Source organism: Streptomyces sp. NPDC000348, from assembly GCF_042898795.1.
GTDB lineage: Bacteria > Actinomycetota > Actinomycetes > Streptomycetales > Streptomycetaceae > Streptomyces.
On sequence record NZ_JBIAZD010000002.1, the window covers coordinates 171,301 to 226,484 of the forward strand.

At 72.5% G+C, this 55,184-nt stretch carries 48 protein-coding genes, 4 tRNA genes and 1 pseudogene (2 of these 53 only partly in view); 19 read left to right on the forward strand and 34 right to left on the reverse strand.

What is annotated here, in order from left to right; all coding sequences use genetic code 11:
* The 3 genes from ACFY3N_RS04655 to ACFY3N_RS04665 form a co-directional block, all read right to left on the reverse strand.
* Positions 1-545, reverse strand: partial view of an erythromycin esterase family protein gene (locus ACFY3N_RS04655; protein WP_390815177.1) — the 5' end (the start) only. The gene continues 2,131 nt to the left of window position 1, outside the view; 545 of the gene's 2,676 nt are visible here — the first part of the coding sequence; the start codon lies at positions 543-545; its stop codon lies beyond the left edge, outside the window.
* Between the two features lie 116 nt (positions 546-661).
* Positions 662-1,153, reverse strand: a complete 492-nt coding sequence (locus ACFY3N_RS04660; protein ID WP_390815178.1) for a heme-degrading domain-containing protein — start codon at positions 1,151-1,153, stop codon at positions 662-664.
* Positions 1,150-2,217: a Gfo/Idh/MocA family oxidoreductase gene (locus tag ACFY3N_RS04665; RefSeq protein WP_390815179.1), complete on the reverse strand. Its 1,068-nt coding sequence runs from the start codon at positions 2,215-2,217 to the stop codon at positions 1,150-1,152. The genes ACFY3N_RS04660 and ACFY3N_RS04665 overlap by 4 nt, the downstream gene beginning before the upstream one ends.
* On the opposite strand from ACFY3N_RS04665, the gene ACFY3N_RS04670 reads away from it, so the two are divergent.
* Positions 2,216-3,406, forward strand: coding sequence for an ROK family protein (locus ACFY3N_RS04670; RefSeq protein ID WP_390815180.1), 1,191 nt, complete (start codon positions 2,216-2,218; stop codon positions 3,404-3,406). The genes ACFY3N_RS04665 and ACFY3N_RS04670 overlap by 2 nt on opposite strands.
* A gap of 287 nt (positions 3,407-3,693) precedes the next feature.
* On the opposite strand, the gene ACFY3N_RS04675 is transcribed toward ACFY3N_RS04670, so the two are convergent.
* On the reverse strand, positions 3,694-5,211 hold the full coding sequence (locus tag ACFY3N_RS04675; protein ID WP_390815181.1) for a PQQ-dependent sugar dehydrogenase: 1,518 nt from the start codon (positions 5,209-5,211) through the stop codon (positions 3,694-3,696).
* A 298-nt stretch (positions 5,212-5,509) separates the two neighbouring features.
* Here ACFY3N_RS04675 and ACFY3N_RS04680 point away from each other — a divergent pair, with 298 nt between their 5' ends.
* The 3 genes from ACFY3N_RS04680 to ACFY3N_RS04690 all read left to right on the forward strand — a co-directional run bounded on the left by ACFY3N_RS04680 (position 5,510) and on the right by ACFY3N_RS04690 (position 8,526).
* Positions 5,510-6,289: an HAD-IIA family hydrolase gene (locus ACFY3N_RS04680; protein WP_390815182.1), complete on the forward strand. Its 780-nt coding sequence runs from the start codon at positions 5,510-5,512 to the stop codon at positions 6,287-6,289.
* A 90-nt stretch (positions 6,290-6,379) separates the two neighbouring features.
* Positions 6,380-7,063 carry a sortase domain-bontaining protein gene (locus ACFY3N_RS04685; protein ID WP_390815183.1) on the forward strand — a complete coding sequence of 228 codons (684 nt, stop codon included), beginning with the start codon at positions 6,380-6,382 and terminating at the stop codon, positions 7,061-7,063.
* A gap of 434 nt (positions 7,064-7,497) precedes the next feature.
* Complete coding sequence (locus ACFY3N_RS04690; protein ID WP_390815184.1) at positions 7,498-8,526, forward strand: glycoside hydrolase family 6 protein; 1,029 nt, start codon at positions 7,498-7,500, stop codon at positions 8,524-8,526.
* Positions 8,527-8,657: 131 nt separating this feature from the next.
* Here the strand turns inward: ACFY3N_RS04690 and ACFY3N_RS04695 are convergent, their stop codons facing one another.
* The 3 genes from ACFY3N_RS04695 to ACFY3N_RS04705 form a co-directional block, all read right to left on the reverse strand.
* Complete coding sequence (locus ACFY3N_RS04695; RefSeq protein WP_390815185.1) at positions 8,658-10,598, reverse strand: galactose oxidase-like domain-containing protein; 1,941 nt, start codon at positions 10,596-10,598, stop codon at positions 8,658-8,660.
* Positions 10,595-12,598 (reverse strand): glycosyltransferase family 2 protein, encoded by a 2,004-nt coding sequence (locus ACFY3N_RS04700; RefSeq protein WP_390815186.1) that lies wholly within the window; start codon positions 12,596-12,598, stop codon positions 10,595-10,597. The genes ACFY3N_RS04695 and ACFY3N_RS04700 overlap by 4 nt, the downstream gene beginning before the upstream one ends.
* Positions 12,599-13,063: 465 nt before the next feature.
* Positions 13,064-13,137, reverse strand: a tRNA-Lys gene (locus ACFY3N_RS04705).
* 207 nt (positions 13,138-13,344) lie between these two features.
* Here ACFY3N_RS04705 and ACFY3N_RS04710 point away from each other — a divergent pair.
* The 3 genes from ACFY3N_RS04710 to ACFY3N_RS04720 all read left to right on the forward strand — a co-directional run bounded on the left by ACFY3N_RS04710 (position 13,345) and on the right by ACFY3N_RS04720 (position 16,671).
* A complete protein-coding gene (locus tag ACFY3N_RS04710; RefSeq protein WP_390815187.1) occupies positions 13,345-14,673 on the forward strand; it encodes a peptidoglycan-binding protein in 1,329 nt (442 codons plus the stop codon).
* Positions 14,674-14,760: 87 nt separating this feature from the next.
* Entirely contained in the window at positions 14,761-15,939 is a 1,179-nt protein-coding gene (locus tag ACFY3N_RS04715; protein ID WP_390815188.1) for an SPFH domain-containing protein, read from the forward strand.
* Positions 15,940-16,065: 126 nt separating this feature from the next.
* Positions 16,066-16,671 (forward strand): lytic polysaccharide monooxygenase, encoded by a 606-nt coding sequence (locus tag ACFY3N_RS04720; RefSeq protein ID WP_390815189.1) that lies wholly within the window; start codon positions 16,066-16,068, stop codon positions 16,669-16,671.
* A 72-nt stretch (positions 16,672-16,743) separates the two neighbouring features.
* Here ACFY3N_RS04720 and ACFY3N_RS04725 read toward each other — a convergent pair.
* The 5 genes from ACFY3N_RS04725 to ehuB all read right to left on the reverse strand — a co-directional run bounded on the left by ACFY3N_RS04725 (position 16,744) and on the right by ehuB (position 20,325).
* Positions 16,744-16,817, reverse strand: a tRNA-Lys gene (locus ACFY3N_RS04725).
* A gap of 443 nt (positions 16,818-17,260) precedes the next feature.
* Positions 17,261-18,061, reverse strand: coding sequence for an ectoine/hydroxyectoine ABC transporter ATP-binding protein EhuA (gene ehuA, locus ACFY3N_RS04730; RefSeq protein ID WP_390815190.1), 801 nt, complete (start codon positions 18,059-18,061; stop codon positions 17,261-17,263).
* Positions 18,051-18,701 carry an ectoine/hydroxyectoine ABC transporter permease subunit EhuD gene (gene ehuD / locus ACFY3N_RS04735; protein ID WP_390815191.1) on the reverse strand — a complete coding sequence of 217 codons (651 nt, stop codon included), beginning with the start codon at positions 18,699-18,701 and terminating at the stop codon, positions 18,051-18,053. Before ehuD ends, ehuA begins: the two co-directional genes overlap by 11 nt.
* Positions 18,698-19,414 (reverse strand): ectoine/hydroxyectoine ABC transporter permease subunit EhuC, encoded by a 717-nt coding sequence (ehuC, locus tag ACFY3N_RS04740; RefSeq protein WP_390815192.1) that lies wholly within the window; start codon positions 19,412-19,414, stop codon positions 18,698-18,700. The genes ehuD and ehuC overlap by 4 nt, the downstream gene beginning before the upstream one ends.
* Positions 19,411-20,325 carry an ectoine/hydroxyectoine ABC transporter substrate-binding protein EhuB gene (gene ehuB / locus ACFY3N_RS04745; RefSeq protein ID WP_390815193.1) on the reverse strand — a complete coding sequence of 305 codons (915 nt, stop codon included), beginning with the start codon at positions 20,323-20,325 and terminating at the stop codon, positions 19,411-19,413. The genes ehuC and ehuB overlap by 4 nt, the downstream gene beginning before the upstream one ends.
* Before the next feature lie 116 nt (positions 20,326-20,441).
* Here ehuB and ACFY3N_RS04750 point away from each other — a divergent pair.
* The 3 genes and pseudogenes from ACFY3N_RS04750 to ACFY3N_RS04760 all read left to right on the forward strand — a co-directional run.
* Positions 20,442-20,645 (forward strand): annotated as a pseudogene (locus ACFY3N_RS04750) (decarboxylase); the annotation flags it as partial.
* Positions 20,642-21,373, forward strand: a complete 732-nt coding sequence (locus tag ACFY3N_RS04755; RefSeq protein ID WP_390815194.1) for a decarboxylase — start codon at positions 20,642-20,644, stop codon at positions 21,371-21,373. The pseudogene ACFY3N_RS04750 and the gene ACFY3N_RS04755, both read left to right, overlap by 4 nt.
* Before the next feature lie 300 nt (positions 21,374-21,673).
* Positions 21,674-22,774, forward strand: a complete 1,101-nt coding sequence (locus ACFY3N_RS04760) for an LLM class flavin-dependent oxidoreductase (RefSeq protein ID WP_390815195.1) — start codon at positions 21,674-21,676, stop codon at positions 22,772-22,774.
* Here the strand turns inward: ACFY3N_RS04760 and ACFY3N_RS04765 are convergent.
* Positions 22,750-24,606 carry a putative bifunctional diguanylate cyclase/phosphodiesterase gene (locus ACFY3N_RS04765; protein ID WP_390815196.1) on the reverse strand — a complete coding sequence of 619 codons (1,857 nt, stop codon included), beginning with the start codon at positions 24,604-24,606 and terminating at the stop codon, positions 22,750-22,752. The genes ACFY3N_RS04760 and ACFY3N_RS04765 overlap by 25 nt on opposite strands.
* A gap of 341 nt (positions 24,607-24,947) precedes the next feature.
* Between ACFY3N_RS04765 and ACFY3N_RS04770 the strand changes: the two genes are divergently transcribed.
* Positions 24,948-26,282 carry a M6 family metalloprotease domain-containing protein gene (locus ACFY3N_RS04770; protein WP_390815552.1) on the forward strand — a complete coding sequence of 445 codons (1,335 nt, stop codon included), beginning with the start codon at positions 24,948-24,950 and terminating at the stop codon, positions 26,280-26,282.
* A gap of 45 nt (positions 26,283-26,327) precedes the next feature.
* Here the strand turns inward: ACFY3N_RS04770 and ACFY3N_RS04775 are convergent.
* The 10 genes from ACFY3N_RS04775 to ACFY3N_RS04820 all read right to left on the reverse strand — a co-directional run bounded on the left by ACFY3N_RS04775 (position 26,328) and on the right by ACFY3N_RS04820 (position 34,347).
* A tRNA-Lys gene (locus ACFY3N_RS04775) sits at positions 26,328-26,401 on the reverse strand.
* Positions 26,392-26,967, reverse strand: coding sequence for a bifunctional DNA primase/polymerase (locus ACFY3N_RS04780; RefSeq protein ID WP_390815197.1), 576 nt, complete (start codon positions 26,965-26,967; stop codon positions 26,392-26,394). The genes ACFY3N_RS04775 and ACFY3N_RS04780 overlap by 10 nt, the downstream gene beginning before the upstream one ends.
* A 151-nt stretch (positions 26,968-27,118) precedes the next feature.
* Entirely contained in the window at positions 27,119-27,439 is a 321-nt protein-coding gene (locus ACFY3N_RS04785) for a hypothetical protein (protein WP_390815553.1), read from the reverse strand.
* Positions 27,337-27,831, reverse strand: coding sequence for a DUF397 domain-containing protein (locus tag ACFY3N_RS04790; protein WP_390815198.1), 495 nt, complete (start codon positions 27,829-27,831; stop codon positions 27,337-27,339). Before ACFY3N_RS04790 ends, ACFY3N_RS04785 begins: the two co-directional genes overlap by 103 nt.
* A gap of 103 nt (positions 27,832-27,934) precedes the next feature.
* Entirely contained in the window at positions 27,935-28,303 is a 369-nt protein-coding gene (locus tag ACFY3N_RS04795) for a helix-turn-helix domain-containing protein (protein ID WP_390363806.1), read from the reverse strand.
* Positions 28,300-28,656, reverse strand: coding sequence for a type II toxin-antitoxin system RelE/ParE family toxin (locus ACFY3N_RS04800; protein ID WP_390815554.1), 357 nt, complete (start codon positions 28,654-28,656; stop codon positions 28,300-28,302). The genes ACFY3N_RS04795 and ACFY3N_RS04800 overlap by 4 nt, the downstream gene beginning before the upstream one ends.
* A 703-nt stretch (positions 28,657-29,359) precedes the next feature.
* Positions 29,360-30,709 carry an AAA domain-containing protein gene (locus ACFY3N_RS04805; RefSeq protein ID WP_390815199.1) on the reverse strand — a complete coding sequence of 450 codons (1,350 nt, stop codon included), beginning with the start codon at positions 30,707-30,709 and terminating at the stop codon, positions 29,360-29,362.
* Positions 30,706-32,307 (reverse strand): hypothetical protein, encoded by a 1,602-nt coding sequence (locus tag ACFY3N_RS04810; protein WP_390815200.1) that lies wholly within the window; start codon positions 32,305-32,307, stop codon positions 30,706-30,708. The genes ACFY3N_RS04805 and ACFY3N_RS04810 overlap by 4 nt, the downstream gene beginning before the upstream one ends.
* A complete protein-coding gene (locus tag ACFY3N_RS04815) occupies positions 32,298-33,437 on the reverse strand; it encodes a hypothetical protein (protein ID WP_390815201.1) in 1,140 nt (379 codons plus the stop codon). Before ACFY3N_RS04815 ends, ACFY3N_RS04810 begins: the two co-directional genes overlap by 10 nt.
* Positions 33,388-34,347, reverse strand: coding sequence for a phosphatase PAP2 family protein (locus tag ACFY3N_RS04820; RefSeq protein ID WP_390815202.1), 960 nt, complete (start codon positions 34,345-34,347; stop codon positions 33,388-33,390). Before ACFY3N_RS04820 ends, ACFY3N_RS04815 begins: the two co-directional genes overlap by 50 nt.
* A 214-nt stretch (positions 34,348-34,561) precedes the next feature.
* On the opposite strand from ACFY3N_RS04820, the gene ACFY3N_RS04825 reads away from it, so the two are divergent.
* Complete coding sequence (locus ACFY3N_RS04825; protein ID WP_390815203.1) at positions 34,562-35,161, forward strand: histidine phosphatase family protein; 600 nt, start codon at positions 34,562-34,564, stop codon at positions 35,159-35,161.
* A 250-nt stretch (positions 35,162-35,411) separates the two neighbouring features.
* Here ACFY3N_RS04825 and ACFY3N_RS04830 read toward each other — a convergent pair whose 3' ends face one another.
* On the reverse strand, positions 35,412-36,860 hold the full coding sequence (locus ACFY3N_RS04830; RefSeq protein WP_390815204.1) for a hypothetical protein: 1,449 nt from the start codon (positions 36,858-36,860) through the stop codon (positions 35,412-35,414).
* A gap of 256 nt (positions 36,861-37,116) precedes the next feature.
* On the opposite strand from ACFY3N_RS04830, the gene ACFY3N_RS04835 reads away from it, so the two are divergent.
* A complete protein-coding gene (locus ACFY3N_RS04835) occupies positions 37,117-37,503 on the forward strand; it encodes a hypothetical protein (RefSeq protein WP_390815205.1) in 387 nt (128 codons plus the stop codon).
* A gap of 96 nt (positions 37,504-37,599) precedes the next feature.
* Entirely contained in the window at positions 37,600-38,469 is an 870-nt protein-coding gene (locus tag ACFY3N_RS04840) for a spermidine synthase (protein ID WP_390815206.1), read from the forward strand.
* Positions 38,470-38,603: 134 nt separating this feature from the next.
* On the opposite strand, the gene ACFY3N_RS04845 is transcribed toward ACFY3N_RS04840, so the two are convergent.
* A complete protein-coding gene (locus ACFY3N_RS04845; protein WP_390815207.1) occupies positions 38,604-39,167 on the reverse strand; it encodes a hypothetical protein in 564 nt (187 codons plus the stop codon).
* Between the two features lie 99 nt (positions 39,168-39,266).
* On the opposite strand from ACFY3N_RS04845, the gene ACFY3N_RS04850 reads away from it, so the two are divergent.
* From ACFY3N_RS04850 to ACFY3N_RS04860, 3 genes are all read left to right on the forward strand, one after another.
* Positions 39,267-39,995, forward strand: coding sequence for a response regulator transcription factor (locus tag ACFY3N_RS04850; protein ID WP_390815208.1), 729 nt, complete (start codon positions 39,267-39,269; stop codon positions 39,993-39,995).
* Positions 39,992-41,404, forward strand: a complete 1,413-nt coding sequence (locus ACFY3N_RS04855; protein ID WP_390815209.1) for a sensor histidine kinase — start codon at positions 39,992-39,994, stop codon at positions 41,402-41,404. Before ACFY3N_RS04850 ends, ACFY3N_RS04855 begins: the two co-directional genes overlap by 4 nt.
* A 106-nt stretch (positions 41,405-41,510) precedes the next feature.
* Entirely contained in the window at positions 41,511-42,959 is a 1,449-nt protein-coding gene (locus ACFY3N_RS04860) for a cellulose binding domain-containing protein (RefSeq protein WP_390815210.1), read from the forward strand.
* Positions 42,960-43,034: 75 nt separating this feature from the next.
* Here ACFY3N_RS04860 and ACFY3N_RS04865 read toward each other — a convergent pair whose 3' ends face one another.
* The 4 genes from ACFY3N_RS04865 to ACFY3N_RS04880 form a co-directional block, all read right to left on the reverse strand.
* The gene (locus ACFY3N_RS04865) at positions 43,035-44,474 is read right to left on the reverse strand and encodes a GH1 family beta-glucosidase (protein WP_390815211.1); all 1,440 of its coding nucleotides are present in this window, start codon (positions 44,472-44,474) and stop codon (positions 43,035-43,037) included.
* A 110-nt stretch (positions 44,475-44,584) separates the two neighbouring features.
* Positions 44,585-45,490: a carbohydrate ABC transporter permease gene (locus ACFY3N_RS04870; protein WP_390815212.1), complete on the reverse strand. Its 906-nt coding sequence runs from the start codon at positions 45,488-45,490 to the stop codon at positions 44,585-44,587.
* A 12-nt stretch (positions 45,491-45,502) separates the two neighbouring features.
* The gene (locus ACFY3N_RS04875) at positions 45,503-46,516 is read right to left on the reverse strand and encodes a carbohydrate ABC transporter permease (protein ID WP_390815555.1); all 1,014 of its coding nucleotides are present in this window, start codon (positions 46,514-46,516) and stop codon (positions 45,503-45,505) included.
* Positions 46,517-46,521: 5 nt separating this feature from the next.
* Entirely contained in the window at positions 46,522-47,880 is a 1,359-nt protein-coding gene (locus ACFY3N_RS04880; RefSeq protein ID WP_390815213.1) for an ABC transporter substrate-binding protein, read from the reverse strand.
* Between the two features lie 343 nt (positions 47,881-48,223).
* Between ACFY3N_RS04880 and ACFY3N_RS04885 the strand changes: the two genes are divergently transcribed.
* A complete protein-coding gene (locus ACFY3N_RS04885; RefSeq protein ID WP_390815214.1) occupies positions 48,224-49,279 on the forward strand; it encodes a LacI family DNA-binding transcriptional regulator in 1,056 nt (351 codons plus the stop codon).
* A 4-nt stretch (positions 49,280-49,283) separates the two neighbouring features.
* On the opposite strand, the gene ACFY3N_RS04890 is transcribed toward ACFY3N_RS04885, so the two are convergent.
* The 4 genes from ACFY3N_RS04890 to ACFY3N_RS04905 all read right to left on the reverse strand — a co-directional run bounded on the left by ACFY3N_RS04890 (position 49,284) and on the right by ACFY3N_RS04905 (position 52,394).
* The gene (locus ACFY3N_RS04890) at positions 49,284-50,111 is read right to left on the reverse strand and encodes a hypothetical protein (RefSeq protein ID WP_390815215.1); all 828 of its coding nucleotides are present in this window, start codon (positions 50,109-50,111) and stop codon (positions 49,284-49,286) included.
* 133 nt (positions 50,112-50,244) lie between these two features.
* Positions 50,245-50,317: transfer RNA gene (locus ACFY3N_RS04895), tRNA-His, on the reverse strand.
* Positions 50,318-50,435: 118 nt separating this feature from the next.
* Positions 50,436-51,038 carry an oligoribonuclease gene (orn, locus tag ACFY3N_RS04900; protein ID WP_390815216.1) on the reverse strand — a complete coding sequence of 201 codons (603 nt, stop codon included), beginning with the start codon at positions 51,036-51,038 and terminating at the stop codon, positions 50,436-50,438.
* A 129-nt stretch (positions 51,039-51,167) separates the two neighbouring features.
* Positions 51,168-52,394: a helix-turn-helix domain-containing protein gene (locus ACFY3N_RS04905; protein ID WP_390815217.1), complete on the reverse strand. Its 1,227-nt coding sequence runs from the start codon at positions 52,392-52,394 to the stop codon at positions 51,168-51,170.
* A gap of 811 nt (positions 52,395-53,205) precedes the next feature.
* Between ACFY3N_RS04905 and ACFY3N_RS04910 the strand changes: the two genes are divergently transcribed.
* Complete coding sequence (locus ACFY3N_RS04910; RefSeq protein ID WP_390815218.1) at positions 53,206-53,733, forward strand: universal stress protein; 528 nt, start codon at positions 53,206-53,208, stop codon at positions 53,731-53,733.
* A 236-nt stretch (positions 53,734-53,969) separates the two neighbouring features.
* On the opposite strand, the gene glmS is transcribed toward ACFY3N_RS04910, so the two are convergent.
* Positions 53,970-55,184: the 3' portion of a glutamine--fructose-6-phosphate transaminase (isomerizing) gene (glmS, locus tag ACFY3N_RS04915; protein ID WP_390815219.1), read on the reverse strand. Its footprint extends 603 nt past the window's final position; only the last 1,215 of its 1,818 coding nucleotides appear in the window; the start codon falls outside the window, past its right edge; its stop codon occupies positions 53,970-53,972.

A 55,184-nucleotide genomic window follows, 5' to 3' on the forward strand; every position in this document is an offset into this window, starting at 1 on the left:
TCGTTCCCGGCGAACCTGAGCGGATCGCCGGGGTGGGCGACGTTGTACGCGCGCATCCAGCGGATCATGTCCAGGTACTCCTGGCTGTGCAGCAGCAGGAAGGCGTTCCGGAACTCCTCGGACATGATCCGGGCGGGATCGCCGCGCCCGGTGAGCAGGTAGTGGTCGAGGCGCACGCCGGCGCTCCAGTTGGCCTCCAGGACGAAGGAGCGGAAGCCCTTCTCCTCGACCAGGTACCGGAACACCCGGGCCCGGAAGGTGACGAAGTCGTGGGAGCCGTGGGCGGCCTCGCCGACGCCGACCACCACGGCGTCACCGACCGCCTCGCCGAAGGGGCGCAGGTCCTCGAAGGGGCCGGAGGGGCCGGTGGTGCGCAGTGGGCGGGCGATCCGCTCGAGGGCCGGCAGGACGTCGTCGACGGCTCCGGGGGGACGGTCCGGGACTCCGGGGTCCCCGCCGGCCGGTGCCGCCGCGACCGTCCCGGGCACGACGGCGAACCAGACCAGCAGGGCGGCGGTCAGCCGCCTCGTTATGCAGGGTGTCATGCCGCCAGCGTCGCCGCCCGGGCGCCGGACCGCCCTTTGAGTGTCACCCGGCCGGACCAACACCGCAGGGGCGGGAACCCGGGGGGAATCCCCTCACCGGCCGGGAGCCGAGCGGACTACGAGCGGGTCAGGAACTGCTCCAGGGCCTCCACCACCAGCTGGTGGTCCTGGAGTTGGGGCAGGCCCGAGACCGTCACCGCGCCGACGACGCCCACGCCCTCCACCGTGATGGGGAAGGAGCCGCCGTGGGCCGCGTAGGTGTCGGGGTCCAGGCGGGAGGACGCCTCGAACGTCGTGCCCTTGGCGCGGTGGCGGGCGCCCACCAGGTAGGAGGCGGAGCCGTAGCGCTCGACGACCCGGCGCTTGCGGGCGATCCAGGCGTCGTTGTCGGGGGCGGAGCCGGGCAGGGCGGCGTGGAAGAGCTGCTGGCCCGCGCGGTGGATGTCGATGGCGACGGGGGCCTGGCGCTCGCGCGCCAGCTCCACCAGCAGGGAGCCGAGCGCCCACGCGTCGTCGTACGTGAACCGCGGGAAGACCAGGCGGCGCTCCTGCGCCTCCAGCTCCTCCACGCCCGGGGTCAGTTCCGGGGTCTGCTTCGGGGTGGTCACAGCGTCACCGTCACCTTCTCCAGGGCCGACCGGCGGGCGGCCTCCAGTACGTCCAGGGCGGCGGCCGCCTCGTGCGCGGTCACCGGGTTGGGGGCGCCCTCCAGCAGGGACTTCGCCACGGCCGCGTAGTAGGCGGGGTAGTCGCCCGGGAGGGTCGGCACGGGGTCTCCGCCGCCGGTCACCGGGGACTCCCCGGAACCGACACGGCCCCACAGCTCCTCGGGTTCCGCACCCCAGCCCGCGCCGGGGCGCAGGCCCTCGCGCAGGGCGGCCTCCTGCGGGTCGAGGCCGTGCTTGACGTAGCCGGCCTTCGAGCCCAGGACGCGGAAGCGGGGGCCGAGCTGGGCCGTGGTCGCCGAGACGTAGAGGTGGGAACGGACGCCGTTCGCGTGCGTCAGCGCGAGGAACGTGTCGTCGTCGGCCTGCGCGCCGTCGCGCCGGACGTCCGCCTCGGCGTAGACGGCGGTCACCGGGCCGAAGAGGACCAGTGCCTGGTCGACGACATGGCTGCCGAGGTCGTAGAGCAGACCTCCGATCTCTGCGGGGTCCCCGGACTCCCGCCAGCCGCCCTTGAGCTGCGGACGCCAGCGCTCGAAACGGGACTCGAAGCGGTACACGTCACCGAGCCCGCCCTCGTCGATCAGCCTCCGCAGGGTGAGGAAGTCGTTGTCCCAGCGGCGGTTCTGGAAGACGGAGAGGAGCAGGCCGCGCTCCTCGGCCAGCGCCGCCAGCCCGCGCGCCTCGGCCGCCGTGCCGGAGAGCGGCTTGTCGACGACGACCGGAAGACCGGCCTCGAGGGCGGCCGTGGCGAGCGGGACGTGCGTCCTGTTCGGGGACGCGACGACGATCAGGTCCAGTTCGCCGGCGCGGGCGAACAGCTCGTCCGGGCTCGCGGCGACGCGTACGTCCGGGAACCCGTCGCGGGCCTGCCGCTGCCGCTCGGGGTTCGAGGTGACCACCGTGTCGAGCGCGAGGCCCTCGGTCGCGGCGATCAGCGGGGCGTGGAACACGGAGCCCGCGAGGCCGTAGCCGACGAGGCCGACGCGGAGGGGGGTGCCAGTCATGCCCCTACTTTCGCAACGCTGTTGCCAAAGTGCAAGCAGCGGGGAGAATGGGCGGGTGAAGAGGACGAACGACGGCGCCGGCGGGGCGCACGGGGCCCCGCTGGGAGTGAACCTGCTCGCCCTGCGCAGCCACAACACCGCGCTCGTGCTCGACCTGCTGCGGACCGCGGGAGCACAGGGGATCAGCCGGCTGGAACTCGCCGAGCGGACCGGGCTCACCCCGCAGGCGGTCAGCAAGATCACGGCCCGGCTGCGGGCGGACGGGCTCGCGGCCGAGGCGGGGCACCGGGCGTCCACGGGCGGCAAACCGCGCACGGTGCTGCGGCTGGTCCCGGAGGCGGGGCACGCGGTGGGCGTCCACCTGGACCGGGACGAGGTGCGGGCGGTCCTGGTCGACCTCGACGGGACGGTGGTGGACCGGCGGCGGGCCCCGCTGGACCTGGGCGCGGGGGCGGAGGCGGTCCTGGCCCGGGTGGCCGGGGCGGTCGAGGCGCTGCGGACGCCGGGGACGGCCGGGACGGACCGGCCCCCGCTCGGTGTCGGGGTCGCGCTGCCCGGACCCCTCGACCACGACAGGGGCGTGCTGCACCGGGTCACCGGCTTCCCCGAGTGGGACGGCTTCCCCCTCCGGGACGCGCTGGCGCGGCGGCTCGGCGTGCCGGTGGTCGTCGACAAGGACACCAACGCGGCGGCGCTGGGCCTGGCGGTCGGCGGCGAGGGCGGCTCCTTCGCCTATCTGCACCTCGGCACGGGGCTGGGGGCGGGGCTGGTGATCGGGGGGAGCGTGTACCGGGGGGCCAGGACCGGCGCCGGCGAGTTCGGGCACCAGGTCGTCCAGTTGGACGGACGGCCCTGCACCTGCGGCGCCCGCGGCTGCGTCGAGGCCCTGTGCCTGGACGCCGTCGCCCGCGGCGACCTCGCCGAGGCGGCCAGGGTGCTGGGCGCGGGCGCCGCGAACCTCGTCGGGCTGCTCGACATCGACCTGGTCCTCCTCGGCGGCCGCACCGTCGCCGCCGCGCCCGAGGCCTTCGTCCACGGCGTCGGCGCGGTCCTCGCCGCGCGGGCCCGGCGCGAGGGGGGCGGCGACGGGGCCGTACCGGTACGGGTCGCGCCCGGCGGGGCGCAGGGGGTCGCGGAGGGGGCGGCACAGTTGTTGCTGGCGCCGTTGTTCGGGCGGGGTGACGCTTGACGGGGTGACGGGGTGACGGGGTGACGGGGTGACGGGGTGACGGGGTGACGGGGTGACCTGCCGGCGTTCGCCGGGTGCCTCCCCCAGAGGGGGTACCCCCAGCGCCCACCCTCCCCCGCTCTCGGCTCCTCCCCCCCCACTCTCGCCTTCGCCCGAGCGGGGGACCCCTATGAGCGGGGGACCCCCATCGCCCGGGGGGGGGCACCTCCCAGGCCTTCGAGGCACTGGGGGAGGCACGACCCGCCCGCAGCCATGTCGGCGCGACCGCCCGCAGCCGCGTCGGCGCGTCAGCGGCCCACCGCGCAGGCGTCCCCGTTCAACACGAACCGCGGCGGCGCCGACGCGTCACCCGTGTGTTGCGCGAGGTACCCCAGCGTGATGCTCGCGCCCGGCGCGATCGTGGCGTTGTGCGTGGCGTCGGACGCCCTGACCACATTGCTCAACTGGGTCAGGTCCGTGTTCCAGTCGGAGACGACCGTCTGCCCGGGAGCCAGCGGGAACTCCAGCGTCCAGCCGTTCACCGGAGTGCCGCCGGTGTTGGTGACGGTGAGGTCGACCGTCATCCCGGTGCCCCAGGCCGTCACCGTGCGGTCCACCCGGCAGGTCGGTTCCTCCCGCGCGAACGACACCCGGTGCAGACCGCCGGGCAGGTCGTTGACCACGTAGAACTCCCCGTCGACGGTCGTACCGATCGACGTCACCTGGGTGGGCATCCCGCCGATCTCGGCCTGCTCGTAACCGCCCCGCCCGTCGGGCCGCAGCGCCCAGACCGTGGAGGAGCAGTAGTCGGTGGCGATGTACGTGCCGCCGACCAGGTCGGCGTACTCCCGGCCCCGGTAGACGTGGCCGCCGATGACCGAGCAGCCGCCGGTGTACGGGGAGTACGTGAAGACCGGCTCGGTGTACGTCTCACCGGGCGCGCAGTCCCCGCCCGCGAACTTCTCCAGGCCCTCGTAGCAGGACCAGCCGAGGTTCAGTCCGCCCCGCCCGGGGGCGAGGTGGTCGATCTCCTCCCAGTGGCCCTGGCCGACGTCGCCGATCCACATCGAGCCGTTGGCCGCGTCGAAGGAGAACCGCCACGGGTTGCGCAGCCCGTACAGCCAGATCTCCGCGCGGGCGCCGGGGGTGTCCACGAAGGGGTTGTCGGCGGGGACGCAGTACGCGAGGGGGCCGCACGCGCGGCTCACGTCGATCCGCATGATCTTGCCCAGCAGGGTGTCCAGCCGCTGCCCGGAACGGAAGGGGTCCCCGGAGCCGCCGCCGTCGCCGATGCTCCAGTACAGGTTGCCGTCGGGGCCGAAGGCGAGCTGGCCGCCGTTGTGGTTGTTGTACTCGGCGTGCTCCTGGGAGAGCAGGACCTCCAGGCGGGAGTCGTCGAGCCGGTAGCGGGCGAGGGTGACCGCACCGTCGGGCAGCGCCGTGTACGCCAGGTACAGGTCCTGGCTGTCGGCGAAGTCGGTCGGGAGCGCGATGCCGAGCAGACCGCGCTCGTTGCCGGACTCGTCGACGGCCGAGGTGATGTCGATCAGCGAGGTCCTCGCCAGGCCGGTGTCCGGGTGGTAGACGCGGACGGTGCCGGACTTCTCGGTGATGAACAGCCGGTCCGTGCCGTCGTCGGGGGCGGCGAGGGCGGTGGGCCGCCTCAGCCCGGAGGCGACCTGGGTGGTGGTCGCGCTGAGCGACGGCAGGGGGACGGTGGACGCGTCCTGCGCCGCGGCGGCGGGTGACGGGGCGAGGGCGGTCAGCAGCAGGGCCGGCAACACCGCGAGCAGGGCGCACAGGACGAAGGGCGGACGGAGCCGCACCTTATGAACATGTATATGACAAGCCACGATCTCCTTCTTTCCGTGTGCCGTCGGTGGCCGGTGAACGGGGCGGTGGGGCGCGAGCGGTCGTGGGAGCGCTCCCGCCACCTCAGGCTGCGACGCGCACGGCACGGCGGCAACGCGTGATTGCGCCACTTTCGCGCCGCCCGGCGCACCCACCGCTCCCGCCCCGCCGCCCGTCCGCCCGCCGGTCGAACCGTATCCGCCGTTCCCTCAAGATCCGGGTCTGTTTAGGCTGGGGCGCACGCAGGACCGCGTACGGCAGGAGATCCCGCACATGGCAGACCGCAAGCCGATCGAATCGTGGCTCACCGACATGGACGGGGTGCTGATCCACGAGGGCGTACCGATCCCCGGCGCCGACGCCTTCCTCAAGAAGCTCCGTGAGTCCGGCAGGCCCTTCCTGGTCCTCACCAACAACTCGATCTACACCCCGCGCGACCTGCACGCCCGGCTGCTCCGCATGGGCCTGGAGGTGCCGATCGAGAACATCTGGACCTCCGCGCTCGCCACCGCCAAGTTCCTGGACGACCAGCGACCGAACGGCTCGGCGTACGTCATCGGCGAGGCCGGCCTGACCACCGCGCTGCACGACATCGGCTACATCCTCACCGACCACGAGCCCGATTACGTGGTCCTGGGGGAGACGCGGACCTACTCCTTCGAGGCCATGACGAAGGCGGTCCGCCTGATCAACGACGGCGCCCGCTTCATCTGCACCAACCCCGACGAGACCGGCCCCTCCACCGAGGGCCCGCTCCCGGCGACCGGCGCGGTGGCCGCGCTCATCACCAAGGCGACCGGCAAGCAGCCGTACTTCGCGGGCAAGCCGAACCCGCTGATGATGCGCACCGGGCTCAACACCATCGGGGCCCACTCCGAGAGCAGCGCGATGATCGGCGACCGGATGGACACCGACGTGCTGGCCGGCATCGAGGCCGGGATGCAGACGTTCCTGGTGCTCACCGGCCTGACCCGGACCGAGCAGGTGGAGAACTTCCCGTACCGGCCGTCCAAGGTCGTGGACTCCATCGCGGACCTCGTCGACCTCATCTGACGCCGTTCACCCGTACGGAGCAGCCGCCGCGCCCACGAGGATGCGGTACCGGAGTCCGCGCGGGACCCTCCAGGTGTCTGGAGGTACACGATGGGTTCCCCGCGAATCACTCTCCGTACGGGTTCCCCGTCCGGCACCGGGCAGCTGCTCGCCGGTGTGGCCTGGGTGGTGCTGCTGCTCGGGCTGTGGCTGTGGGGCCGTGAGCAGGGCGACGTACCCGCCGGGACGTCCGGGACCGCCGCCGGCGACATGGCGGCGGCCGGACGGCCGCCCGGGGGCGGACTGTCGCCCGCGCACCGCCCCCTGGCCCCCGCGGCGCCGCGGCGCCTCGACGTCCCGGCCCTCGGCATCCACGTACCGGTGATGGCCGACCGGCCCGGCAGGCACGGCAGGCACGGCAGGCCCGACCGGCCCGCCCGGCCGGACGCGGTCGGCTGGTACGCGGACGGGGTGACGCCGGGGGAGCCCGGCACCGCGCTGATGGTGGGCTCCGCCGGCCTCCGGCGCGTGGCCGCCCTCGAGCCCGGCTGGACGATCTGGGTGGCCCGCGCGGACGCCGGGACCGCCGAGTTCACCGTGGAGGACGTCCAGGTCCTCGCCCGCGAACGGTTCGACGCCCGGCGGATCCACGAGCCGCGCCACGAGGGACGGGCCGAACTCCGGCTGGTCGCCTGCGACGAGGACCCCGGCCGGCGCGCCGGCGGCTGCAGGGCCGACGTGATCGTCTCGGCGTACCTGACCGGAACCGGCCCCCCGCCCGCCACCGGCTCCTGAATCCCGCCCGCCATCGGATCCTGAACCCCGCCCGCCCTCCGGCCCGGCCGGCGGCCCGCTCCCCGGAGGCCGCCGACCGGGCCGGTCCTCGACCGCGCGGGGTCCGGGCCGCGGGAGTGACCCGGCGACCGGCGCGGGAGGCCGCGGTGGCACGTGGTGCCCGGGAGCACCGGCCGGTTCCGGTGGGCACGACTCTAGAACGGGAACGGGCCTTGCCCAAGGGGTGATTGACGCCAAGTCCCGGGCCGGTCGCGGTCCGTGATCCCCGCAGCCGGCTCCCGGCCACCGGGCCGTACGGCCCGGCCGGGCGCGTCCGTGCCACCGGGCTGTAACAGCCTGCGGGCAAGGTCGGGTTCGGCCTCGTGGGCGTCGCGGGACGTATGTCAGGATTGGGGCTCGGAGCACATGGAACAAGTGCGCCCAAGGGGGGCTGGATGTACGGCAGCAGGGGGATCGGGGCGTTCGCCGGGAGGCGGGCGGCCGCGGTGGCGCTGGGGGCGGCGCTGCTGGTCACCGGATGTTCCTCCGCGGACGACGAGGGGGACGAGCCGGACGCCGGCGCGGGGATCACGCAGCAGCCGAAGGAGTCCGACCCGTTCTGGGTCAACCCGGACGGCACCGCCGCACGGCAGGTCGCCCGGCTGGTGAAGGACGGCAGGAAGGCGGAGGCCGACCGGATCCGCAGGATCGCCCAGCAGCCCGTCGGCGAGTGGATCAGCCCGGAGAACCCCGAGGAGCAGGCCCGCGGTTTCACCGAGGGCGCGGACAAGGCCGGCCGCACCGCGCTGCTGGTCCTCTACAACATCCCGCACCGCGACTGCGGCCAGTACTCGCAGGGCGGCGCCGCCGACGGCGACGCCTACCGCGCCTTCGTCGACGGTGTCGCCCGGGGCATCGGGGACCGTCCGGCGACCGTGATCCTGGAACCCGACGCGGTGCTGCACCTGGTGGACGGCTGCACCCCGGACGAGTTCCACGAGGAGCGCTACGACCTCCTCAAGGGCGCCATAGCCAAGCTGACGGGCCTGAAGAACACCAAGGTCTACCTGGACGCGGGCAACGCCGGCTGGGGCGACCCCGACCAGATCCACGAGCCGCTGAAGTGGGCGGGCGTCGACCAGGCGGACGGCTTCTCGGTGAACGTCTCCAACTTCTACTCCACCGAGGACTCCATCGCCTACGGCAAGCGGCTCTCCGCCAGGATCGGCGGCAAGCCCTTCGTCATCGACACCAGCCGCAACGGCAACGGCCCCTACACCGAGGGCGCCGCGGACGAACGCTGGTGCAACCCGCCCGGCCGCGCCCTCGGCGAGACCCCGACGACGAAGACGGCCGACCCCCTGGTCGACGCCTACCTGTGGGTCAAGCGCCCGGGGGAGTCGGACGGCGAGTGCAAGGGCGGCCCGAAGGCGGGCGAGTGGTGGCCCGAGTACGCCCTGGAACTGGCCGAGGGATCCGGGTAACGGAGAAGTTCCCCGCGCCCGGGGGCGCGGGGCTGTGACGCGTGCGGCTGCCGCCGCGCGGGCGCGCCCGGCCACAGCGCCCCCGCGCCCGGCGACGCACCCGCGGGAGCGCTACGGCACCCGCGGGAGCGCTACGGCACCCGCACCCACTGCGCCTTGCTGGGCGTCCCGGCGCCGTCATTGACGAACAGCATGTACCACCCCGACTGGACCAGGTTCCTGTTCTCCGGCACCGTCACGGTGATCTTGTCCCCGTCGGCCTTGAAGTCCACCGCGATCGACCGCTGGTCCACGTCCGTGACGTGCGTGGACGCACTCGGCCGGATCAGCCGCGCGCTCTTGACCGAGGCCGCGTCCGCGGAGGTGAACGTGCCGGACCCGCCGCGTGCGATGGTCTTCGGTCCGCCCGACAGGTCGGGCTGCTCGTCGTCGCCGTACAGGTACGGCGGGGTGTAGATCTCGATGCGCTGCTCGAACTCGCCCGGCTTGGTGTTGGCCTTGTCGGCGTAGAGCGAGTCGGAGCCGAAGACCATCACGCGGCCGTCGGGCAGCAGGATCGAGCCCGAGTGGTAGTTGCGGCCCACCAGCGGGTCGGCGACCCGCCGGAACGTGTTCTGCTCCGTGTCGTAGATCCGCGCCTCGAGGATGTTGGAGTCGCCGCGGCCCCGGTAGTCCTCCGAGCCGCCGGTGACCAGCACCTCGTCGTTCGGCAGGATCGACGCCTGCGGGTAGCGGGTGCCCTTGTCCAGCGAGGGGCCGTCCACGAACTTCGGGTCGTCGGCCTTGAGGTCGACGATCCGGGTCTTCTCGCTGGAGAGCTGGGACTCGCCGACCCCGCCGCCGCCGATCACCATGTACTTCTCGTCCTGCGCGGGCGGCAGCAGCACCGTGCCGGACGTCTCCATCATGTCGGGGTCGCTCAGCCCGGGGACCTTGGTGAACCTGTTGGTCTCCACGTCCCAGACGCCCGGCTCGCGGCCCACGTCGTCCGGTCCGTAGCCGGCGTTCGAACCCGAGTAGAAGACCTTGCCGTTCTGCATCAGGAACAGCGCCGGGTACGTCGGGAACTGGCGGACCTTGTCGGTGTAGGCCCACTCCTTGGTCTCCGGGTCGTAGATCTCGTTCTTGCCCGGGACCAGCTGGCCGATGTCGTCGAGGCCGGAGACGCTGAGGATCCTACCGTCGCTCAGGGTGGTGAGCGTCGGGTACCAGCGGGCCTCCTTCATCGGGTCGACCTTGATGTACTTCTCGGCGACCGGGTCGAACTCGTAGGCGTCCCGGATGCCCTGGAAGTCCTTCTTGTCCAGGGCGAGCTTCTCGGCGATGCCGTACGTGTTGCGCGCGTCGGCGCCGGTGAGACCCCGCACCTTGTAGTTGTCCTGGGTGCCGGTCTCGTACGTGGCGCCTTCCTTCTGCGCCTCGACGTAGATGCGGCCGACGCCCGGGGTGGTGCCCAGGAACTCGCCGGTCACCGGGTCGAAGTTCTTCTCGGCGCGCGGGACGAGCACCGGGTCCTTGGAGACGAAGGTCTTGCCGTTCTCCTTGCCGGTGAACCTCGTGCCGGCGGGCAGGGTGATCGGCTTGTCCGGGTTCTCGTTGTGGACGAGCATCAGGCCGCCGGCCTTCTTCACGTCACCCTTGAGCTTCTCGTACCGCTTGGTGCCGCCCGCGATCAGCAGGTTGCCGTTGGCGAGCTGGGTGTGGCCGGTGCAGAACAGGTCGGTGGGCGTCGGCACCTTCTTGACGGTCCCCTTGACGGGGTCCCAGATCCGGGTGTCGTACTTCTTCGCGTCGAAGTTGTCCTGGTCGTTGCCCGAACCGGCGACGAGGAGCACCTTGCCGGTGCGCAGCAGCGCCGCGTGAATGGTGTTCTGCCGGTACTCCTCCGGGAACTCGACGATCTCCCACTTGCCGTTCTCGGCCTTGTACCCGGGCTGGTCGATCTTGTACTGGTGGTACTTCTCGGTGCCGAAGCGGTACAGCCACGGCCCGTTCATCCCGGCCAGCGCCAGCACCACCGCCGTGCCTATCGCGATCCGACGGGCGCGACGGCGGCCTGCACGGTCCTTCATTCCTTACGTCCCCCAAGTCCACCCAGGGCGATTTGCATGGTCTGGTCGTTTCCGGGGGTGTCCCCGGTGCCTCCGGGTCCGCCGTGCGAGGCGGCCCAGGAGGGCCGGTCCTGCGGGGCGTGCTGCTGCGGCATCTGCGGCGGTTCCTGCGTCCGGGGCGCCTCGGCGGCCTCCGGCCGTCCGTCCCCGGCGTGGGCGCCGGGCTTCTTCCGGTCCCGCCGCATGCCGTGCCGCCAGGCGAACATCGGTGCGGCGGTGATCAGCAGGGCGAAGGTCGCCCAGATCACCATCGCCGGGTGCGCGTGCCCGTAGACCAGGCCCGCGGCGATGGAGCCGGCGAAGATCAGGATGAAGTACCAGTGGTACCGGAAGGTTCCGAACCAGGTGTCCGGGCTGGCCGAGTCGCCCTTCGGGGTGACCACGAACTTGCTCTTCCTGCGCAGCACGGAGTCGATCAGCGCCTTCGCGTACAGCGGCGCCGACAGCGCGGACATCACCATGCCGGCCACACCGCCGGAGCCCTCCGGCTCGTGCGGCGAGACGTTGTGCCGGCGGTTCCAGACGTACAGGCCGATCTGCAGGGCGGAGGCGTTGCCGTAGAGCATCAGCCAGACCGTGGGGTCGATGTTCACACCCGAGGCGCCCAGGCCCAGGAACAGCGCACAGCTCAGCGCCGCCAGGATCCAGTTCAGGGCCGACATCGGGTAGAAGATGATCATCATCGTGTAGTTGAAGAGCTTGCTCGGCGGGAGCGAGTACCAGCCCTTCCAGTACTGCTTGAGGATCGTCTCGTACGTACCGCGCGACCAGCGCATCTGCTGGGTGAAGAAGTCGGTCCAGGCGTTGGGGCCCTCACCGACCGCGAGCACGTCCGGGGTGTAGACCGAGCGCCACTTCCTCCCCGTCGCCGGGTTCCTGTGGCGGTGCATCTCGAAGCCGGTCGCCATGTCCTCGGTGATCGAGTCGTACAGACCGCCGATCTGCTTGAGCGCCTTGATGCGCACGGCGTTGGAGGTGCCCACGAACATCGGCGAGCCGTAGCGGTTGCCGGCGCGCTGGATCAGCGCGTGGAAGAGGAACTGCTGGGACTCGGCGGCCTTGGTGACGAAGTTGTCGTAGTTGCCGTAGACCTGCGGGCCGATGACGAAGCCGACGTCGGGGTCGCGGAAGAAGCCGAGCATCCGCTCCAGGTAGTTCGGCAGCGGGACGTGGTCGGTGTCGACCGAGGCGAAGAAGTCGTAGTCGTCGCCGTGCGCGTCCAGCCAGGCGTTGTAGTTGCCGTGCTTGGTCTTGGCGCGGTGCGCGCCCTTCTGCTGGTTCCACTTCGCGACGCCCTTGCGGGAGAAGTGGTGCACGCCGAGCCGGGCGCAGACATCCTTCACCTCGGGGTCGTCGCCCTCGTCGAGCAGCCAGACGTGCATCAGCCCCCGGTGGCGGATCCTCACGGCCGCCTCCAGGGTCTTCGTCACCATCTCCAGCGGCTCCTTGCCGGGCACGAAGGAGGTGAGGAAGGCCACCCGGGTGCCGGTCTCGGGCACCACCGGGACCGGGTCGCGGGCGACCAGGGTGGCGTGCGCGTTCGACAGCACGTTCATGCAGCGGAAGAACTCGATCAGGCCGATCGAGACGAGCATGACCATGTCGAGGGCGGGCAGCCACGCGAACTCCACGTAGTCCCGCTCGGTCCAGTGCGAGGGCTGCAGCAGCCACACCAGCAGCACCAGCGACAGCACCGGGGCCGCGGCCAGCATCAGCGCGATCCGGATGCGGTGCGGCTCCTGCCCGATCAGCGAGCGGTACTGCACCTTGTACGGTCTGTTCGGATCGGGCTGGGTGAGGGGACCCGCGAGCCGGCTGTAGTGCTCGTAGTCGTATCTCGGCAGCGTCTTCTTGATCCGGCGGAACGCACCGGTGTTCCCGTTCCGATGCGCGGGCACCCTGAGCTGGGTGGTCTGGGACGGGTCGTCGTCCCTCCCGGCGCCCGTCGGCGTCGACGTCATGAGTCATCCCCCCAACACACGGCGGTCGCCGCGTGTCTCGTCGCTTCCTTCGCGTCCGCTCCGGTCCCCCTCGACCGCCACGGACACCTCAGTGATGGACCGCTGTCACCACGTCACCCACACCTTATAGACACGGCACAGCGCTGTTCCGGTTGCATGATGCCCCCCTCGGCACCGCTCCATGAAGCGGGTCCCTGGCCCGCCTCACCGGCAACCGGCTCCTCGTCCCCAATCGCCGCGAAACCGCAGCAACGTGAAGGACCCAGGTTCTACGGTGCCCATCATGATCGCAAGATGCGAAACACGGTGTTCACCGGTCATACGGGCCCATTGTGAACGCTGGGGAAGGCCCACGGGGCCGTTGTTGCATACGTGCGCCGAGGGGGTTGCGTTCAACGGCCGCGAGGGGGTATCCGGCCAAAAACCGACGGGCCCCTCGTGTGCACGAGGAGCCCGTCGGGTCGGTGCGCCGCCAGGGACTCGAACCCCGGACCCGCTGATTAAGAGTCAGCTGCTCTAACCAACTGAGCTAGCGGCGCGCGCTGACGGCGTAACTCTACAGGACCCCGGCGGGTGCTTTTGACCACCGGCCGTGCGGCCGTCATCCGCGGTCCGCGTCCGCCACGGGCCCGGTCCACCGCCCGTACATCATTCGGACCGTCAACATGCGCGTGCGGAGGACGGTTGCGAAACTGACCGTCGTGCACGGACGTGGCGAAATCGACCGGGAATGTGAGGGGAATCGCATGGAGTCTCCGGTGTTCGAGGAAATCGATCCGGCGGACGACTGCGACTGCCCCGGCTGCGCGCATGGGCGACGCGTGCTCCCGCATTCCGGGACCGGCCGTTTCCCCGGCCGTCCGGCGGCTCACCGGAGCGCTCTCGTCGTGGCCGCCGTGACCTCCGCCGCGATCACCGCGCCCGCCGCCCCCGCGGTCGCCTCCCCCCAGGCCCAGCGGCCCGCCGATCCGGACGTTCCCGCAGGTGACGAGCCCGGAACCCCGCAGGGAGTGCGGGCTCCGCTGCACGGCCCCGGCGGTCGGGCGGACCCGCCCGCGGGCCCCGCGCGGGTGCCCGCGATCACCCGCGCGGAGATCGTCGAGCGGGCCCGCGCATGGGTCACCCGGAAGGTTCCGTACGGCGTTTCCTCGTACTGGTCGGACGGTTACCGGCAGGACTGTTCGGGTTATGTCTCGATGGCCTGGCGGCTGCCCGGCAACGAATGGACCGGCAGCCTCGGGACATACGCCGAGAGAATCACCAAGGACGAACTCCAGCCGGGCGACATGCTGCTCTTCCACAATGCGGCCGACCCGTACAGCGGATCCCACGTCGTCCTTTTCGGCGGCTGGGCGAACACCGCCCGCTCCCAGTACGTCGCCTACGAGCAGACCGCGCCGCACACCCGTGAGAAGACCACCCCGTACGCCTACTGGAACAACTCCGCGCGCTATGTCCCGTACCGCTACAAGGGGGTGAGCGACGGAGCGGCGGGGGCGGAGGCGTCCCTCCCGGCGGGCCGGACCCCGTTCCCCGGAGCGGCGTATTTCGGCCCCGGCGCGGAGAACGAGTACGTCGCCGAGCTCGGCCGGCTGCTCGCCGCCCGCGGTGCCGGGCGCTTCCGTCCCGCTCCTCCCGGACCGCGCTGGACGGACGCGGACCGCAGGGCGACCCGGGCGTTCCAGGAGGCCCAGGGGTGGCGGGGCGCCGCGGCGGACGGGCTGCCGGGGCCGCTGACCTGGGAGCTGCTGGTGACCGGCGGGGGCCGGGACGTTCCAAGCGGAGATTCCGCTTCCGCTTCCTTGGCCCCGGCGCCCGCCCCCGCCCCGCACGGGGCGCCGGGCTATCCGGGCCGGGCGTCGTTCCGGCCGGGCGCCGTCAACGACCATGTCACGCGGCTCGGCGAGCAACTGGTGAGGAAGGGGTTCGGCCGGCACTACACGAAGGGGCCGGGACCGCGCTGGAGCGAGGCGGACCGCCGCAACGTGGAGGCCTTCCAGCGGGCCCAGGGCTGGCGCGGCGGCGCGGCGGACGGCTTTCCGGGCCCGGAGACCTGGCGGCGGCTCTTCGCCTGACCCACCCCGGGCGCGAGGCGTTCCCCGACGCCCGCGCCCCTCGAAGTGACCGGTGTGACGCATCTGGCGCGGAGGCTGGAGGCACGCATGACCACGACGACATCCCCCCTTCCCGAGAACGTCCCCGAGCCCGGTGGTCCGGTGGACGGCGGCGCGGCGGCCGCCCGGCCGGCCCGGCTCATCCACACCGAGTCCACCACCGAGATCCCCGTCCACCTGCTGTTCCGCGACGCCTCCGGGCCGGCGCCGGTGCGGCTGCCCCCGGCGGTCGTCGCCCGCCGGGCGGACGCGGACGGGAAGGCCCCCGGGGGGCAGGGCGCGGGCGAGCGGCCCCGGCCACGCGGTCCGGCCGCCGAGCGGTCCCGGCCCGCCGTCCCGCGGACCGACCCCGAGCTGGTGGAGCGGCCCGCCCGGGTGCTGCCCGGTGTCGCGGGGGTGTTCGCCGGGGTGTGCGGGGCGGCCGGCTGCGTGGCCACCTCGTGGTGGGCGGGCGTGCTGCCGCCGCTGGTGGCGGAGGCGCTCGGGCCGGCGGCACGCGCCGGTGCGGCGGGGCTCGGCCCCGCGCAGTGGGCGGCGTACGCGGGGGCCGGCGCGCTCGGCCTGTTCGGGTTCGGCGGGCTGGCCCGCGGGCGGACCGGGCGGGCCTGGGTGCTCGGTCTGTTCGGCCGCTACCGGGGGACCGTCCGGCGGACCGGGCTGATGTGGGTCAACCCGCTGCTGCTGCGCCGCCGGGTCGACGTGCGGCTGCGGCACTGGCGCGGTGAGCCGCTGCGGGCGGCCGACCGCAGCGGGGTCGCGCTGCGGGTGTCCGTCCTGGTGGTGTGGCGGGTGCGGGACACCGCGCGGGCGACGCTGGGCGTCGAGGACCACGAGGCGTATCTGCGCGCGTGCGTCGAGGCGGCGCTGGTGCGGGTGCCGGTGGCGGCGCCGGGCGCCGGCGAGGGCGCGGTGGAGGCGGCGCAGGACGCGCTGACCCGGCTGGTGGCGGCGGACACCGCGCCGGTGGGGGTGGAGGTGTTCGCGGTACGGCCGGTCCGGGTGGAGTACGCGCCCGAGGTGGCCGCCGCGATGCACCGGCGCCGGATCGCCGCGCTGGACGCCCAGCACCGGGCGAGCGTGCTCGGCTCGGTCGTGGACTCGGTGGAGGACACGGTGACCCGGCTGACCATGCGCGGCCTGGTGGAGCTGGACGACTACGAACGCAAGGTGCTGGTGAGGGACCTGACGGTGGCGTTCTGCGCGGGACGGGGGGAGACGGGGCCGTGAACGGCGCGGGAACGGACCCTGCGATTGGTATGGACATGTTCAGTTCACGGCCATAATCTCGGACTTGGTCTAGACCTACCTGCACGGCTCACGGAAACTCCCCCCACGTTCACCAGGAGCGGCAGCATGCGCACAAGGACCAAGATGTACGCGGCCGCGGTGGGACTGGCCACGACCGGAGCACTCGTGCTCTCCTCCGGTGGTGCCAGCGGCCACGGCTACACCGATCTGCCGGTCAGCCGGCAGAAGCTCTGCCAGAACGGCTCGGTGACCAACTGCGGATCCATCCAGTGGGAGCCGCAGAGCGTCGAGGGCCCGAAGGGCTTCCCCGCCTCGGGGCCCGCCGACGGGCAGCTCTGTTCCGCGGGCAACACGCGGTTCGCCCAGCTCGACGGCGCGCGGACCCCCTCGGGCGGCGCCTGGCCCACGACCCCGGTGTCCGGCGGCCAGAACTACACCTTCCGGTGGCAGTTCACGGCCATGCACGCCACCACCGACTTCACGTACTACGTCACCAGGCCGGGCTGGAACCAGAACCGCAACCTGGCCCGGTCCGACCTCAACCTCACGCCGTTCCTGACCGTGCCCTACAACGGCCAGCGGCCGCCGCAGACGCTGTCGCACAGCGGCCGGCTGCCGTCCGGGCTCAGCGGGCACCACGTCATCCTCGCGGTGTGGACGGTCCACGACACGGGCAACGCGTTCTACGCCTGCTCCGACGTCACGTTCTGAACGTCCCGCACGCGCTGAACACCGTCCGGGCATGTCAAAGGGCCCCTCGCTCCCACGAGAGGCCCTTCTCGGTGCGCCGCCAGGGACTCGAACCCCGGACCCGCTGATTAAGAGTCAGCTGCTCTAACCAACTGAGCTAGCGGCGCATGACTCCCGCCGTCCGCTTTCGCGGTCGGCGACAGGAAAAATAATACCCGGTCCCCGGGGATGGTCCGCACCACCGCCGGCTCGTCGGTGACGGCGGCACCGGGGCCGCGTCGCGGCCGAGCGCGTCGGCGCCCCGGCGGGGCGGCGGGCGCGCCGGCCAGGCGGGGACGGCACCGGACGGCCCACCGGGGAGCCAGCCGTGACCGTGCCGGCCGCGTACTCCTGGAGGGTCGGCACCGGCACGGCGGGCGGCCCACCGGGGAGCCGACCGTGACCGTGCGGACCACGCCGACCGTGCGGACCGCGCGGATCACGCCGGTCGCGTACTCCTGGAGGGCCGGCACCGGCACGGCGGGCGGCCGCGCCGCCGGCCCTCCTGGCGGGTGCCAGGGGAATGCTCCACGGGGTGGACCCCGGACACCGCCCCGCTCACGGGCCGCGACTACAGCACCGCGCTGAGGAATTCCCGTGTCCGGTCGTGCTCCGGCTCGCTGAAGATCTTCTCCGGCGCGCCCGCCTCGATGATCCGGCCCGAGTCGAACATCAGCACCTGGTCGGAGATGTCCCGGGCGAAGTTCATCTCGTGGGTGACGCAGAGCATGGTGATGTTGGTGGAGCGGGCGATGTCCCGCAGCACGTCCAGGACGCCCGCGACCAGCTCCGGGTCCAGCGCCGAGGTCACCTCGTCGAGGAGCAGCACCCGCGGCCGCATCGCCAGCGCCCGCGCGATCGCCACCCGCTGCTGCTGGCCGCCGGACAGCTGCCCGGGGCGCTTGCCGAGGTGGTCGGTCAGCCCGACCATCTCCAGCAGCTCCCGCGCCCGCTCCTCGGCCGCGTCCTTGGACATGCCGAGCACGGTGACCGGGGCCTCGGTGATGTTCCGCAGCACCGTCATGTTCGGGAACAGGTTGAACTGCTGGAACACCATCCCGATCTTCTTGCGGACCTCGCGGACCTGCTTCTCGGGCGCCGGGAACAGCCGGTCCCCGTCGACGGTGATCGTGCCCTCGTCCGGCTTCAGCAGCGTCATCAGCAGCCGCAGGATCGTGGTCTTGCCCGACCCGGACGGCCCGATCAGCGTGACGTGCTTGCCGGCGTCCACGGAGAAGTCCAGGTGGTCCAGGACCGTGTGGTCCCCGAACCGCTTGGTGACCTGCTCCAGGCGGATCAGCTCGCCGTTGCCCCCCGGGCCCCCGGGCCGCTCGGGCTTCTTGTCGAACGGGGCGTGGGTGTCAGTGGACAAGGCGTCGCTCCAGGGCTCGCAGGGCAAGGGAGGCCAGGTAGGAGATGACGACGAAGGCCACGCCGATCACCGTCAGGGGCTCGGTGAACCGGAAGTTCTGCTGGGAGAACAGCCGTGCCTCGCCGAGCATCTCCAGCACGGTGACGGCCATCAGCAGCGGCGTGTCCTTCAGCATCGAGATGACGTAGTTGCCGAGCGCGGGCACCACCCTGCGCACGGCCTGCGGCAGGATCACCGCGGTCCACGTCCGGCGCAGCGGCAGGTTCAGCGCCGTCGCCGCCTCCCACTGGCCCGCCGGCACGGCCTCGATGCCCGCGCGGTAGACCTGCATCGTGTACGTCGAGTAGTGCAGCCCGATGGCGAGGACACCGGTGGTCAGCGCCGAGAGGGTGAACCCCCACTCGGGCAGCACGTAGAAGAGGAAGAACAGCTGCACCAGCAGCGGGGTGTCGCGGACGAACTCCGTCACCGCCCCGACCGGCCAGGTCACCCAGCGCGTCGGCACCCGCATCAGCAGCGCCCACACCAGACCCAGCACGAAAGAGATCAGCGAGCCGAGGACCAGGATCTGCAGGGTGACCAGCAGACCGTCCCGGAAGTGCGGCATGAAGTCGGCGACCGCGTTCCAGTCCCAGTTCATCGGACCGCACCTCCCGCGGTGGTGGTCCCGGGCAGCTCCGGCTCCACGTCCGGCTCGCGGACCGGCGCCTTGCCGACGCCCGCCTTCAGCCTCTTCTCCAGGCCGCGCATGCTCCGGGTGAGCAGGAAGGCGATCACGAAGTAGACGACCAGGACGTACGTGTAGATCTCCGCGCTCTCCTGGAGCGCCAGACGCACCAGGTTGCCGCTGAACGCCAGGTCGCCCATGCCCATGATCGACACCAGGGCGGTGCCCTTGAGCAGCTCGACGAGCAGGTTGGAGAAGGGCGGGATCATCTCCGGCACCGCCTGCGGCAGCAGGATCAGCCGCATCCGCTGCCAGGGCGTGAAGCTGAGCGCGATACCGCCCTCGCGCTGGGCCGGGTCGACCGCGGCGAGCGCGCCGCGCACGATCTCCGCGCCGTACGCCCCGTAGGTCAGGCCGAGTGCCAGCGTGCCCGCCCACAGCGGCACCAGCTGCCAGCCGAAGGCCGGGGGCAGCACGAAGAACACCCAGAAGATCATCACCAGTGCCGAGGTCCCGCGGAACACCTCGGTGTAGAAGCCCGCCAGGAAGCGGACGATCCACAGCCGGTGGGTGCGTGCCACGCCGACCGCGAAGGAGACCGCGGTCGCCAGCAGCGCGCTGAGCACGAGCAACTGGACCGTCACCCAGACGCCGTCGAGTACGAGTTCCCAGAGTCCCGGGGTCATCCGCCGCAGAGCTCCTTCGCGGTCAGCTCGGTCATCTCGGCCTTGCTGAAGCCGAAGGGACTCAGGATCCGGAACACGTCGCCGCTCTTCTTCAGCTTGCGCAGCTCCGTGTTGAAGGCGTCGCGCAGCTTCGTCTCGGTCGGCCGGAACGCGAAGGCGCCCCCGGCGAGCTGCGGTTCGCCGTTCACGATCGGAGTGAAGGGTTCGGTGACCTCCGCCGTCGAGGACGTCCGCACGACCAGGCGGGAGGTGACCGCCGTGGCGGTGAAGAAGTCCACCCGCCCGGCCTCCACGGCGTTCAGCCCGGCGACCTGGTCGGGGACGATGAGGATGTCGTTGCGCCGGTAGCCCGCCTCCATGGCGTGCTCGATCTGGGCGTACCCGGTGCCGGTGGCGATCCTCGCGCCCTTCTCGAACGCGTCCTTGTAGTCGTGCAGGCCCTTCGGGTTGCCCTTGCGCACGACGAACGCGTCGGGCATCTGGTAGTCGGGATCCGCGAAGACGACCTGCTCGCAGCGTTCGGGAGTGACGTACATCCCGGCCGCCACGACGTCGAACTGCTGGGAGTTCAGCCCGGGTATCAGCGAGCCGAACTCGGTGGGCACGGGCTGCACCCGGTCCACGCCGAGCCGCCTGAAGACGACCTTGGCCAGCTCCGGTGCCTCGCCGGTCAGGTCGCCGTTCCTGTCGATGTAGCCGAACGGGATCTCGCCGGCTATGCCCAGGCGGACGACGCCCGCAGCCCTGAGCCGGTCCAGCAGGTCGCCGCCGCCGGTGGCCGCCGCCGTGGGCACGCGCGAACAGCCCGCCGCGCCCAGCGCGCCGAGCGCCGCGGCCCCCACGAGCAGCGATCGGCGTGAGGGCCCGGAGGCCGCTCGGGATCGTCCCAGTGGTTGCAGTGGTGGAGCCATGGCGGCGCGGCTACCCGAAGCGATGCGAGTTATTCCGGCCGGTTCCGGTCCCGTTCGGCGACCGGGCGGCCCCGACCGGCGCGGGACGGCGGGGGAGAAGGCCCGGCGGGCGACCGGAAGCAGAAAAGTGCATACCGGTCATCTCGGTCAATCAGGTGACCGGGTGGGCGGCGTTGCGCCGACGGGGTACCCGAGCGGTGGGACCGTATCGGGCGCTGATCGGCGCGCCGGCACGCTCCGGGACCGTACAGCCGGGCCAGGCGTCCGGTCCCGTGCTGCCGGACGCGCCGGAAGAGAAGCAGCAGGAAGGCTGGACATGACCGCACTGGGATTCCTCTACCCGGGCCACTTCGCAGAGGACGACTATCCGCGTATCGAGCAGTTGCTGGGCAGCGACGTCCGGGTGGACCTGGTGCACACCGACCTCGGTGAGGACGCGCACCGGGTGGAGGCGCTGCTCCAGATGGGCGCACCCGAGCGGCTGGCGGCCGGCCTCCAGCAACTGCGCCTCTCGGGCGCCGAGGCGGTGGTGTGGGCCTGCACCAGCGGCAGCTTCGCGCACGGCTGGGACGGTGCCCACGAGCAGGTGCGCAGCCTCGCCCGGGCGGCGGGCATGCCGGCGTCGTCGACGTCGTTCGCCTTCGTGCACGCGGTGCGGGAGGTCGAGGCGCGGCGGGTCGCCGTCGGCGCGCCCTACCCGGACGACGTGGCCGTGCTCTTCGCCGAGTTCCTGCGGGCCGGCGGGGTGGAGGTCACCGGGGTGCGCGGCTTTGGGGCCGTCACCGCCGCGGAGGTCGGCGCCTGGGACGAGGGGGAGCTGTTCGCCCTGGCCCGCGCGGCCGACACCCCGGACGCGGACGCCCTGCTCCTGCCGCACACGGGCCTGCACACGATCGCCCACCTCCCCGCCCTGGAGAAGGAGCTCGGCAAGCCGGTCCTCACCGCCAACCAGGTCACCGCCTGGGAGTGCCTGCGGCTGGCCGACCGCCGGGTGAACGCCCCGGAACTGGGCGCGCTGTTCACCCGGGAGCCGATCGTCCAGGTCTGACCGTCCCGCACACGGAAGAACCCCGGTCCCGCTGACGCGGGCCGGGGTTCCGTATGGAGCGCCGGGCAGGCCTTGCACCTGCATCTCCCCGCAGGAAGCGGGGCGTCTTTCCTTGGACCACCAACGCGTGGTCACTTTCGGGGGGTGATCCCCTCAGCGACAAGATGATCGTATCGCATGATCGCCGGGCGCGCACACCGCCGGGTGGCGCGGGCCGGCCGGCCCGCGGGGGGAATAACCGGGGACCGTCTCCTGTTACGTCGCGCAGCGACCGTCACACCCCACAGGAGGCACCCCACCATGGCCGCAGACGCCGCAGAGGAGATCCGGGGCACCGCCCACGGCACCGCACCCGTCCCGCTCTCCGTGCTGGACCTGGTGACCGTCGGCGCGGGCCGGACCGCGAGCGACGCCCTGCGGACCGGCGTGGACCTCGCCCGCCTCGCCGAGTCCCGCGGCTTCCACCGCTACTGGGTCGCCGAGCACCACTCCATGCCCGGGGTGGCCTCCTCCTCGCCCGCCGTGATCCTGGCCCACCTCGCCGCCCACACCGGGCGCATCCGCCTCGGCTCCGGCGGGGTGATGCTGCCCAACCACGCGCCGCTGGTCATCGCCGAGCAGTTCGGCACGCTGGAGGCCATGGCGCCGGGCCGGATCGACCTCGGTCTCGGCCGCGCCCCCGGCACCGACGGGGCCACGGCGGCGGCCCTGCGCCGCTCCGACCGGCTGAACGAGGGCGCCGACGACTTCCCCCAGCAGCTCGCCGAGCTGACCCGCTTCCTTGACGACGACTTCCCCGACGGCCACCCCTACCGGCGGATCCACGCCGTCCCCGGCCCGGTGCAGGCGACGTCGCCCGGCGGTGTGCAGTCCCCGCACCGCCCGCCGATCTGGCTGCTCGGCTCCTCCGGCTTCAGCGCCCGGCTGGCCGGCGTGCTCGGCCTGCCGTTCGCCTTCGCCCACCACTTCTCGGCCCAGAACACCGTCCCCGCGCTGGACCTCTACCGCGAGACCTTCCGCCCGAGCGAGGTCCTCGACGCGCCCTACGCCCTCATCGGCGTCTCCGCGCTCGCGACGGACGACGAGAAGGAGGCCCGCCGCCAGGTGCTGGCCGCCGCGCTCAACATGGTCCGGCTGCGCACCGGCCGCCCGGGACTCGTGCCGACCCCGGAGGAGGCGGAGGCGTACGACTTCAGCCCGATGGAGCGGGAGTTCGTCGACTCCTGGAACGCCAACGTCATCCACGGCACCCCCGACGAGGTCCGCACCGGCCTGGACGAGCTGCAGAAGCGCACCGGCGCCGACGAGCTGATGCTCACCGCCAACGCCCACGGCGGCGACGTGCGCCTGCGCTCCTACGAACTGATCGCCGACGCCTACGGATTGCCCACGCCCGCCTGAACCCCGGGCGTGCCCAGCAGCTCGGAGATGCGGTCCGGCGACACCGGGCGGGAGTAGAGCCACCCCTGGCCGGTGTCGCACCCGATCCGGCGCAGCCGGGTGGCCTGCGCAGAGGTCTCCACGCACTCCGCGGTGACCGTCAGGCCGAGCCGGTGGGCGAGCTGCACCATCGCCTCGACGATGACCTCGTCCGCCGGATTCGGCGGGGCGGCGGCGCGCTCCTCGTACTGGAAGCCCCGGACGAAGGAGCCGTCCAGCTTCAGCACCGACACCGGCAGCCGGCTGAGGTAGGCCAGGTTCGAGTAGCCGGTGCCGAAGTCGTCGATGGCGATGCGCACGCCCATGTCGCTGAGCGCCTTCAGGACCTGGATCGGCCGGCCGGACGAGCCCATCACCGCCGACTCGGTCAGTTCCAGCTGGAGCAGCTCCGGGGCGAGGCCCGTCTCCTCCAGGATCTCGGCGACGTCCGCCACCAGGTCGGAGTCCCAGACCTGGCGGACCGCCACGTTCACGCTGACGAAGATCGGCGGCTCGTCCGGATGCTCCACCTGCCAGTCGCGGGCCTGCCGGCAGGCGGTGCGCAGCACCCAGCGGCCGAGCGGCACGATCGAGCCGTCCTCCTCCGCCAGTGAGATGAACCGATTCGGCGTCAGCGTGCCGAACCGCGGGTGGTGCCAGCGGATCAGCGCCTCCACGCCGTGCACCCGGTCGTCCTCCATGCCCACCAGCGGCTGGTACTCCAGCGCGAACTCGCCCCGGTCGATGGCCGGGCGGAGCGTGGAGGCGAGGGCCTGGCGGGTCACGCGGGAGGCGTTGCGCTCCGGGTCGAACAGCGTCCAGCGGGCCTTGCCGTCGGCCTTCGCCCAGTACAGCGTGGTGTCGGCGGCCTGCATCAGCGCGGTGGGCGTGGTCCCGGCGGCGTGCCGCTCGACCACCCCGATCGACGCGGACACCGACAGCTCGCGTCCGGAGAGGTCGAAGGGGGCCTGGATCGCGTCGAGCAGCGACTCGGCGAGGTCGGCGAGCTGTTCGGTGCCGGTGGAGTCCTCGACCAGCAGCGCGAACTCGTCCCCGCCCAGCCGCGCGACCAGCGGCGTGCCGGTCCTGGCCCGGCCGGCTTCTTCCGCGCAGCGCGTCAGCCGCTCGGCGACGGCGGCCAGCAGCTGGTCGCCGACGTGGTGGCCCAGGGTGTCGTTGACGGCCTTGAAGCCGTCCAGGTCGAGGTAGCACAGCCCGATCCGGCCGGTGCCGCCCTCCTCGTACGACTCCGCGTCCAGCGCGGCCGTCAGCCGTTCGAAGAACAGGGAGCGGTTGGGCAGCCGGGTCACCGGGTCGTGCATCCGCAGGTGCCGCAGCTGGGCCTGGAGCTCGCGGTGGTCGCCGATGTCGGTGACCGACAGCAGCACGCCCCCGTCGCCGGCGGGCAGCGCGGCGACCGTCACCCGCGCCCACAGCACGTGCCCCTCCGGGTGCTTCAGCCGGCGCGTGCAGCGCAGCCCGGCCCGTCGCCCGCCCAGCAGCTCCCGGTAGGCGTGCCAGGTGCGGGCGTCGGAGGCCAGGTCCACCAGATCGGCGGCGACGGCACCGGTCAGGGTCTCCGGGTCGCGGCCGAGCAGGGCGGCGAGGGCCGCGTTGGCGCCGGTCACCATGCCCTCGCGGTCGACCACGGCCATGGCGAGCGGCGCCACCGTGAAGACGGAGCGGTACGACGGGGCGGAGAGGGCCGGCGGGGGCGGGGACTCCGTACGCGGAGAGGCAGTGATCTCACTCTCCGTGACGGTCGGCCGGTTGGGTCCTGTCGCGGGCGCCGGCCCTTCGGACGTTCCGCTCACCGCTCGCTCCCGCAGTGCACTCGATCGCTGTCCGTGCAGAAAGTCTCAGAATCTCAGGAAAGTGTGCCGATCATAGAGGCCCGCGTCGGGGCCTTCCAGCCACTTTCCGGTCTCCGGGACGGATCCGCATCTCTGCCCGATCGTTTCTGCTCACGGGTGGACGGGTTCTGCGAGCCTCCGACCAGTTGTGACGTTCCGTGAGTGCGCGGGGTGTCGGTCCCGCCCGCTCCCGCCCGGATGTCCGCGTTTCTCACTCGTCCGGTGCAGCCGAACAAGGCGTAGTACGACAAACACACACAATCTGGGTGCGGTGTCCCGTGAACCGTCTCCCGGAGGTCCCCGTGCCGCGTCAGCTCACCCCGAGAGGACTCGGCCGTGGGACCCTCCGGGAACGACTGGGCCGATCGGGTGTGCCGGGTGTGCCGGGTGCACGGCCCCGGCTGCGCAGCACCGCCGCGATGTGCACCACGATGTCGGCGCTCGCGGCGACCTCGATGGTGAACGTCCCCTCCGTCGCCGAGCCGTTCTCGGCGGCGTCCTGCGCCCTCACCCGCACCGCCGCCCACCACTCCGAGGGCCTGGACACCTGGAACGCCGCCTACCCCCGCCCCGCCCGGGGTCTGGACGCGGTGATGGTGTTCCTGTCCTTCCCCGACTCCCACCCCCTGACCACGCCCGCCGAACTCGCCGCCGACCACTTCCCCGCCACCAGCCGCTTCTTCGAACAGGCCTCCTACGGCAGGTTCACCCTCCGCCCGCACGCCCTGCGGCAGTGGTTCCGGATGCCGCGCCCGTCCACGGCGTACGCCATACAGCGCGACTGGACCGTCGCCCACCGGGCCGCCTACCTGCGGGACGCGCTCTCCGTGGCCGACCGGCACGTCGACTTCTCGCGCTACGACATCGTGTACCTCGTCGCCGACCCGGACGCGCCGGGCGTGGACTCCGACGCCACGAAGGTCGTCAACCTGGACACCCCGCTGCGCGCCGACGGCACCGACATCCGCCGGGTCGTCACCGTGTTCGAGAACCATCCCCCGGACCGGCTCGTCCTCGCGCACGAGACCGGGCACGTCTTCGACCTGCCCGACCTCTACCACCGGCCCGCGGACGGCAAGGGCGACTGGGACACCCACGTCGGCGACTGGGACCTGATGGGCAGCCAGTTCGCCCTCGCGCCGGACCTCTTCGGCTGGCACAAGTGGAAGCTGGGCTGGCTGGAGCCCCGGCAGGTGCGGTGCGTGCAGGGCGCGGGGCCGGTGCGGCTGACGCTGGAGCCGCTGGGGGCGGGGCCCGGCACACCGGTGACGGGTGCCGCGGGGGCGCCCTCCTTCGGGCTGGGGCGGGGCACCAAGCTCGCGGTGGTGCGCACCGGGCCCGACAGCGTGCTCGCCTTCGAGGCCCGCGGGCCGGTCGGCAACGACCGCGCGGTCTGCCGGCAGGGGGTGCTGGTGTACCGGGTGAACAGCGGCACCCGGTCGGGGCGCGGTCCCGTCGAGGTCGTCGACGCCCACCCGCACACCGAGGCGTGCCGGCAGGACTCGGTCTACCCACCGCTCGCCGACGCCCCGGTCGCCCTCGGCGAGAGCTTCACGGTGCCGGGGGAGTCCGTACGGGTGGAGGTGGAGGGGCGCACGGCGTCGGGGGCGTGGACGGTGCGGATCAGCACCCGGTGAACGCGAAGAGGCCCCTCGCTCTCGCGAGGGGCCTCTTCCGTGTCGTGCGCCGCCAGGGACTCGAACCCCGGACCCGCTGATTAAGAGTCAGCTGCTCTAACCAACTGAGCTAGCGGCGCCTGCTGACGTCGTAGACATTAGCATCACGTCCGGCGGGAGGAAAAATCGATATCCGCACGGCCGCGCGGGCCGCCCGTACGGCCGCCCACAGCAGGACCTCCGGGCCCGGCAGCCAGGGGTGACGGGTGTCGGGGGCGACGAGCCAGCGGGAGCCGGCGCGGGGGGTGGGCGCGGGGACGGTCACGGCGTCGCCGGGGCCGTGGCACAGCAGCGGGGGAACGCCGTCCGTGCGGGTGCCGCGCGCGCCCCACTCCTCCCACTCCATGAGGGCCGGGAGCCGCTGCGCCGTGCCGGGCGCGGCGAACAGCAGCATCCGGCCCCGGAACTCCGCCACCGGACCCGAGCCCGGCCCCTCGTCCCACATCCGGTCCAGCATCCGGCGCCCGAAGATCGCGGGCGAGCTCACCACGTCGAAGACCACACCGCAGGGCAGCACGACCGGGGCGTCCGGCCGCTCCCCCCAGTGCGCGAGCGTGCTGCGCGGATACGTCCCCGCCGAGGCGAGCCAGACGGCGCCGTCCGGGGTGACGCCGCTGACGTCGGAGGTGTTCCGTGTGCTGCTCATGACGGACAGGTCTACCCGCCGTGACGGAGCGCTTCCGCAGGGTTGCCGAAACCGGGGACGCGGGGGCGGGGGAAGGGGTATCTTGCCCGCCCGGCATATGCCCGCCTGCATGGGCCCGTACGGGCTGTGCGGGCTGTGCGGGCTGTACGGGCTACGCGGGGTCGGCGTGCCCGGGGCCGCCGCCCTCGCCGCCCCGTATCAGGTCCCGGCCGAACTCGACCATCTTCTTCGCGTAGTCCTCGGTCCACTCGGCGCGCTCGGCGATGTCCGCCGGCGTCAGCCGGTCGAACCGGCGGGGGTCGGCGAGCTGGGCCGCCGCCATCGCCTGGAACTCCGTCGCCCGGTCCGCCGCGGCGCGGAACGCGAGCGTCAGCTCGGTCGCCCGCTCCAGCAGCGCGCGCGGATCCTCGATCGACTCCAGGTCGAAGAAGTGCTCGGGATCCGAGGCCGCCTCCGCGGGCTCGAACAGCAGGGGCGCGGGGCGTAGCCGCGGCTGGTCCCGGCGCGGCGTGTGCTCCGCCATGACTTCTCCTTCGTACGTCGCGGTCGACCCCCCTGGAGGGCGGGCCACCGTCCATTGTCCCGCGCCCCCGCAAGAGTGCCGGGGGGCTGCGCCCTCGGGCGCCGCGTGAATGGCTGCCCAGCCGTCCGGGGCGTATGCACGGGCCGCTGTTCCTTGCCGGGGACCTCGAGGGTGCCGAGGTGGGCGGTGAACGCGGAGGCCGGGAAGGCGAGCGTGGCCCGCTCCGGGTCCTTGGAGTGACGGACGGCTACGTGCGGGTGATGGTGGGTGATCTCTATGCAAGCGTTGCCTTCACCGCCGCCCGACTGGGACGACTTCTTCCAGGTGTCCGGGGTCGTCATGGCGGACCTCACAGCTCCTTCGCCGGCCTGTGGATGAAGTCACGCGCACGCTCGGGATCGAGTGACACCGCCTTCCGCCCTGCGGAAAGCGTTCAACAGCGGTTCAGGCCACCGAGGAGGCTGTGCCCGGCGGTGCCTCGTCCGGCCGGTGATCGTTGTGCGCGGTGAAGACGAAGGTCGAGTGGTCACCGTCCAGATCGATGGTCAGCGACGCGTCCAGAGCCTTGGCCAGGCGGGTGAGCAGCGGCAGAGTCGGTACTGAGTCGCCGCCCTCGATGTTGGAGATCTGGGGCTGGGTCATGCCCGCGCGCCGCGCCAGCTCGCTCTGCGACAGGCCGAGCCCCGTGCGCCGGTCGTAGACGGCCTGGCCGAGGGCGAAGGCATACCCGGCCTCCGCATAGGCGGGGGATTCTTCGACTCGTTCACCCAGGAGCTTCCGGGTCCGACGAGTCTTCCACTGGGAGTGGTTCACGAGCTCTCCTCCTCCGTCCGGTCGTAGCTGTGCTCGGCGGGTCCGTGGTCTGCTTCGCACACCTTCTGTGCCTGCTGTGCGCGCTCGACCTCGGCGTCCTCGCGTTGTCTGGTCTTGCGGAACACCGTCAGGAGCACGATTCGTCGCTCGGAAGCAAGCCAGTACGTGATGCGGACCGCGTTCCCGTCCATGGTGAAGCGCAGCTCGCGGAGCTTGCCGCCGAGATGAGGCGAGTACGGCTCTCCGAGAGTCGTCGGCTGAGCGGCAAGCATGTCGGCGGCAGGCTCAGCCTTGTCGTAATGCGGGTCCGAAAGGAGCGCCAGCCACTGCCGGACCTCCGGTTCGATCTCGATCTGTCACGGATTTCCCACGTCTCAGACTATACAGATATGTATATGGAGCGAGTCTTGCTTCCGCACCCCGGGGCCAGGCCTGCATCGGTGTGGCGGGGGGTTGGATTTCGTTCCATGTCAGCTGCACGCGCCGTCTGGTGGAGCCATACGGTGACTCGGGGCCGCGGAAACTGGAGCCTCTGGCCCGGCAGGTCATCGGGGAAGAGCTCGCCAACTCCCTTGAGGGCTTCCGTGCGCTGCTCGCCCTGAGGGGTGCCGGCCCCGAAAGTGGTCCCCTCATGCACCGCCTCCACGCCGTCGTTCGCGCGTTGCACTCGACGCATCAGCCGAACGAGGGAGAACTTGAATTGACGATCAGGGAGTTGGTGAGCGACCCCGAAGCGGAGGCCTTGCGCCACGAGGTCGTCGTATTCACCTACTTCGCGCTGACCCTGCTCCAGGTGTTCGGCAGGCCGGATTTGAGGAACGCCGCAGGCAGGGCCGGAGCAAGGGGGCCGAGGGCGAAGTGGAGCGGCTCGCTGAGGCCCGTCGGGAACTCGCTGTCTCCACCTACAGCGCGCAGTTGCTCCTCGACCGGTTCCGCGTCGCGTGGGACCTGCCGCTGCTCGCACCCTCATCGCCCTGACTCGTTACAAGAACCTGGGCTTACGCGGCCGGCCAGCCGATTTCAGGGAGACTGCGCTGTGGGGGACCATGCAGGGCATCAAGGCCGCCACCCCACCCGGTGCTCCGCCAGGTGCGCCAGTACCGCGTGGTTCGCCTCCCAGCCGTCCGGGAACTTCACCAGCGTGCCCAGCTGGACCGGTTCCGTGGACGGGTAGTCGTCCAGCAGGTCGGTCACGCCCTCGCGGCAGACCACGATGCAGGCGTGGCGGTGGCGGGAGGCGAGGACGCACAGGCGGCCCGTCTCCAGGTGGAAGGCGGTGGCGTCGGGGCGGCCCGAGAGGGGGTGGAGGACGACCGTGACGTCGTACTCGCGGCCCTGGAGTCGGTTCGCCGTGTCGACGGTGACGTCCGCCGCGCCCAGTTCCGCGAGCGCCGCCCGTACGGCGGCCGCCTGGTCGCGGTGGGCGGTGCCGACGGCGATGCGGCCGGCGGTGAGGGGGGTGGGGTCCGGGGAGCGTTCGGAGGTCGCCGCGCCGCCCCGGTCGAGGAGGCGGCGGACGACCGTCGCCACCGCGTGGATCGCCTCCGGGTCCGTGCGCGGGGTGTGCCGGGCGGGGAGTTCCAGGAGGCCCCAGCCGGACTCGGCCGCCTCGTCGATCACCCGGTCCGGCGCCGAACCGTCCGACGGGACGCCGAAGGCGAGCCCGCGGTCGCCGTGGTCCGTGCCGCTGCGGAACGGCGTGTACGGGTAGAAGGCGTCCGACACCAGGGGCGCGGCGGAAGCGGGGAGCCGCCAGGACACCGGCAGGCGGTGCTGCGGCAGTCCGGGGTTGTGGGCGAGCAGGGTGGTCACGGCGGACGCGGACGGGTCGTACGACAGGCCCGCCCACTGCTCGCCGCCCACGACGGAGAAGGGGTCCAGCTGGCCCGGGTCGCCCACGAACAGCGCCCGCTCGAACAGGTTGGCCACGGCGAGCAGCGCGTCCGAGCGCATCTGGTACGCCTCGTCGACGATCGCGTGTTCCCACGGCTCGACGCCCTTGACGTGCGCCCACTTCGCCGCCGTGGAGATCACCACGGGCAGACCGGCGAGGTCGGCCGCCTTCGCCGACGTGCGGACGTGGTCCAGCGCGTCCAGCGCCTTGTCGTACGGGTCGGTGTCGCTGCTGTGCAGCCGGCCCACCGGCAGCTCGGGGTTCTTCTCGGCGAGGCGGAGGACCAGGTCGTCGACCTGTGCGTTGGTCTGCGCCACCACCATCAGGGGGCGGCCCGCCTCCGCCAGTTCCAGCGCCGCCCGCACCACCAGCGTGGACTTGCCGGCGCCGGGCGGGGAGTCGACGACGACACCGCGCGCGGCACCGCGCAGCGTGTCGCGGAGGATCGCGTCGGTGGCGCGGGCCGCGGCCGCGCCCGGGTCGAACACGGCCTGCCGGGCAGGGGCGGTCACAGCACGTCCTCCTCGGTCACCGGGTCGGCGGGCTCCGGTACGGCCTCCTCACCGGGTGGACCGCCATGGGTCCACGGGGTCTCCTCCGGGTCGGGCAGCTTCGGACCGCCGCGCGGTTCGTGCTCGAACAGCGTGAAGCACACGCGGTCGCCCTTCTCCGGGACCGAGCCCTCCTCCGGCTCCTTGCCCCGGCCCATCCTGTCCAGGACGCGCAGGACGAGCAGACCGCCCTCCGGTCCGTCCTCGTGGCCGACGAACTCCACCGTCTGCGGTTTCCCGCCCAGCGAGCGGTACGCCCGCACCCTCTCCCCGAGGTGCGGGCGGTCGTCCGTGCGGACGGTGACCAGCGGGCGCGGGCTCGGCCGCCTGCTCTCGCTGTACGCCATCACCACGTCGACCACCTCACCCGCGAACGCCTCCCCGGACAGCCGCCGGGCCGCCATCACCAGCGGGTCGTCGAGCGCCTCCTGCGCCTCCAGCCGGGCCTGTTCCCGCTCGCGCACGGCGAGCTTGTTGGCCGCGGTCACCGCGTCGTCGCGGCGCGGCTGCGGCGGCTCACCGGCCAGGACCCGGTCCCGGTGACCGGTGAACGACCAGCGGTCGCGCGTCCACCGCTCCTCGACGCGCGCGCCCTCCGGCAGCCCCGCCAGCAGGTCGAGCCCCCGCCACACCGCGTCCCAGGTGGGCCGGGTGCGGCTCTCCACCAGCGCGCGGATCTCCCGCTCGGCGGCGGTCAGCGCGCCGAGGCGGTCGTCGGCCTCCAGCCCGTCCTCCGCCGCCGCGAGCGCGGTGCGGGCGCGGTCGTAGCGCTCGATCGCCGGGGCGAGCAGCTTGTTGTCGAACGCCGGGTCGGTCGCCGGGCCCGCGGGCGGGCACACCAACTGGCCGTCGGCGTCCCGCGCCAGCTCTGCCTCCCGCGCGGCCTCCGCCCCGGAGCGCCCCCCGGGCGGGTCGATCCAGGCGAGCAGCGCCCCCAGGTGCTGGTCCTCCAGCGTGGACTGCCCGGTCGCCCAGTGCCGGGCCAGTACGTCCGTCATGGCCAGCAGCAGCGAGGAACCGGGCACCCGGGCCCGCTCCCCGAAGTGCGTCAGCCACCGCCCCAGCAACGGCACCCGGGGCGGCGCCGGGAAGGGGGCCTCCGGGTCCTGCTCCGCCGTGCGCCGGAACCGCGTGGACCGCCCCAGCAGCCGTACGAGGTCGATGCCGGCCCGGGACGGCACGATCAACTGGGGCGCGTCCGCGCACAGTTCGACCTCGACCTTGACCCGCTTGCCGGTCTCCGGGTCGGTCTCGGCGCGCTCGGCGGCCTCCACGGCGTCCGCGAAACCGTCGACGTACGGCAGCACCACGTCGGCCAGTTCGGCCAGGAACGCGAACCGCAGATCGCGGTCGCGCGGCTGCGGCACCACCAGCAGCCGCGGCGCGTCCCGGTCGGTGCCCACCAGCGCGCCGAGCGGGGCGCCCGCCTCACCGGCGGTGATGAGCGGCACGAACACCAGGGGGCGTCCGGAGAGGTGCCGGTGCCGGACGGTGGCGGCGGGCTGGGCGCGGCCGGTATGAACGGCCTCGAGCCGGGCGAGGGTGGCGATCAGCGACAAGGAGCCACCTCCGGGGCGGCCGCTCCCAGCGCCTCCGCGCGCAGGGCCGCCGCCCTGCGCAGTGCCGCCACCGCCGGGTCGTCGGGGTCACCGGCCTCCCCGCGGGCCGCCGCCAGCACCTCCCCGACCGTCGTCAGACCGCCCAGCTCCGCCCGCACCGGACGGCCCAGACGGGTCACCGCGTCCTGCGCGCGAGCCCGCTCCCGGCAGTGGAAGGCCAGCTCGCACGCGGACAGGCACTCCGGCGCGTAGGTCGCCGGGACCGACTCCACGGCCTCGGCCAGCCGCTCGGCGGGCAGCTCCGGCGAGAAGCACGTGTCCTCGGGGAGCGTGTCGGCGATCTCCTCGATCCGGGTGAGCCGGTCCAGCTGACGGGCGGTCACCGCGCGCTGCTTGCGCACGTCCACGGCGGACGCGGTGGGCAGGTTGGAGAAGTCCTTCGGGCACACCAGCAGGATCCGGTGCCGCACGCGCGGGGCCGGGTCCAGCCGCGCGGCGACCCGCTCCAGGGCCAGCACGTACACCGCCGCCTGGCGTGCCGCAGCGCCGACCTTCGCCGGGTCCGCGGCGCCGTCCAGCATCGGGAAGGACTTGATCTCCACGACCGTCCAGCTGCCGTCCGGGTGCACCACCACCGCGTCCGGCTCCAGGAAGGCGGGGGAGCCCGCGACGTCGAGCGCGAGCATGGGGTGGTCGAGCAGCGTCCACGCGCCGGGCGCCCCGGTGGCCTCGCGCAGCGCCAGCTCCGTACGGGCCGTGCGGCCCCGCGGGCCCTGGGCGGTCAGATCGGGCACGCGCGCGCCGGCGGGCGGTTCGGCCGCGCGGTCCAGCTTCTCGTGGGCGAGGCGCAGCAGTTCCGTGCCGCCGTCCGCCTTGACCTTCGCCTCGAACGCGTTGCCCCGCACGAACGCGAACTGGGACTGGCCGAAGACCGACGGCGAGCCCAGCGCGCTCGCCAGCACCGCCTTGTCCACCCCGGCGCCGTCGAGGATCGCACGCCGTCTGCAACCCGGGTTGGCGGCGAGGGCGGCCAGGGCGCGCGCGTCCAGCGCCTTGGCCGGGACCTCCGGGCCGCGCAGCTCAGCGAGCCGGTGCCGGAGCGCCTTCTCCCGCGTCCGAGGGGGAGGCACCCGATTCGGTTCCTGGTCCGTACCGCGACTCGGGGTGCCGCTGCCGTGGAATTCGCTCACCCGCGGAAGTCTGGCATTCGGCACTGACATTCGGGGAATGGGGGACGGGGGAGTCCGCCGGGGCGATCGCGGGGCGGGGCAGGAAGCGGGCCTTCGCCCGGTCCGCCCACCGCATCACGGCGGGGGTCAGCAGCAGACCGGCGCCCATGACGGCGGCGCCCGCGGCCGCGTCGAGGAAGTAGTGGTTCGCGGTGCCCATCACCACGATCGTGGTCACCAGCGGGTAGACGACGGCGGCCGTCCTCGTCAGGCGCGTGCGCCCGTACCGCCAGAGGATCACTCCGCACCACAGCGACCAGCCCACGTGCAGGCTCGGCATCGCCGCGTACTGGTTCGTCATCCCGCCGAGCCCGCGCGGGGCGCTCGCCTCGCCGCCCCACCAGCCGTACGCGCTGTAGTGGGCCATCGTGTCCACGAAGCCGTGGCTCGCGTCGAGCAGCCGGGGCGGGCAGGTGGGCAGCAGGGTGAAGCCGATCAGGCCGATGAAGGTGGACGTCATCAGCCAGGTGCGGGCGGCGCGGTAGCGCACCGCGCGGGAGCGGAACAGCCAGACGAGGAGCGCCGGGGTCACCAGGTAGTGCAGGGACGCGTACCAGAAGTCGGCGGGTATCCCGAGCCAGGGCTCACGGGTGAAGAGACGGTTCAGCGGGTGCTCGGCGTTGAGGTACAGCGCCTTCTCGATGCGCAGGATCGCCAGGCCGTGGTCGACGGCGTCGGAGACGTCGCCCCGGACCAGCAGCCGTCCCGCCGAATAGCAGGCGTACACCAGGAGGATGAGCGGCAGCTCCGTCCACCAGCGCAGCCGGGTCGCCGGGGCGGTCTCGGTGCCCGGTGTCTCGGTGTGCGGCATCCGATCGCTCCCCCTTGTTGTCCTCGCGCGGCGCTCCGTCGGCGGCCAGCCACTCTACGGTGTGCGCGCGTCCCCCGTGACACGTGTTCGGCCCCTCGGCCTCTCGGCCCCCTCGGCCTTGAGAGACGTCGGGACCGCCCTCCGGGTTGCCCGCGACCGGGGTGCGCGATGATGGAGGAGTTCCGCCTGCGAATTTTCACCCGGAAGGTCTCCCATGGCACCGCGCATTCTGCTGGCCCGGCACGGACAGACCGAATGGTCGCTGTCCGGCAAGCACACCGGCAGGACCGATGTGCCGCTCCTGGAGGAGGGCCGCCGGGGCGCCAAGCTGCTCGGTGAGCGCCTGCACCGGGCGCCGTACGAGGGGCTGCCCGACGTCGAGGTGCGCACCAGCCCGCTGTCCCGCGCGCGGGAGACCTGCGAGCTCGCCGGTTTCGGCGACCGCGCGGAGAACTGGGACACGCTCATGGAGTGGGACTACGGGGCGTACGAGGGCATGACTCCGGCCGAGATACAGGCGGTGCGGCCCGGCTGGCTGATCTGGCGGGACGGTGTTCCCGAGGGGGAGTCCCTGGCCGAGGTGGCGGCCCGTGCGGACGAGGTGGTGGCCTGGGCCCGTTCCGCCGACCGTGACGTGCTGGTCTTCGCCCACGGGCACGTGCTCCGCACGATCGGTGCGCGTTGGCTGGGCCTGCCCATCGACTTCGCGGCCCGTATCCGTCTCAACCCGACCTCCCTGTCGGTGCTGGGGTGGGCGTACGGCGAGCCGGCGGTGGAGTCCTGGAACGAGACGGGGCACCTGGCTGCTGCCTGACGCCTGACGCCTGACGCCTGACGCCTGCTGCCTGACGCCTGACGCCTGACGCCTGACGCCTGGTGCGCGGTCCGGTGCCCCGCGTCGGGGTGGGCCGGGGGTGGGGTGCGCGGCCCGGCGTTTGCGGGGTGCCTCCCCCAGAGGGGGGACCCCCAGCGCCCACCCGTGCCGCCCCAGCGGCACGACTGCCCGCGGCTGACGCGGCACGGTTGCCTGCGGCTGACGCGGCACGACTGCCCGCGGTGGCGGTTCACGTCGCGCGGGGGAGGGATTCGTGGCGGTCCAGGAAGGCCGACACGCCTGAGGCGCGTCGGTGCGGGAGGAGTACGCGGGACGTGCCCGCCAGCATCGTCCGGACCCGGGACGACTGCACCTCGTTCAGCAGGTCCAGCACCCGCATCCCGGCCTCGGCCGCCTCGTCCGGCCGCCCCCCGCGGGCCAGGTCGTCCGCCAGTTCCGCCGTGTACAGCGCGATGTTCCGCGTGAAGTGCGGGTCCTGCAGCTCGGCCGCGCGCCGCGCGTGCCGCGCCGCCCGCGGCCAGTCCCCCAGCGTCGACCAGCACTGTGCCTCCAGCCCTTCCAGCTCGGCCTCCCCGTAGAAACTCATCCACTCCGGATCCGCCTCCGAGGTCCCGCGCTCGAAGTAGGCCCCCGCCCGGGCCAGCGCCTGCTCGCAGCCCGCGCGGTCGGCGAGCCCCGCCCAGCCGCCCGCCTCCCGCAGCGCCAGCAGCGACATCAGCCGCGGGGAGCCGAGCGGACGCGCGGCCCGCTGCGCGGCCTGCGCCGCCCGCACCGCCTCCCGGGGCCGGCCCGCGTCCCGCGCGAGGAACGCCGTATTGCAGAAGGCGTGCGCCTCCACACCCTGGTCCCCGGCCATCCGCGCGGTCGCGAGCGCCTCCGCGTAGTGCGAGCGCGCGTGGTCGAAGCGGCCCGAGTCGTGCGCCAGCCAGCCCACCGAGATGGCCAGCTCACCGGCGCCCGAGTACAGCCGGTCCGCCGTCCGCTGCCGGGTCGTCCCCGCGTCCAGCAGCGCGTAGGCGGCGCGCAGGGGGGCCGCCGCGCGGCGGTAGAGCCCGTCCGCCCCGTGCCGGTCGTCCAGCAGCCGGATGCGGCGGACGGCGTCCTCCAGGGCGCCCGCGTCGCTCGCCCCCGCGCGGCGCACGGCGCGCTGCGCCGCCGAGGCGTCGGAGGCGAACCCGTACGGGCTCAGTGAGGCGGCGGCCACCGTGGCGCCCCCGCCGGTCATGAATGCGCGACGCAGCACGTCGCTCTCCTCGTGGTCGTGCGTGTCGTACGTGTCGTACCGGTCCTGCGTCTCATACGGCTCGTACGCCCCGCTGTCCTCAGTCGTGGCGTTCGCCGGGTTCCCGGTGGGGGCCGGGGGCGTGTCCCCGGCGGCCCGCGCCCCGCGCCCGCGCACCGACGAGCGGGGCGCGAAGCCCAGGTCGGTCAACGTGCGGCCGGGGAACATGTGCAGGAACACCCGTTCGTAGGCGTAGTTGGGGCAGCGGATCTCGCCCGCCTCCACCCGGTGCACGTACCGCGCGTCACAGCTGACCCGCTCGCCGATCTCGCGGGCGGCCCGCCGGACCGCCGCGGCGAACTCGGCCGGCGAGCGCGGTCCGCGCAGGTGCCGGAAGACGAGGTTCGGCCGCGGGGGCCGGGGGGGCTGGGACGAGGGCACCGTTGACGACGCCATGGCCGGGTCCTCTCTGCGAACCGTCGAACCATGCCGGGATCAGGGACATTTGTCCGTGTGACGCCCTGTTTCCGGCGGGCTAGAACGTACCTGTTGTGACGGAGTCACCACGCGGAGTTTGGCAACAATCCGGATATGTCATCCGCGATCTGCCATGAACTGCCATCCTTTGCGGCGGACTTTCGCCGTAGCCGTTGACGTTCCGGCTCGTTGAGCCCTGTGGACCGGGGGCCCGATGTGCGCGTTGGAGGCCGGGATGATGACCAGTCGGAGCAGGGATCCGTTGGAGCTGCCGAGTACGGACTGTGACGTGGTCACGGTTCCGGCACGACAGGGCCTGGAGGCGGTCGACATCCTACGGCGCGGAGCCGGGGACGCGGTGGGACCGGTGCTGCACGACGGCGGGTGCGACACCCTCGGTTTCCTGGTGCCGCCGGGGACGGCCGCGGCCTGGGACGTACCGGGCAGCGTCTGTACGGAGACCGACGGCCGTGGGCTGAGACCGGTGCCGGAGCTGCCCGTGGAGGGGGCGGACTGGCTGCTGCCGCCGGGGGAGGCGGAACCGGCGACGGATCCCGCGGTGCTGCGGGAGGCGCTGGACGAGGCCCAGCGGATCATCGCGGCCGCGGACGGGTGTGCGTGAGCGGTGGGTCCCCGCTCCCCGAACGCCGGTGGGTCCCCGCTCCTCGAACGCCGGAGGGGCTGAGGACAGCACCGGCGGATCTGAAAACATGGGGGAATGGGAAGGTCCAGGAACAGCGGGCGTGAACGGGCGACCGTCGAGGCCGTCGTCGAGCGGGTCGACGGGGGGATCGCCCGGCTCGTCCCGGACCGGGAGCGGGCGCGGGGCTGGACGCTGCTGATCGACGACGCGCCGCAGTCCCACGTCGACCTCGACGACCCGGCCCATCTGTCCTTCGAGTACCAGCGCCGGTTCGGCCACGTCGTCGACCTCGTCGCCCCGCCCGGCAAGCCCCTGCAGGCCGTGCACCTCGGCGGCGGCGCCCTCACCCTCGCCCGGTACGTCGCCGCCACCCGCCCCCGCTCCACCCAGCAGGTCGTCGAACGGGACGCGGCACTGGTACGACTGGTCCGGCGGGAACTGCCGTGGGACGCCAGGGCCCGCGTCCGGGTGCGTTCGGTGGACGCCCGTGAAGGGCTCGCCAAGGTGCCGGACGGCTGGGCCGGACTCGTCGTCGCCGACGTCTTCAGCGGGGCCCGCACCCCCGCCCACCTCACCTCGACCGAGTTCCTCGACGACGTCCGCCGGGCCCTCGCCCCCGGCGGGGTCTACGCCGCCAACCTCGCCGACGGGCCGCCGCTCGCGCACCTGCGGGGCCAGATCGCCACCGCCGCCGCCCGGTTCGCCGAACTCGCGCTGATCGCCGACCCCGCGGTGCTGCGCGGCAAACGCTTCGGCAACGCCGTCCTGGTCGCCTCCGACGCACCCCTGCCGATCGCCGAGCTGACCCGCCGGGCCGCCTCCGACCCGCACCCGGGCCGCGTCCAGCACGGCAGGGACCTCATCGACTTCACCGGCGGGGCCGCCCCCGTGACGGACCGGGCGGCGGTCGCCTCACCGGCGCCACCCCCGTCCGTCTTCCAGTGACCGGGCGGTCGGCCGACGCGTACGGATCCCGGGGCGGCCGCCCCGCCGGTGCCGCTCGCGCCCGTGGTTCCGGTGACGGAGCAGGCGCGTGCCGACCGGGCACCACCCGTCCGCGTCACCCGTGCCGGAGCCCCTCAGTACGTTCCGATCTCCACCCGCGGCGGCCCGTCGTGCCAGGTGCAGAAGACCGACACCCGGTCCGCGCCCGAGGAGAACTCCACCCGGATCCACGTCTCCGTCTTCCACACCTGCATCGACCAGCCGGCCCCCGGTGTCGCCGACACCAGTGACGCGGAGGTCTCACCGAGGTCGAACACCGCCCGGCCGCCCTTGGTGTCGTAGCCCTTCACCTCGCCGGAGGCGGTCGGAGCGGCGGGGGAGGGGGACGGCGGGGGCGTGGTCGTCCGGGACGGCCGCGGGTCCGGGTCCGGCTGGGGAGACTGCGCCCGGTCGGGCTCCGCCGGCGGTTCCCGCGTCTCCCCGGCGTCCTTCGGACCCGCCGTCGCGGAGGGCCGCCGGGTCGACGACGACACCGGCTCCGACCGCTCGGTGGCCGTGTCGGCCACCGAAATGGGCAGGGCGCGGGGCGGGTCGTAGGCGGTGCCCTTCATGACCGTGCCGACACCCCACCACGACAGCGTGACCGCCGCGCCCGTGGCGAGCAGCCAGGCCAGTACGTGTACGAGTCCTCTGCGCATCGTCGGCCCATAGTGCCCCATCCGCCTCGGCGGTGTCGTGCCCGCGGAGGTGCCCGGAGTCGTCCACCGGCCCGCCCGGCATGGCGTACGGTGCGGCGCATGGCACGTGTTCTCGTGGTCGAGGACGACCAGTTCGTACGCTCGGCGCTCATCCGGCAGCTCACCGACGCCTCGCACACCGTGCGCAGCGTGGGCACGGCGCTGGAGGCGCTGCGCGAGGTCGCCCACCACCGTTTCGACGTGGTCGTCCTGGACCTCGGACTGCCCGATCTCGACGGCTCCGAGGCCCTGAAGATGCTGCGCGGCATCACGGACGTACCGGTGATCATCGCCACCGCCCGGGACGACGAGGCCGAGGTCGTACGGCTGTTGAACGCCGGCGCGGACGACTACCTGACCAAACCGTTCTCGGTGGAGCACCTCTCGGCCCGGATGGCGGCCGTGCTGCGCCGGGCCCGGGCCGGCGGAGGGGAGGCGGCGCCCTCCCCGGTCATCAGGGTCGGCGGCCTGACCGTCGACCCGCTGCGCCGCCGGGCCGAACTGGACGGCGTGCGCCTCGACCTGACCCGGCGCGAGTTCGACCTGCTCGCCTTCCTCGCCGGGCGCCCCGGCGTGGTCGTCCCCCGCAGGGAGCTGCTCGCCGAGGTGTGGCAGCAGTCCTACGGCGACGACCAGACCATCGACGTCCATCTGTCCTGGCTGCGCCGGAAGCTGGGGGAGACCGCCGCCCGGCCCCGCTATCTGCACACCCTGCGGGGCGTCGGCGTGAAGCTGGAGCCGCCCGCCGCGCGGACGCCGCACACGCCCGGAGCGGAGCCACCGCGATGAGATGGGCCCTGGTGAAGGTGTCGCTGGCGGTGACCGCGATGGTCGTGGTCGCCTTCGCGGTGCCGCTCGGCCTGGTCGTCCGGGAGATGGCCCGCGACCGTGCCTTCGCGGGCGCCGAGCGGGAGGCGGCGGCCGTCGCCCCCGCGCTGTCCATCACCACCGACCGCGACCAGCTCGAACGCGTCGTCGCCTCCGCCGGATCCGGCACCGCGATGGCCGTGCACATCCCGGCCGGCGACGCCGGTGAGGCCCTCGACCTGGGGCAGCGGCGGGCCGCCGGGGAGGACATCGCGGCCGTGCGGAGACTGGGCCGCGCCTCCACCTCCACCGTGCCCGGCGGCTCGGCCCTGCTCCAGCCGGTCGCGCTGAGCAGCGGCGAGATCGCCGTCGTCGAGGTGTTCGTCCCCGAGTCCGAGGTCACCAACGGCGTCGGCACGGCCTGGGCGGTGCTCGCCGGGGTCGGGGTCGCCCTGATCCTCGGCTCGGTCGCGGTCGCCGACCGGCTGGGCGTACGGATGGTGCGGCCCGCGCAGCGGCTGGCCGAGGGGGCGCACGAACTGGGGGAGGGGAAGCTGGGGGCGCGGGTGCCCGAGGAGGGGCCGGACGAACTGCGGCTGGCGGCGGCGGCGTTCAACTCCATGGCCGACCAGGTCGTCCAACTCCTCGCCAACGAACGGGAACTGGCCGCCGACCTGTCCCACCGGCTGCGTACGCCGCTGACCGTGCTGCGGCTCAACGCCGCCTCCCTCGGCGACGGTCCGGCCGCCGAGCAGACCCGGGCGGCGGTCGAGCAGCTGGAGCGGGAGGTGGACACCATCATCCGCACCGCCCGCGACGCCAAGCCGCAGACGGCCGCCGCCGGACCCGGCGCCGGCTGCGACGCGGCCGAAGTGGTGCGCGAGCGGATGGCGTTCTGGTCGGCGCTCGCCGAGGACGAGGGCCGCACGTGGCGGGTGGCCGGCGCCGACCGGCCGGTGCGCATCCCCGTGGCCCGCGCCGACCTGGCCGCCGCCCTCGACGCGCTGCTCGGCAACGTCTTCCGGCACACCGCCGAGGGCACCGCGTTCGCGGTCGACGTGCACAACGCCGAGGACGCGGTGATCGTCCTGGTCTCCGACGCGGGCCCCGGCATACCCGACCCCGAGGCGGCGATGGCCCGCGGCCGGGGCTCCGGCAGCGACGGCTCCACCGGGCTCGGCCTGGACATCGTGCGCCGGCTCGCCGAGTCCACCGGCGGGGACGTGCGGATCGGCTCGTCCGTACTGGGCGGGACCGAGGTACGGATCTGGATCCAGCTCGACGGGCGCGCACGGGCACCCCGGCGGCGCGGGCACCGGGGGAGCGTGCGCCGGCGTCGCGTGCCGGTCCGCCTCGCCGGGTCCTTTAACCGGTCCCGATCCCTTCCTTAAGCGCACCCTAAGATCACCGACGGCCTCCCGGATCAGGAAGTTTGTCCGAATCCGGCTCGCTAGCGTGCTGCCGCACCCCCCGAACGGCAACGAAGGCAGGCACGCGATGAGCACGCACCGGCGCAGGGTCAGCGGCAGGAACAAGGCGATCGGCGGCGTGGTCGCCGCGGCCGTCGCGGGCGGCGGCGCGTTCCTGTTCACCGGCACCGCCCAGGCGGCCGGTGTGGGCGCGGCGTACAGCAGGACCAGCGAGTGGTCGACCGGCTACACCGCCCAGTACGTGGTGACCAACAACGGCGCTGAGCGCAGCCGGGACTGGAAGCTGGAGTTCGACCTGCCCGCCGGCACCGGGCTCGGCTCGCTGTGGAACGCCGAGTCCCGGGTGAGCGGCCGGCACGTCACCGTGCGGTCGGCCACGTGGGACACCGACGGCCTGGCCCCCGGCGAGTCCGTCACCGTCGGCTTCGTCGCCAAGGGCGGCGGCGATCCGACCGGCTGCCTGGTCGACGGCGCCGAGTGCGGCACGGACGGCGCCCCCGCGCCCGAACCCAGCGGCCGTCCCACCGACGCCCCCACCCCCACCACCGGGCCGACCCCCACCGAGGAGCCGACGGCGACCGAGGAGCCGACCGCCGGGCCCACCGGGAGCACCGGCACGGGCACCGACGCCGGTTTCGCGCCCTACGTCGACACCTCCCTCTTCCCCGCCTTCGACCTGGTCGCGAGCGCCGAGGCGACCGGCGTGAAGGACTACAACCTCGCCTTCGTCACCGACGGCGGCGGCTGCACCCCGAAGTGGGGCGGCGTCAGCGGCCTCGGCGACAACGCCGTGGCCGGCCAGATCGGCGCGCTGCGCGCCCTGGGCGGCGACGTCCGGGTCTCCTTCGGCGGCGCGGCCGGCTCCGAACTGGGCACCACCTGCGCCTCGGCGGACGCGCTGGCCGCGGCGTACGAGAAGGTCGTGGACGCCTACGGCCTCACCAAGGTCGACTTCGACGTCGAGGGCGGCGCCCTGCCGAACGCGGCGGCCAACACCCGCCGGGCCCGGGCGATCGCGAAGCTCCAGAAGGACCACCCCGGCCTGGACGTCTCCTTCACCCTCCCGGTGATGCCGGAGGGCCTCACCCAGGACGGCGTGAACCTCCTCGCCGACGCGAAGGAGAACGGCGTGCGGATCGACGCCGTCAACATCATGGCGATGGACTACGGGCCGGCGTACGGCGGCGACATGGGCACCTACGCCGAGCAGGCCGCCACCGCCACCCAGGCCCAGATCAAGGGCGTCCTCGCACTGAGCGACGCCGACGCCTGGAAGACGGTCGCCGTCACCCCCATGATCGGCGTCAACGACGTCGTCACCGAGGTCTTCGGGGTCGACGACGCCACCCAGCTGGTGGAGTTCGCCGAGTCCAGGGGCCTGGGTTGGCTGTCCATGTGGTCCGGCACCCGTGACCGGCAGTGCGCCGGCGGCCCGAAGCCGGCCGCCGACCCCACCTGCAGCTCGATCCTCCAGGACGAGTTCGCCTTCACGAAGGCGTTCGCGGCCCGCGGGTGAACCGCTCGGTGAAACGGGGCGCGGCACTCCCCCAGGGTGCCGCGCCCGCCCCCCGTCCCCCGGAGCGGGAACCGGTCAGATGTGCTCCGGCTCCGGAAGCGTTCCCGACTTCGCGGCCCGCGCGTACCACAGGGCGCTGGACTTCGGGGTCCGCTGCTGGGTCACGTAGTCGACGTACACCGCGCCGAAGCGCTTGTCGTAGCCGTACGCCCACTCGAAGTTGTCCATCAGGGACCACAGGAAGTAGCCGCGCACGTCCGCGCCGTCGGCGATGGCCCGGCGCACCTCCGAGAGGTGGCCGTGGAGATAGGCGACGCGCTCCGGGTCGTGCACCTTGCCGTCGGAGTCCGGCTTGTCGTCGTAGGCCGCGCCGTTCTCCGTGATGTAGATCGGCAGTCCGGGCGCCTCACGGTGGTAGCGCATGATCAGCTCGTGCAGGCCCGTCGGGTCGACGGACCAGCCCATCTCGGTCTGCTCGCCCGGCGACTGGTGGAAGGCGACGTCGTCCGCGGCGGGCCACGGCGAGTGCTCGCTCGCCCCGTGACCGTCGGCCCGCGGCCCCTTCGCGTCCGGGTCCGCCGCCGACACCAGGGTGGGCGTGTAGTAGTTGAGGCCGAGCGCGTCCAGCGGCTGGTGGATCAGCTCCAGGTCGCCGTCGAGGACGTACGACCAGTCGGTGAGCGACGAGGTCGCCTCCAGCAGCGTCTGGGGGTAGGCGCCGTGCAGGATCGGGCCGTGGAAGATGCCGCTGGAGAGGTCGTCGATCTTGCGCGCCGCCGCCACGTCCGCCGGGTCGCTCGGCGAAAGGGGCCGCACCACGGAGGAGTTGAGGCTGAGCGCGACCGAGTTGCGGGCCGGCATCACCGAGCGCAGGGCCTTGGCGCCCAGGCCGTGGGCCAGGTTCAGGTGGTGGGCGGCCTTCAGCGCGGCCGCCGGGTCGGTGCGGCCGGGGGCGTGCACCCCGGAGGCGTACCCCAGGAAGGCGCTGCACCAGGGCTCGTTGAGCGTGATCCACTGCTCCACCCGGTCGCCGAGCGCCTCGCCGACGATCCCCGCGTACTCCGCGAAGCGGTACGCGGTGTCGCGCTCCGGCCAGCCGCCCGCGTCCTCCAGCTCCTGCGGCAGGTCCCAGTGGTAGAGGGTGACGGCCGGCTTGATGCCCTTCGCCAGCAGCTCGTCGACCAGCCGGCGGTAGAAGTCCAGACCGCGCTGCACGGCGGGGCCGCGGCCGGTCGGCTGCACCCGCGACCAGGAGACGGAGAAGCGGTAGGCGCTCAGGTTCAGGTCCGCCATCATCGCCACGTCGTCGCGGTAGCGGTGGTAGTGGTCGACAGCGATGTCACCTGTCTCGCCGCCGGCCGTCTTGCCCGGCGTATGGCTGAAGGTGTCCCAGATGGAAGGCGTGCGCCCGTCCTCCCGCACCGCCCCCTCGATCTGGTACGCGGAGGTCGCGGCGCCCCAGAGGAAGGCGGGAGGAAAGGTCACCGGGGTCGCCGGCGTTGCGGAGTCAGACATGGAAGCGCTCCCATAGAGGTCGTGGAAGACCGACGAGTACGAAAAGGAGGGGGAGGAGGGGCCGAGGCGGCGGTGACCCGGCCCCCAGGGGTACGAAGGTGCGGCGGGCGTCAGCCCTTGACGGCGCCCTGCATGATGCCGCCCACGATCTGCTTGCCGAAGATCGCGAAGACCAGCAGCAGGGGCAGCGTACCCAGCAGCGCACCCGCCATGATCAGGGACTGGTCCGGGGTGTACCCCCGGCCGAGGCCCGCGACCGCCACCTGCACGGTCGGGCTGCCGGTCTGGGTCAGCACCAGGAACGGCCACAGGAAGTCGTTCCAGGTCTGCACGAACATCAGCATGCCGAGCACGGCCATCGCCGGCCGCGCGGCCGGGAACACCACGTGCCACACCACGCGCCAGCTGCTCGCGCCGTCCACCCGGGCGGCCTCGATGACCTCGTCCGGCAGCGCCTGCAGCAGGTACTGCCGCATGAAGAACACGCCGAACGCGCTCACCAGCGACGGGAAGATGACCGCTTGGAGCTGGTCGGACCAGTCGAGCTTGGCGACCATCATGTACAGCGGGATGATGCTGAGCTGCGGCGGCACCATCATCGTGCCGATCACGATCAGCATCAGCGCGTTGCGGCCCTTGAAGCGCAGCTTGGCGAAGGCGAACCCGGCGATCGTCGACAGCACGACGATGGTCACCGCCGAAATGCCCGCCACGATCGTGGTGTTGAGGAAGGCCTCACCGAGGTTGGCGTCCTTCCAGGCGATCTCCAGGTTCTTGAACAGGTTGGAACCGAACCAGAACGGCGGCGGGTTCTGCGCCAGCCGCTGGGTGTCCCGGGAAGCGGCGATCGCGGTCCACACCAGCGGGAACAGCGACACGATCGTGAACACGATCAGGATCGCGTACGCGATCGGACCGCCGTGCAGCGTTCCGCCGGCCCGCGCCGACTTCGGCAGGCGCGGGCGCTTGGACTCCTTGGCGGGCGTGGTCTCGGGGGGCGTCACAGTCGTCGTCACGGCCACAACTCCTTAACTGCTGGCGCGCAGCCGGCGCGAGATGAGCTGGTTGATGATGCCGATGACGATCAGGATCGCGAACATCGTCCAGGCGATCGCCGAGGCACGGCCCAGGTGCTGGTTGACCCAGCCCTGTTCGTACAGGTACAGGCCGAGCGTCTGGAACTGGTGCTCCGCGCCGCCGGACGCGCCCTTGTTGGCGTCGAACAGCAGCGGCTCCCCGAAGACCTGGCTGGCGCCGATGGTGGAGACCACCACCGTGAACAGGATCGTCGGACGCAGCGAGGGCAGCGTCACGTGGATGAACTGCTTCCAGCGGCTGGCGCCGTCCAGCGCCGCCGACTCGTACAGGTCCTGCGGGATCGCCTGCATCGCGGCCAGGTAGATCAGCGCGTTGTAGCCGGTCCAGCGCCAGATGATGATCGCCGAGACGGCGAACTGCGAGGGCCACTTGTCGCCCTGCCAGTCGACCGGGTCGATCCCGACGAGGTCGAGCGCCCAGTTGATCATGCCGTAGTCGTAACCGAAGAGCAGCACGAACACCAGGGAGGCGGAGGCGATCGAGGTGGCGTACGGCGCGAGCATCGCGACCCGGTAGAAGGTCGAGGCCCGCAGCTTGTAGTTGAGGATGTGGGCGATGCCCATCGCCATCAGCAGCTGCGGAACGGTTGCGATGATGCCGATGGTCAGGGTGTTCTTCGCCGCGTTCCAGAAGAACTCGTCGTCGAAGATCCGGGTGTAGTTCTTCATCCCGACCCAGCTCATGTCGGTCGGGGCGGTCAGCTCCACCTGGTGCAGCGAGGCCCAGCCCGTGTAGAGCAGCGGGAACAGGCCGAAGGCGAGGAAGAGCAGGAAGAACGGCGAGACGAACGCGTACGGGCTCCAGCGCATGTCGCGCTGCCAGCGCCGGGAGAGCTTGGCCCGGCGTCGCTGTTCCTTGTCCGCGGGCGTGGAGCTCCCGGGCGGACGGCCCGGGGCCGCGCCCCCCTTGACGGGGAGCGCGGCGGTGTCGTGGCGGGTGGCCATGCGGGTCACTTGTCCAGGCTGTTGTCGATGGTCTTGGTGGCCGTCTCCCAGGCCTCATCGGGGGACTTGCCCTTGGTCACCAGGATGACGCCGTTGTCCGTCAGACCCTGCTGGATGATCTGGTCCTTCGGGCCGATGACCTGGTCCGGGATCTGCTTGGCGGCCTCGGAGAAGATCTCGCCGATCGGGGAGTCACCGGTCATCTCGTTCTTCGCGCCGGTCACCTCGGGGCTGTCGTACGCGCCCGGGGTGCTCGGGAAGCTGCCCTGCACCTTGAACAGCTTCGTCTGCTGCTCGGGCGCGGTCAGCCAGGCCACCAGCTTCTGCGCCTCCTCGACGTTCTTGCCGCTCTTCGGCACGCCCAGGAAGGAGCCGCCCCAGTTGCCGGACTTGGGCGCCACGGCCACGTCCCACTTGCCGGCGGCCTCCGGCTGCGACTTGCCCTTGATGTAGCCGAGCATCCACGGCGGGCAGGCGACGGTGGCGAACTTGCTGTTGGCGATGGTCGTGTCCCAGGCCGGCTGGAACTGCGTCTGCGACTGGACCAGGCCCTTCTCGGCGGCCTCGGCGGTCAGGTCGAAGGCGTCCTTGACGGCCGGGTTGGTCTTGTAGACGACCTCGCCGGAGGAGTCGTAGAACTTCTCCTTCTCACTGCTGAGGACGGCGTTGAGCAGGCCACCGGGGGAGTCCATGAAGAAGGTGTCCTTGCCGGCCTTCTTCTTGTACTTCTCGCCGGTCTCGATGAACTTGTTCCAGTCACCGGCCCACAGCTTGCCGACCTCCTCGCGGTCGGTCGGCAGGCCGGCCTTCTCGAAGAGGTCCTTGCGGTAACAGATCGCCATCGGGCCGATGTCGGTGCCGAGAGCGACGGTCTGGCCGTCCTTGGTGGTGGCCTGCTGCCACTTCCAGCTGAGCCAGTTGCTCTTGTCCACGCCCTCGGCCTTGGACATGTCCGCGAACTTGTCCGCCTGGGTGCCGACGATCTCGGCGATGTTGGCGATCTCGATGGCCTGGATGTCCATCAGACCGCTGTTGGTGGTGAGGTGGTTGAGCAGCGGCGGGTAGTAGTTCTCGTTCCGCTCGATGACGTTCTGCTCGATCTTGATGTCCGGGTTCAGCTTCTCGTACTCGGCGTAGAGACCGGCTTCCTTGAAGCCCATGGTGCCGAAGAGACCCAGGGTGATCGTGGTCTTGCCCTCGCCGCCCGACGAGGAGTCGGAGTCGTCGTCTCCGCCGTCGTCGGCACAGCCGGCCAGCAGCCCGGTGCCCAGCGACACCACGGCCGCTATGGCCAGCGCCTTACGGGCGATGGGCTTCCCCCCGCCCGACCGCTGACGAGAGAGGGGGAGGGTACGTGCTCGCATTGCGTCCTCCTGTTGCCCTGACGTGCCGACCCCCCGGCCAACGGCATTGTTGGGCCCGTATCTTGCTCGCTGCGGCTCGGGCGGGGAACGTGCGGGTTGTGTATGTGTCAGGTACCGTGGGAGCGCTCCCACAAGTGATGTGTTGAAGAGTCGCGGGTCCGGGCGGGGGTGTCAAGGGAACAGACGCGGCAAAGTGCCTTCAGTTATCTGCCTGTTAACTTGACGCCGGACCCCCGCCCCCGGAAACCCGCGGTCCGCCGGAGGCACTCCTGGCGGTGGCCGCCGTCACCGACGGGGCTGTTACATTCCAGGCCAGCGTGACATACGACGGAAGGCGGAGCCGATGGCAAGCCACGGAGCGCGGGGCCGGAGCGGCGGCCGGCCCACCCTCGAAGAGGTGGCCGCGCGCGCCGGCGTCGGCCGCGGCACGGTCTCCCGGGTGATCAACGGTTCGCCCCGGGTGAGCGACGCCACACGCGCCGCCGTCGAAGCCGCGGTCGCCGAGCTCGGTTACGTCCCGAACACGGCCGCCCGCGCCCTGGCCGCCAACCGCACGGACGCCATCGCCCTCGTCGTGCCCGAGCCGGAGACCCGGTTCTTCGCCGAGCCGTACTTCTCCGACATGCTCCGGGGCGTCGGCGCGGCGATCTCCGACACCGAGATGCAGCTGCTGCTGATCTTCGCGGGCAGCGACCGGGAACGGCAGCGGCTCGCGGAGTACCTCGCCGCCCACCGGGTGGACGGCGTCCTGCTGGTCTCGGTGCACGCCGACGACCCGCTGCCCGACATGCTGTCCCAGCTGGAGATCCCGGCCGTGATCAGCGGCCCCCGCTCGGCCGCCGAGACGCTCACCTCCGTGGACTCGGACAACTACGGCGGCGCCCGCCAGGCCGTCGAACACCTCATCGGCCGGGGCCGGCGCACCATCGCCCACATCACCGGCCGCCTCGACGTGTACGGCGCCCAGCGGCGCATCGACGGCTACCGCGACGCCCTGCGCGACGCGGGCCACGAGGTGGACGAGCTGCTGATCGAACCGGGCGACTTCTCCGAGGACGGCGGCCGGCGCGCGATGGCGGCCCTGCTGGAGCGCCGCCCCGACCTGGACGCCGTCTTCGCCGCCTCGGACGTCACCGCGGCCGGCGCCCGGCACGCCCTGCGCGACGCGGGCCGCCGCATCCCCGACGACGTGGCCCTGGTCGGCTACGACGACTCGGCCATCGCCCGCCACATGGACCCGCCGCTGACCAGCGTGCGCCAGCCGATCCAGGAGATGGGCCGCACGATGATCGACCTCCTCCTCGCGGAGGTCGCCGACCGCCGCCCACCGGCCTCCCGGGAGCTGGAGCGGCGCCAGATGGTGCTGGCCACGGAACTGGTGGCCCGCGCCTCGTCGTGACGCCTCAGCGCTCCGTGCCGGGGGCCGGGTCCTTCAGGACCGCCTCGGCGTGCAAGGTGGGGGCGACGACGCGGAGGTGTGCCCCGCGCTCCCACCACCGGGGGTCGGTGGCCCGCTCGTACTCCTTGCGCAGGCCGGCCGGGACCAGGCCCAGGCGCCGGTCCGGCAGTGGTCTGCCGTTGGCCCCGGCCCAGGCGCTGATCTCCTCGAAGTCCTCCGCCGGTGAACCCATGACCGCGTACACGGGGAGGCGGTCCTCGGTGAGCACGGTGCGGGGGAGGGAGAGGCCGAGGCGCTTCTCGAAGACGGCCAGGCCGCGGCGCCCGCGTTCGGCGTAGTCGTAGTCGCCGGTCTCGCGGTACGTGTCCCCGTCGGGGTTCAGGATTCCGGCGGCCACCAGGTCCGGCAGGAACAGATCGCACTCCCGGCCCCAGCGGATGCGCTCCTCGCACAGCCCGTACCCGCAGACGGTGCGGCCGTCGCGCGCGTACAGGACGGTGGTGGGCGGGTGCTCCGAGTTGTAGTGGTAGTGGACGGCCTCCACGCCGTCGCGCGAGACCTCCTCCAGCCGGTTCAGGTAGCAGCCGTAGAGGACGGCGAACGCCCAGCCGGCGTGCTCGCCGACGCGGACCACGGCGCTGTCCGGCCCGGAGTAGCCGTCGACCTCGAGGTCGGCGATCTCGGCGTCGGTCATCGGCCCGGTGGCCGCTCCGCGCCGCGCCCCCATGCGGACCGCCAGCTCCTCGGCGTCGATGCCGCGCGCGAAGTGCACGTCGAACATCCACCCGGAACTCGTCACCGCGCCGACCATCCACTGCACACCGTCGCTCATGTGCCCTCCCCTATGGCGGTGAGCAGGCCCCTTGCCCGCTCACCGACGACCCTAGGGCGGCCCACTGACATGACGGTGGCGGAGACGAGTTCAGCCGGTGACCTCGGTACGAGGTCACCGGCTGACCGGTGAGGGTGAGTGACGGGACTCGAACCCGCGGCATCCTGGACCACAACCAGGTGCTCTACCAGCTGAGCTACACCCACCATGGCCTTGTCGGTTGGAGTCGGTGACTTCCCCGACCGGCCGAGAAAAAGTGTACAGGGTCCGAAGGGGTGCTCGCGCACGGCTTTCCGCGGAGGCCCCCGACGACCCCCGATCCGCCTAATGAGCAGGCAGGACGTGCTTCGCGGCGATCTTCCTCGCGGTGTCCGAGTCGGGCCCCGGCTGCGGTACGAAGACGGCCTCGCGGTAGTAGCGCAGCTCCGCGATGGACTCGCGGATGTCGGCGAGGGCGCGGTGGTTGCCGTTCTTCTGGGGGCTGTTGAAGTACGCCCTCGGGTACCAGCGGCGGGCCAGCTCCTTGATGCTGGACACGTCCACGATGCGGTAGTGGAGGTAGTCCTCCAGGGTCGGCATGTCCCGCAGCAGGAAACCGCGGTCGGTGCCGACGGAGTTGCCGCACAGGGGGGCCTTGCCGGGCTCCTTGACGTGTTCCCGCACATAGTCGAGGACCCGCCGCTCGGCGTCCTCGAGCGTCGTGCCGCCCTCCAGCTCGGCGAGCAGTCCGGACGCGGTGTGCATCTCCCGCACCACCTCCGGCATCGTCTCCAGGGCCCGGTCCGGCGGGCGGACGACGATGTCCACGCCTTCGCCGAGCACGTTCAGTTCGGAGTCGGTGACGAGGGCGGCCACTTCGATGAGCGCGTCGTCCGACAGCGAGAGGCCGGTCATCTCGCAGTCGATCCACACCATGCGATCGTTCATGTGTCTCACCCTACGGGTCGCCGCGTCCCCGGCGACGTACCGGTGTTCGTGCGACCGTCACGGGGGCGGCCGCGCCGGTACCGCCGAAGGGGCCGGGGGCATCGGCCCCCGGCCCCTTCGGCGGCCGGCTCACGGCGCGCTGCGCTGGCCCGGGAAGGCCGAGGCCGTCAGGGACGGGCCCAGGGCGCCGGCCGCCGCCGTGCGGCGGGACTGGTGCGGGAGTGGGCTGTCCGGGTGCAGGGCGGGCGGCACCTGGGGTCCCGCGTGGCCCGGCTGGCCCGGTGGGAGGGCTCCCACGGTGCTCGGAGTGCCCTCGGTGTCCTGGTTCCGGTCGGCCTGCGGACGCCGTGCGCGGTACGCGGCCCGGTAGGCGGCCGGGGACGAACCCAGCTGGCGCCGGAAGTGGCCGCGCAGCGCCACCGGTGAACGGAAGCCGCAGCGGCCGGCGACCTCGTCCACCGAGTAGTCCGACGTCTCCAGCAGGCGCTGCGCCTGGAGCACCCGCTGCGTGATCAGCCACTGCAACGGCGCGCTGCCGGTCAGCGAGCGGAAGCGGCGGTCGAACGTACGACGGCTCATGTACGCGCGTGCCGCCAGCGTCTCCACGTCGAACTGCTCGTGGAGGTGCTCCAGCGCCCAGGCGACGACCTCGGCGAGCGGGTCGGCGCCGATCTCCTCGGGTAAAGACCTGTCCAGGTAGCGCTCCTGGCCTCCGCTGCGGCGCGGCGGCACCACCAGGCGGCGGGCCAGCGCGCCGGCCGCCTCGTTGCCGTGATCCGTGCGCACGATGTGCAGGCACAGATCGATTCCGGCCGCGGTGCCCGCGGACGTCAGCACGTCGCCGTCGTCCACGAAGAGCTCCCGTGGATCGACGTGCACCGACGGATAGCGTTTCGCCAGCGTCGGCGCGTACATCCAGTGGGTGGTCGCGGGCCGGCCGTCCAGCAGGCCCGCCGCCGCGAGGACGAACGCGCCCGTGCACAGCCCGACGATGCGGGCGCCCTCCTCATGGGCCCGGCGCAGTGCGTCCAGGGCCTCCTCCGGCGGTGGCGAGGTGATCGAACGCCAGGCCGGCACCACGACGGTGCCCGCCCGGGATATCGCCTCCAGGCCATGCGGCGCGGTGAGTTCCAGGCCTCCCGTCGTCCGCAGCGGGCCCTCTTCGCCCCCGCACACGAGCAAGCGGTAGCGCGGTACGCCGGCGTCCTGGCGGTCAACCCCGAACACCGACAGCGGTATGGAACTCTCGAAGATGGGGCCGCCGCTGAACAGCAGCACCGCGACGATCTCCTTGCGGCGGCGCCCGGAGAGTTTCCGGGCCGCGGTTTCCGGCGCGGCAGTGGAGTCGTGGCTCATACTGCTAAGCCCCCCTTGGTGGTCGCGGCTCCTCGGTTGTGTCGCTCCTGCACGTTTCCCCTCGGTCCTGCACGAGTCCCCCGCCGTAAGACATCAAGATCGAATCTACTGTGTCCCGTCGCGCGCCGGTGGCCGGTTCGCCACCCGGCGCATTGTCGACTTGGCAACTTGGCGTGAAGCATTCGATCACGAAGCGTTGCACTCGTGGGCCGTGCGGGGAAGTGCGCCTTGTCGCGGTGGCCAATCCACGTAGGGTGCGCAGGGCCCGGTGGACCCTTTTCGTGCAGGTCGAACGGGGGGCGGGGGGTGGGTGCGGCAGGGGATGAACACAAGCCAGAAGTTGGCTGAAAAGATGCGGGCGAGGGCGCGGAAACCGGTCAGTTGACCGGTGTACCCCCGCCACCGTGCCGCCGGTCCCGCCGCACCCCGGTTCCGGCCCGTCCGGGCCGGCCCCGCAAGGGCTCCGGCCCTCCCGGGCGGCAGCCGGCACGAAGTGCCCGGTGGCACGGCTCACGAGCTCGACGCACGGCCGGACCGTCGGTCACCGCGGGGCCGCGACGGACCGTGCACGGCGGCTCGTCCCACCGGCAAGTGAACCCCGGGCAAACCACCTGTACAGGGCAGCAACCATTGCGTGACGGGCGCACCCTCGTGCATGCTCCGGGGAACCCGCGTGCCGGTGTGCGCGGGATCTGGGCTTAGGAGGCGTGCCGCCGTACCCTTGGGGGTATGGGGTCGGGAAGACGATTCCCGGACACAGCTCCGCCGCACACTGTCGTCCCCCACAAAGGATCACCACTCCGAGACAGCCATGGCCGGTCACGAATTCTTCGAACCCGCGGACCGCAAGCGGCCGGTCGCCGATCCCACGGCGGCCGAACCCCTGGCGGCGGAGGAGCCACGCCACCCCTGCGACCCCGCGTTCCGGCACGGTGTCGTCGTCGGCTTCGACGGCTCCACCTCCAGTGAACGGGCCCTCGCGTACGCCATCGGCATGGCGCGGCGCTTCGGTTCGGGCCTGATCATCGTCCACGTCGCCAACCGGCTGCCCACCACGGTGTGGGCGGGGTGCGAGCCCCCGGTCTTCGTGGACGTCCCGGACCACCGCACGGAGGTGCTCGGGCTCGAGCTCGCCTGTGCGGACTATCTGGCCGAGGTGCCGTGGATCCTCGTCGAGCGTGGTGGGGACATCTGCCACGAACTCGAGGAGGTGGGGCGGGAGTACGCCGCCGACGCGATCGTCGTGGGTTCCACCCACGGTCTCGTGGGGCGGATCTTCGGGTCCGTCGCCGGGCGGCTGGCGAAGCGGGCGCAGCGGCCGGTCGTCGTTATCCCGTAAGTCGTTCACGGGCCCCACGTGTTGATCGGCGACACGTGGGGCCCGTATCCGTATGTCGGCCCGTGCGGGCGCGTGGGGGCCGAGCGCGCCCACGCGGCGGAGCCGCATGTCGATACGGCCCCGCGCCCCGGTGGGGCGCTCGCCGCCCCACCGTTTCCGGCTCGGTGGGGTTCCCGGGCCTGCGGTGCCCGTGCGGCGGGGCCGTGGATCGATACGGCCCCGCGCTCCCGGGCGTCCTACTCCACCGTCACCGACTTGGCCAGGTTCCTCGGCTTGTCGATGTCCCTGCCGAGGGCCAGGGCCGTGTGGTAGGCGAGGAGTTGGAGGGGGATGCCCATGAGGATGGGGTCGAGTTCGTCCTCGTTCTTGGGGACGAGGATCGTGTGGTCGGCCTTCTCCTGCTCCTGGTGGGCGACCGCCACGATCTGTCCGCTGCGGGCCTTGATCTCCTCCAGGGCCGCGCGGTTCTTCTCCAGCAGGTCGTCGTCCGGGACGATCGCGACCGTGGGGAGGGCCGGCTCGATCAGGGCCAGCGGGCCGTGCTTCAGCTCGGAGGCCGGGTACGCCTCGGCGTGGATGTAGGAGACCTCCTTGAGCTTCAGGGAGGCCTCACGGGCCACCGGGTAGCCCCGGACGCGGCCGATGAAGAGCATCGAGCGGGCCTCGGCGTACCGCAGGGCCAGCTTCCTGATCTCCTCCTCCTGCTTCATGATCTCGGCGATCTGGCCCGGGAGCCTGCGCAGGCCCTCGATGATCCGCTTGCCGTCGCGCACCGACAGGTCACGGGTGCGGCCCAGGTGCAGGGCGAGCAGGGCGAAGGCGACCGTGGTGTTGGTGAAGCACTTGGTGGACACCACGCAGACCTCGGGCCCGGCGTGGACGTAGACGCCGCCGTCCGCCTCGCGGGCGATCGCGGAGCCGACGACGTTGACCACGCCCAGCACCCGCGCGCCCTTGCGCTTCAGCTCCTGCACGGCCGCCAGCACGTCGTACGTCTCACCGGACTGGGAGACCGCGACGTACAGGGTGTCGGGGTCCACGACCGCGTTGCGGTAGCGGAACTCGGAGGCCGGCTCGGCGTCGGCGGGGATCCGGGCCAGCTCCTCGATCATCTGCGCGCCGATCATGCCGGCGTGGTACGAGGTGCCGCAGCCGAGGATCTTCACCCGGCGGATCCGGCGCGCCTCGCGGGCGTCCAGGTTGAGGCCGCCGAGGTGCACGGTGGAGAAGCGGTCGTCGATCCGGCCGCGCAGCACGCGGTCCACGGCCTCCGCCTGCTCGTGGATCTCCTTGTGCATGTAGGTGTCGTGGCCGCCCATGTCGTACGACGCCGCCTCCCACTCCACGGTGGTCGGCTCGGCGGTCGTACGGGTGCCCTCGGTGGTGTAGGTGCGGAAGTCGTCGGCCTTCAGCGTCGCCATCTCGCCGTCGTCCAGCGTGACGATCTGGCG

Coding starts and splice junctions, on each gene's coding strand:
- ACFY3N_RS04670 (WP_390815180.1), top strand. CDS start 2,216: ATGCCCCTACTTTCGCAACGCTGTTGCCAAAGTGCAAGCAGCGGGGAG.
- ACFY3N_RS04665 (WP_390815179.1), bottom strand. CDS start 2,217: ATGACTGGCACCCCCCTCCGCGTCGGCCTCGTCGGCTACGGCCTCGCG.
- ACFY3N_RS04680 (WP_390815182.1), top strand. CDS start 5,510: ATGGCAGACCGCAAGCCGATCGAATCGTGGCTCACCGACATGGACGGG.
- ACFY3N_RS04685 (WP_390815183.1), top strand. CDS start 6,380: ATGGGTTCCCCGCGAATCACTCTCCGTACGGGTTCCCCGTCCGGCACC.
- ACFY3N_RS04690 (WP_390815184.1), top strand. CDS start 7,498: ATGTACGGCAGCAGGGGGATCGGGGCGTTCGCCGGGAGGCGGGCGGCC.
- ACFY3N_RS04695 (WP_390815185.1), bottom strand. CDS start 10,598: ATGAAGGACCGTGCAGGCCGCCGTCGCGCCCGTCGGATCGCGATAGGC.
- ACFY3N_RS04700 (WP_390815186.1), bottom strand. CDS start 12,598: ATGACGTCGACGCCGACGGGCGCCGGGAGGGACGACGACCCGTCCCAG.
- ACFY3N_RS04710 (WP_390815187.1), top strand. CDS start 13,345: ATGGAGTCTCCGGTGTTCGAGGAAATCGATCCGGCGGACGACTGCGAC.
- ACFY3N_RS04715 (WP_390815188.1), top strand. CDS start 14,761: ATGACCACGACGACATCCCCCCTTCCCGAGAACGTCCCCGAGCCCGGT.
- ACFY3N_RS04720 (WP_390815189.1), top strand. CDS start 16,066: ATGCGCACAAGGACCAAGATGTACGCGGCCGCGGTGGGACTGGCCACG.
- ehuD (WP_390815191.1), bottom strand. CDS start 18,701: ATGAACTGGGACTGGAACGCGGTCGCCGACTTCATGCCGCACTTCCGG.
- ehuC (WP_390815192.1), bottom strand. CDS start 19,414: ATGACCCCGGGACTCTGGGAACTCGTACTCGACGGCGTCTGGGTGACG.
- ehuB (WP_390815193.1), bottom strand. CDS start 20,325: ATGGCTCCACCACTGCAACCACTGGGACGATCCCGAGCGGCCTCCGGG.
- ACFY3N_RS04755 (WP_390815194.1), top strand. CDS start 20,642: ATGACCGCACTGGGATTCCTCTACCCGGGCCACTTCGCAGAGGACGAC.
- ACFY3N_RS04760 (WP_390815195.1), top strand. CDS start 21,674: ATGGCCGCAGACGCCGCAGAGGAGATCCGGGGCACCGCCCACGGCACC.
- ACFY3N_RS04780 (WP_390815197.1), bottom strand. CDS start 26,967: ATGAGCAGCACACGGAACACCTCCGACGTCAGCGGCGTCACCCCGGAC.
- ACFY3N_RS04790 (WP_390815198.1), bottom strand. CDS start 27,831: ATGACGACCCCGGACACCTGGAAGAAGTCGTCCCAGTCGGGCGGCGGT.
- ACFY3N_RS04820 (WP_390815202.1), bottom strand. CDS start 34,347: ATGCCGCACACCGAGACACCGGGCACCGAGACCGCCCCGGCGACCCGG.
- ACFY3N_RS04825 (WP_390815203.1), top strand. CDS start 34,562: ATGGCACCGCGCATTCTGCTGGCCCGGCACGGACAGACCGAATGGTCG.
- ACFY3N_RS04830 (WP_390815204.1), bottom strand. CDS start 36,860: ATGGCGTCGTCAACGGTGCCCTCGTCCCAGCCCCCCCGGCCCCCGCGG.
- ACFY3N_RS04835 (WP_390815205.1), top strand. CDS start 37,117: ATGATGACCAGTCGGAGCAGGGATCCGTTGGAGCTGCCGAGTACGGAC.
- ACFY3N_RS04840 (WP_390815206.1), top strand. CDS start 37,600: ATGGGAAGGTCCAGGAACAGCGGGCGTGAACGGGCGACCGTCGAGGCC.
- ACFY3N_RS04845 (WP_390815207.1), bottom strand. CDS start 39,167: ATGCGCAGAGGACTCGTACACGTACTGGCCTGGCTGCTCGCCACGGGC.
- ACFY3N_RS04850 (WP_390815208.1), top strand. CDS start 39,267: ATGGCACGTGTTCTCGTGGTCGAGGACGACCAGTTCGTACGCTCGGCG.
- ACFY3N_RS04855 (WP_390815209.1), top strand. CDS start 39,992: ATGAGATGGGCCCTGGTGAAGGTGTCGCTGGCGGTGACCGCGATGGTC.
- ACFY3N_RS04860 (WP_390815210.1), top strand. CDS start 41,511: ATGAGCACGCACCGGCGCAGGGTCAGCGGCAGGAACAAGGCGATCGGC.
- ACFY3N_RS04865 (WP_390815211.1), bottom strand. CDS start 44,474: ATGTCTGACTCCGCAACGCCGGCGACCCCGGTGACCTTTCCTCCCGCC.
- ACFY3N_RS04875 (WP_390815555.1), bottom strand. CDS start 46,516: ATGGCCACCCGCCACGACACCGCCGCGCTCCCCGTCAAGGGGGGCGCG.
- ACFY3N_RS04880 (WP_390815213.1), bottom strand. CDS start 47,880: ATGCGAGCACGTACCCTCCCCCTCTCTCGTCAGCGGTCGGGCGGGGGG.
- ACFY3N_RS04885 (WP_390815214.1), top strand. CDS start 48,224: ATGGCAAGCCACGGAGCGCGGGGCCGGAGCGGCGGCCGGCCCACCCTC.
- ACFY3N_RS04890 (WP_390815215.1), bottom strand. CDS start 50,111: ATGAGCGACGGTGTGCAGTGGATGGTCGGCGCGGTGACGAGTTCCGGG.
- orn (WP_390815216.1), bottom strand. CDS start 51,038: ATGAACGATCGCATGGTGTGGATCGACTGCGAGATGACCGGCCTCTCG.
- ACFY3N_RS04905 (WP_390815217.1), bottom strand. CDS start 52,394: ATGAGCCACGACTCCACTGCCGCGCCGGAAACCGCGGCCCGGAAACTC.
- ACFY3N_RS04910 (WP_390815218.1), top strand. CDS start 53,206: ATGGCCGGTCACGAATTCTTCGAACCCGCGGACCGCAAGCGGCCGGTC.